The organism is Limnohabitans sp. INBF003, from assembly GCF_055396645.1.
On record NZ_AP029222.1, the window covers coordinates 1,292,951 to 1,349,901 of the forward strand.

Annotated in this window: 52 protein-coding genes, 1 tRNA gene and 1 pseudogene (2 of these 54 running past the window's edge); 24 read left to right on the forward strand and 30 right to left on the reverse strand. The window is 60.8% G+C overall.

Translation table 11 applies throughout. From position 1 onward, the window contains the following. The 9 genes from ACZ5VE_RS05935 to lexA all read right to left on the reverse strand — a co-directional run. Positions 1-941: the 5' portion of an acyl-CoA dehydrogenase family protein gene (locus ACZ5VE_RS05935; RefSeq protein ID WP_464457101.1), read on the reverse strand. It extends 319 nt beyond the left edge of the window; 941 of the gene's 1,260 nt are visible here — the first part of the coding sequence; the start codon lies at positions 939-941; its stop codon lies off the left edge, out of view. 42 nt (positions 942-983) lie between these two features. Continuing rightward, the gene (locus ACZ5VE_RS05940; RefSeq protein WP_464457102.1) at positions 984-2,069 is read right to left on the reverse strand and encodes a phosphotransferase; all 1,086 of its coding nucleotides are present in this window, start codon (positions 2,067-2,069) and stop codon (positions 984-986) included. A 64-nt stretch (positions 2,070-2,133) separates the two neighbouring features. Next, positions 2,134-2,853 (reverse strand): Crp/Fnr family transcriptional regulator, encoded by a 720-nt coding sequence (locus ACZ5VE_RS05945; RefSeq protein WP_464457103.1) that lies wholly within the window; start codon positions 2,851-2,853, stop codon positions 2,134-2,136. 57 nt (positions 2,854-2,910) lie between these two features. Continuing rightward, positions 2,911-3,690, reverse strand: coding sequence for an oxepin-CoA hydrolase, alternative type (locus ACZ5VE_RS05950; protein ID WP_464457104.1), 780 nt, complete (start codon positions 3,688-3,690; stop codon positions 2,911-2,913). Positions 3,691-3,694: 4 nt separating this feature from the next. Beyond that, entirely contained in the window at positions 3,695-5,215 is a 1,521-nt protein-coding gene (locus tag ACZ5VE_RS05955) for a 3-hydroxyacyl-CoA dehydrogenase (protein WP_464457105.1), read from the reverse strand. Positions 5,216-5,298: 83 nt separating this feature from the next. Then, entirely contained in the window at positions 5,299-6,495 is a 1,197-nt protein-coding gene (locus ACZ5VE_RS05960; RefSeq protein WP_464457106.1) for an MFS transporter, read from the reverse strand. A 28-nt stretch (positions 6,496-6,523) separates the two neighbouring features. Further along, positions 6,524-7,531 carry a D-2-hydroxyacid dehydrogenase family protein gene (locus ACZ5VE_RS05965; RefSeq protein ID WP_464457107.1) on the reverse strand — a complete coding sequence of 336 codons (1,008 nt, stop codon included), beginning with the start codon at positions 7,529-7,531 and terminating at the stop codon, positions 6,524-6,526. Between the two features lie 57 nt (positions 7,532-7,588). Then, the gene (locus tag ACZ5VE_RS05970; RefSeq protein WP_464457108.1) at positions 7,589-7,780 is read right to left on the reverse strand and encodes a hypothetical protein; all 192 of its coding nucleotides are present in this window, start codon (positions 7,778-7,780) and stop codon (positions 7,589-7,591) included. Between the two features lie 273 nt (positions 7,781-8,053). Beyond that, complete coding sequence (lexA, locus tag ACZ5VE_RS05975; RefSeq protein ID WP_464457109.1) at positions 8,054-8,725, reverse strand: transcriptional repressor LexA; 672 nt, start codon at positions 8,723-8,725, stop codon at positions 8,054-8,056. 83 nt (positions 8,726-8,808) lie between these two features. Here lexA and ACZ5VE_RS05980 point away from each other — a divergent pair, with 83 nt between their 5' ends. After that, a complete protein-coding gene (locus ACZ5VE_RS05980) occupies positions 8,809-9,777 on the forward strand; it encodes an asparaginase (RefSeq protein WP_464457110.1) in 969 nt (322 codons plus the stop codon). 70 nt (positions 9,778-9,847) lie between these two features. On the opposite strand, the gene adk is transcribed toward ACZ5VE_RS05980, so the two are convergent. From adk to ACZ5VE_RS06010, 6 genes are all read right to left on the reverse strand, one after another. Beyond that, positions 9,848-10,504 (reverse strand): adenylate kinase, encoded by a 657-nt coding sequence (adk, locus tag ACZ5VE_RS05985; protein ID WP_464457111.1) that lies wholly within the window; start codon positions 10,502-10,504, stop codon positions 9,848-9,850. A 122-nt stretch (positions 10,505-10,626) separates the two neighbouring features. After that, a complete protein-coding gene (kdsB, locus tag ACZ5VE_RS05990) occupies positions 10,627-11,403 on the reverse strand; it encodes a 3-deoxy-manno-octulosonate cytidylyltransferase (RefSeq protein WP_464457112.1) in 777 nt (258 codons plus the stop codon). Positions 11,404-11,413: 10 nt separating this feature from the next. Continuing rightward, the gene (locus tag ACZ5VE_RS05995; protein WP_108311306.1) at positions 11,414-11,620 is read right to left on the reverse strand and encodes a Trm112 family protein; all 207 of its coding nucleotides are present in this window, start codon (positions 11,618-11,620) and stop codon (positions 11,414-11,416) included. A gap of 60 nt (positions 11,621-11,680) precedes the next feature. Beyond that, entirely contained in the window at positions 11,681-12,685 is a 1,005-nt protein-coding gene (gene lpxK / locus ACZ5VE_RS06000; protein WP_464457113.1) for a tetraacyldisaccharide 4'-kinase, read from the reverse strand. 5 nt (positions 12,686-12,690) lie between these two features. Continuing rightward, complete coding sequence (locus ACZ5VE_RS06005; RefSeq protein WP_464457114.1) at positions 12,691-13,113, reverse strand: ExbD/TolR family protein; 423 nt, start codon at positions 13,111-13,113, stop codon at positions 12,691-12,693. A 9-nt stretch (positions 13,114-13,122) separates the two neighbouring features. Continuing rightward, positions 13,123-13,740, reverse strand: a complete 618-nt coding sequence (locus ACZ5VE_RS06010; protein WP_464457115.1) for a MotA/TolQ/ExbB proton channel family protein — start codon at positions 13,738-13,740, stop codon at positions 13,123-13,125. A 355-nt stretch (positions 13,741-14,095) separates the two neighbouring features. On the opposite strand from ACZ5VE_RS06010, the gene xseA reads away from it, so the two are divergent. Both xseA and ACZ5VE_RS06020 read left to right on the forward strand, forming a co-directional pair. Beyond that, on the forward strand, positions 14,096-15,451 hold the full coding sequence (gene xseA / locus ACZ5VE_RS06015; protein WP_464457116.1) for an exodeoxyribonuclease VII large subunit: 1,356 nt from the start codon (positions 14,096-14,098) through the stop codon (positions 15,449-15,451). Positions 15,452-15,808: 357 nt separating this feature from the next. After that, positions 15,809-16,390 carry a superoxide dismutase gene (locus ACZ5VE_RS06020; protein ID WP_090046837.1) on the forward strand — a complete coding sequence of 194 codons (582 nt, stop codon included), beginning with the start codon at positions 15,809-15,811 and terminating at the stop codon, positions 16,388-16,390. 218 nt (positions 16,391-16,608) lie between these two features. On the opposite strand, the gene ACZ5VE_RS06025 is transcribed toward ACZ5VE_RS06020, so the two are convergent. Continuing rightward, positions 16,609-17,370 carry an SDR family NAD(P)-dependent oxidoreductase gene (locus ACZ5VE_RS06025; protein ID WP_464457117.1) on the reverse strand — a complete coding sequence of 254 codons (762 nt, stop codon included), beginning with the start codon at positions 17,368-17,370 and terminating at the stop codon, positions 16,609-16,611. Positions 17,371-17,657: 287 nt separating this feature from the next. Between ACZ5VE_RS06025 and ACZ5VE_RS06030 the strand changes: the two genes are divergently transcribed. The 3 genes from ACZ5VE_RS06030 to ACZ5VE_RS06040 all read left to right on the forward strand — a co-directional run bounded on the left by ACZ5VE_RS06030 (position 17,658) and on the right by ACZ5VE_RS06040 (position 20,132). Next, a complete protein-coding gene (locus ACZ5VE_RS06030; protein ID WP_464457118.1) occupies positions 17,658-18,767 on the forward strand; it encodes an NAD(P)/FAD-dependent oxidoreductase in 1,110 nt (369 codons plus the stop codon). A gap of 78 nt (positions 18,768-18,845) precedes the next feature. Then, positions 18,846-19,664 (forward strand): acyl-CoA thioesterase, encoded by an 819-nt coding sequence (locus ACZ5VE_RS06035; RefSeq protein WP_464457119.1) that lies wholly within the window; start codon positions 18,846-18,848, stop codon positions 19,662-19,664. Between the two features lie 6 nt (positions 19,665-19,670). Continuing rightward, the gene (locus ACZ5VE_RS06040) at positions 19,671-20,132 is read left to right on the forward strand and encodes an N-acetyltransferase family protein (protein ID WP_464457120.1); all 462 of its coding nucleotides are present in this window, start codon (positions 19,671-19,673) and stop codon (positions 20,130-20,132) included. A 43-nt stretch (positions 20,133-20,175) separates the two neighbouring features. On the opposite strand, the gene ACZ5VE_RS06045 is transcribed toward ACZ5VE_RS06040, so the two are convergent. Then, positions 20,176-21,219 carry a quinone-dependent dihydroorotate dehydrogenase gene (locus ACZ5VE_RS06045; RefSeq protein WP_464457121.1) on the reverse strand — a complete coding sequence of 348 codons (1,044 nt, stop codon included), beginning with the start codon at positions 21,217-21,219 and terminating at the stop codon, positions 20,176-20,178. 93 nt (positions 21,220-21,312) lie between these two features. Here ACZ5VE_RS06045 and rpiA point away from each other — a divergent pair, with 93 nt between their 5' ends. Beyond that, positions 21,313-21,984 carry a ribose-5-phosphate isomerase RpiA gene (gene rpiA / locus ACZ5VE_RS06050; RefSeq protein ID WP_464457122.1) on the forward strand — a complete coding sequence of 224 codons (672 nt, stop codon included), beginning with the start codon at positions 21,313-21,315 and terminating at the stop codon, positions 21,982-21,984. A gap of 187 nt (positions 21,985-22,171) precedes the next feature. Here rpiA and ribD read toward each other — a convergent pair whose 3' ends face one another. From ribD to ACZ5VE_RS06075, 5 genes are all read right to left on the reverse strand, one after another. Beyond that, a complete protein-coding gene (ribD, locus tag ACZ5VE_RS06055; protein ID WP_464457123.1) occupies positions 22,172-23,275 on the reverse strand; it encodes a bifunctional diaminohydroxyphosphoribosylaminopyrimidine deaminase/5-amino-6-(5-phosphoribosylamino)uracil reductase RibD in 1,104 nt (367 codons plus the stop codon). A gap of 81 nt (positions 23,276-23,356) precedes the next feature. Then, entirely contained in the window at positions 23,357-23,824 is a 468-nt protein-coding gene (locus ACZ5VE_RS06060; protein WP_464457124.1) for a type IV pilus modification PilV family protein, read from the reverse strand. Next, a complete protein-coding gene (locus ACZ5VE_RS06065; RefSeq protein ID WP_464457125.1) occupies positions 23,821-25,038 on the reverse strand; it encodes a hypothetical protein in 1,218 nt (405 codons plus the stop codon). Before ACZ5VE_RS06065 ends, ACZ5VE_RS06060 begins: the two co-directional genes overlap by 4 nt. Next, the gene (locus ACZ5VE_RS06070; protein ID WP_464457126.1) at positions 25,035-25,676 is read right to left on the reverse strand and encodes a PulJ/GspJ family protein; all 642 of its coding nucleotides are present in this window, start codon (positions 25,674-25,676) and stop codon (positions 25,035-25,037) included. Before ACZ5VE_RS06070 ends, ACZ5VE_RS06065 begins: the two co-directional genes overlap by 4 nt. Then, positions 25,673-26,134, reverse strand: coding sequence for a type IV pilin protein (locus ACZ5VE_RS06075; RefSeq protein WP_464457127.1), 462 nt, complete (start codon positions 26,132-26,134; stop codon positions 25,673-25,675). The genes ACZ5VE_RS06070 and ACZ5VE_RS06075 overlap by 4 nt, the downstream gene beginning before the upstream one ends. A 117-nt stretch (positions 26,135-26,251) precedes the next feature. On the opposite strand from ACZ5VE_RS06075, the gene ACZ5VE_RS06080 reads away from it, so the two are divergent. Then, positions 26,252-26,839: a GspH/FimT family pseudopilin gene (locus ACZ5VE_RS06080; protein WP_464457128.1), complete on the forward strand. Its 588-nt coding sequence runs from the start codon at positions 26,252-26,254 to the stop codon at positions 26,837-26,839. Between the two features lie 48 nt (positions 26,840-26,887). Here the strand turns inward: ACZ5VE_RS06080 and nrdR are convergent, their stop codons facing one another. The 3 genes from nrdR to ACZ5VE_RS06095 all read right to left on the reverse strand — a co-directional run bounded on the left by nrdR (position 26,888) and on the right by ACZ5VE_RS06095 (position 29,635). Then, positions 26,888-27,337: a transcriptional regulator NrdR gene (gene nrdR, locus ACZ5VE_RS06085; RefSeq protein WP_464457129.1), complete on the reverse strand. Its 450-nt coding sequence runs from the start codon at positions 27,335-27,337 to the stop codon at positions 26,888-26,890. Between the two features lie 12 nt (positions 27,338-27,349). After that, positions 27,350-28,594 carry a serine hydroxymethyltransferase gene (gene glyA, locus ACZ5VE_RS06090; RefSeq protein ID WP_464457130.1) on the reverse strand — a complete coding sequence of 415 codons (1,245 nt, stop codon included), beginning with the start codon at positions 28,592-28,594 and terminating at the stop codon, positions 27,350-27,352. Positions 28,595-28,861: 267 nt separating this feature from the next. After that, positions 28,862-29,635 carry a lytic transglycosylase domain-containing protein gene (locus ACZ5VE_RS06095; RefSeq protein ID WP_464457131.1) on the reverse strand — a complete coding sequence of 258 codons (774 nt, stop codon included), beginning with the start codon at positions 29,633-29,635 and terminating at the stop codon, positions 28,862-28,864. Between the two features lie 376 nt (positions 29,636-30,011). Between ACZ5VE_RS06095 and ACZ5VE_RS06100 the strand changes: the two genes are divergently transcribed. Next, positions 30,012-32,834, forward strand: coding sequence for a DUF349 domain-containing protein (locus tag ACZ5VE_RS06100; RefSeq protein ID WP_464457132.1), 2,823 nt, complete (start codon positions 30,012-30,014; stop codon positions 32,832-32,834). Positions 32,835-32,921: 87 nt separating this feature from the next. Here ACZ5VE_RS06100 and ACZ5VE_RS06105 read toward each other — a convergent pair whose 3' ends face one another. From ACZ5VE_RS06105 to ACZ5VE_RS06125, 5 genes and pseudogenes are all read right to left on the reverse strand, one after another. Further along, positions 32,922-33,704 carry a UDP-2,3-diacylglucosamine diphosphatase gene (locus tag ACZ5VE_RS06105; protein WP_464457133.1) on the reverse strand — a complete coding sequence of 261 codons (783 nt, stop codon included), beginning with the start codon at positions 33,702-33,704 and terminating at the stop codon, positions 32,922-32,924. Between the two features lie 11 nt (positions 33,705-33,715). Beyond that, positions 33,716-34,222: a peptidylprolyl isomerase gene (locus ACZ5VE_RS06110; protein WP_464457134.1), complete on the reverse strand. Its 507-nt coding sequence runs from the start codon at positions 34,220-34,222 to the stop codon at positions 33,716-33,718. A gap of 4 nt (positions 34,223-34,226) precedes the next feature. Then, positions 34,227-34,793 (reverse strand): peptidylprolyl isomerase, encoded by a 567-nt coding sequence (locus tag ACZ5VE_RS06115; protein ID WP_464457450.1) that lies wholly within the window; start codon positions 34,791-34,793, stop codon positions 34,227-34,229. A 354-nt stretch (positions 34,794-35,147) separates the two neighbouring features. Beyond that, positions 35,148-35,852 (reverse strand): annotated as a pseudogene (locus ACZ5VE_RS06120) (caspase family protein); the annotation flags it as partial. A 26-nt stretch (positions 35,853-35,878) separates the two neighbouring features. Then, the gene (locus ACZ5VE_RS06125; RefSeq protein WP_464457135.1) at positions 35,879-36,391 is read right to left on the reverse strand and encodes a tetratricopeptide repeat protein; all 513 of its coding nucleotides are present in this window, start codon (positions 36,389-36,391) and stop codon (positions 35,879-35,881) included. A 241-nt stretch (positions 36,392-36,632) separates the two neighbouring features. On the opposite strand from ACZ5VE_RS06125, the gene cysS reads away from it, so the two are divergent. From cysS to ACZ5VE_RS06200, 15 genes are all read left to right on the forward strand, one after another. After that, positions 36,633-38,018, forward strand: coding sequence for a cysteine--tRNA ligase (gene cysS, locus ACZ5VE_RS06130; protein ID WP_464457136.1), 1,386 nt, complete (start codon positions 36,633-36,635; stop codon positions 38,016-38,018). Next, positions 38,015-38,665, forward strand: coding sequence for a DNA-3-methyladenine glycosylase family protein (locus ACZ5VE_RS06135; RefSeq protein ID WP_464457137.1), 651 nt, complete (start codon positions 38,015-38,017; stop codon positions 38,663-38,665). Before cysS ends, ACZ5VE_RS06135 begins: the two co-directional genes overlap by 4 nt. Before the next feature lie 45 nt (positions 38,666-38,710). Next, positions 38,711-39,685, forward strand: coding sequence for an acetyl-CoA carboxylase carboxyltransferase subunit alpha (locus tag ACZ5VE_RS06140; protein WP_464457138.1), 975 nt, complete (start codon positions 38,711-38,713; stop codon positions 39,683-39,685). A gap of 29 nt (positions 39,686-39,714) precedes the next feature. Continuing rightward, on the forward strand, positions 39,715-40,659 hold the full coding sequence (gene tilS / locus ACZ5VE_RS06145) for a tRNA lysidine(34) synthetase TilS (RefSeq protein ID WP_464457139.1): 945 nt from the start codon (positions 39,715-39,717) through the stop codon (positions 40,657-40,659). Between the two features lie 144 nt (positions 40,660-40,803). Beyond that, positions 40,804-42,066, forward strand: coding sequence for an aspartate kinase (locus tag ACZ5VE_RS06150; RefSeq protein WP_019431262.1), 1,263 nt, complete (start codon positions 40,804-40,806; stop codon positions 42,064-42,066). An 18-nt stretch (positions 42,067-42,084) separates the two neighbouring features. Then, positions 42,085-42,177, forward strand: a tRNA-Ser gene (locus tag ACZ5VE_RS06155). A gap of 335 nt (positions 42,178-42,512) precedes the next feature. After that, on the forward strand, positions 42,513-43,949 hold the full coding sequence (locus ACZ5VE_RS06160; RefSeq protein WP_464457140.1) for a TolC family protein: 1,437 nt from the start codon (positions 42,513-42,515) through the stop codon (positions 43,947-43,949). 33 nt (positions 43,950-43,982) lie between these two features. Beyond that, on the forward strand, positions 43,983-44,735 hold the full coding sequence (locus tag ACZ5VE_RS06165; protein ID WP_464457141.1) for a hypothetical protein: 753 nt from the start codon (positions 43,983-43,985) through the stop codon (positions 44,733-44,735). Then, positions 44,732-45,991 carry an HlyD family type I secretion periplasmic adaptor subunit gene (locus ACZ5VE_RS06170; protein ID WP_464457142.1) on the forward strand — a complete coding sequence of 420 codons (1,260 nt, stop codon included), beginning with the start codon at positions 44,732-44,734 and terminating at the stop codon, positions 45,989-45,991. The genes ACZ5VE_RS06165 and ACZ5VE_RS06170 overlap by 4 nt, the downstream gene beginning before the upstream one ends. A gap of 34 nt (positions 45,992-46,025) precedes the next feature. After that, entirely contained in the window at positions 46,026-47,729 is a 1,704-nt protein-coding gene (locus ACZ5VE_RS06175) for a hypothetical protein (protein WP_464457143.1), read from the forward strand. 458 nt (positions 47,730-48,187) lie between these two features. Continuing rightward, the gene (locus tag ACZ5VE_RS06180; protein WP_464457144.1) at positions 48,188-51,739 is read left to right on the forward strand and encodes a beta strand repeat-containing protein; all 3,552 of its coding nucleotides are present in this window, start codon (positions 48,188-48,190) and stop codon (positions 51,737-51,739) included. Positions 51,740-51,750: 11 nt separating this feature from the next. Then, positions 51,751-53,550 carry a peptidase domain-containing ABC transporter gene (locus ACZ5VE_RS06185; protein ID WP_464457145.1) on the forward strand — a complete coding sequence of 600 codons (1,800 nt, stop codon included), beginning with the start codon at positions 51,751-51,753 and terminating at the stop codon, positions 53,548-53,550. Between the two features lie 32 nt (positions 53,551-53,582). Further along, positions 53,583-54,296: a response regulator transcription factor gene (locus ACZ5VE_RS06190; RefSeq protein ID WP_464457146.1), complete on the forward strand. Its 714-nt coding sequence runs from the start codon at positions 53,583-53,585 to the stop codon at positions 54,294-54,296. Next, a complete protein-coding gene (locus ACZ5VE_RS06195) occupies positions 54,293-55,633 on the forward strand; it encodes a FecR family protein (protein ID WP_464457147.1) in 1,341 nt (446 codons plus the stop codon). The genes ACZ5VE_RS06190 and ACZ5VE_RS06195 overlap by 4 nt, the downstream gene beginning before the upstream one ends. Continuing rightward, positions 55,633-56,951, forward strand: the 5' portion of a protein-coding gene (locus ACZ5VE_RS06200; RefSeq protein WP_464457148.1) for a CHASE2 domain-containing protein. 988 nt of this gene lie beyond the right edge of the window; 1,319 of the gene's 2,307 nt are visible here — the first part of the coding sequence; it begins with the start codon at positions 55,633-55,635; its stop codon lies beyond the right edge, outside the window. The genes ACZ5VE_RS06195 and ACZ5VE_RS06200 overlap by 1 nt, the downstream gene beginning before the upstream one ends.

Here is a 56,951-nt window from a genome sequence, read left to right on the forward strand (position 1 = left end):
TCGATCATGCAGCGCGATTCGGCAATGCGTTCTTGCCACACGGTCTGACGTGCCACTTCACGGCCAAAGGCCACGCGGCTGTTCAGGCGCTTGCACATGAGTTTGAGCGCACGTTCAGCACAGCCAATCGTTCGCATGCAGTGGTGAATGCGGCCAGGGCCAAGGCGACCTTGGGCGATCTCGAAACCACGGCCTTCGCCCAGCAGCAAGTTGCTGGCAGGCACGCGCACGTCTTTGAGCAGCACTTCCATGTGGCCGTGCGGGGCGTCGTCGTAGCCGAACACCGACAGGGCGCGCACCACGGTGACGCCCTTGGCGTTTGCGGGCACCACGATCATGGATTGCTGTTCATGGCGACCCGCGTCGGGATTGGTCTTGCCCATCACGATGTACACCGCGCAGCGTGGGTCACCGGCGCCGGACGACCACCACTTGCGGCCATTGATCACGTACTCGTCGCCATCGCGGCGGATTTCGCACTCGATGTTGGTGGCGTCGGACGAGGCCACATCGGGCTCGGTCATCAGGAAAGCCGAGCGGATTTCGCCGCGCAGCAAAGGCTCCAGCCATTCGTCTTTGAGGCTTTCGCTGGCGTAACGCTCCAGCGTTTCCATGTTGCCGGTGTCTGGGGCCGAGCAGTTGAAGATTTCAGCCGCAAACGGCACACGGCCCATGATCTCGCACAGGGGCGCGTATTCGAGGTTGGACAGGCCTTCGGGCGCACGTGGCGACTTGGGCAGGAACAGGTTCCACAGGCCAGCTTTGCGGGCCAGGGGCTTGAGTTCTTCAACGATCTTGGTCGGAATCCAGGCGTTGCCTTTGGCGCGGTTTTCTGCAATTTCGTCGAAAAAGCGCTGCTCGTTCGGGTAGATGTGCTCGTCCATGAAGGCCAGCAAGCGCGCTTGCATGTCTTTGACCTTGGGGGTGTATTCAAAATCCATGGTCTATCTCCTAGGGTTGGGATTCGGGTTGATAAAAAAGGGTCAGGCTTTGCAGGCAAAACGCCACGCCAGCTCGGCCATGGGTTTGGCGCCAGCGCCTGATGTTTTGGCTTGGTCGCTGGACGCAGTGCCGTCTTCGACGCGTTTGGCAATGCCTTGCAAGATGGCCGCAATGCGGAACATGTTGTAGGCCAGGTAAAAGTTCCAGTCTTTGGTCAGCGCTTCAGGGGTTGTGAAGCCCGTGCGGTCGCAATAGCTGCGGATGTATTCGGCTTCAGAGGGAATTCCCAGCGCAGCCAGATCCAGACCTCCAATGCCCCTGAACGTTCCTGGGCTGATGTGCCAGGCCATGCAGTGGTAGCTGAAGTCAGCCAAGGGGTGGCCCAGCGTGGACAGCTCCCAGTCGAGCACGGCCAGCACACGTGCCTCGGTGGGGTGGAACATCAGGTTGTCCAGGCGGTAATCGCCGTGCACGATGCTCACGAGCGAATCGTCTTGGGCGCTGGCCGGGATGTTTTTGGGCAGCCATTCGATCAGTTGGTCCATCTCGGGGATGGGCTGGGTGATGGAGGCCGCGTATTGTTTGCTCCAGCGGCCGATTTGGCGCTCGATGTAGTTGCCGGGTTTGCCGTAGCTGCTCAGCCCTTGTTTAGCGAAATCGACCTTGTGCAAGGCCGCCATCACGCGGTTCATTTCGTCATAGATGGCACTGCGTTCGGCTTGGCTCATGCCCGGCAGGGACTGGTCCCACAGCACGCGGCCTTGCACGAACTCCATGACGTAAAACGCACGCCCGATGATGGACTCGTCGTCGCACAACACATGCATCTCGGCCACCGGCACATCGGTGCCATGCAGGCCTTTCATGACGGCAAATTCGCGCTCGATGGCGTGTGCCGAGGGCAGCAGCTTGGCCACCGGGCCCGGCTTGGCCCGCATCACGTATTGGCGCGATGGGGTGATGAGCTTGTAAGTGGGGTTGGATTGCCCCCCCTTGAACATTTCCACGCTCAAGGGGCCAGCAAAGTCGGGGAGTCTGGCGCTGAGCCAGTTTTCCAAAGCCAAGACGTCGAAGGCGTGAGAGCCCGTGACAGGCCGGGTCCCCACGAAATGATCAAAAGCACTCATGGGGTCACCCGTTCAAAGTATGTGGCCGCTGAACTCAGCGGGGATGATGTCGCTGTGGGTCGTGTCAGTGGTCCGCGTTCACGATGGCCAGCAGGGCATCGCGGTCCAGCACCACCAGACCACCCGGTTCGATGCGGATGATCTGCTCGCGCTCCATTTGCTTGAGTTCCTGGTTTACCCGCTGACGCGAAGCACCCAGTAACTGGGCCAGCTCTTCTTGCGCCAGTTGCAAGCTGATGCGAATGGCCTTGGCATCCGACAGGCTGGGCACACCATAGCTGCGCAGCAAGTGGTTGAGCTGTTTGGCCAGACGTGAACGCAGAGGCAGGGTGTTCAGGTCTTCCACCAGACCGTACAGCTGGCGAATGCGCCGCGCATGCAGGCGCAGCATCGCTTCGTAGAACTCGACGTGCTGGGACAGGATTTTCTTGAAGTCGGCCTTGGCCACGTTGAGCGTGGTCGTGTCGCCATGCGCATAGGCGTCGTGCGTGCGACGGTCTCCGTCGAAGATCGCCACATCGCCAAACCAGATGCCTGGCTCCACATAGGTCAGGGTGATCTGCTTGCCCGACACCGAAGTCGAGCTCACGCGCACCGCACCCTTGGCGCAGGCGATCCACTGCTCGGGCGGGTCGCCCCGCGCAGCGATCATGTCGCCGTCCTTGTACCGTTTGACGTAAGCGCATCGAAGTATGTCGTGACGAAGTGAAGGTGAAAGGCTTGAGAACCAGCGACCACTGTTGATCGCTTCTCTTTCCTCCATTGTCAGAATTGGTTCGTCCATGCTCTGTCCTTTGAGTGACTGGTGATCGGATTTTTGTCGCCTGGGGGACCAGTCGGCTTATTCGTATTGGGGTTTTTGCTTGTTCAAAAACGCTGCAATACCGATGCCGGCATTGTTGTGGTGCAGGTTTTTGACAAATTGGTCGCGCTCACGCGCCAACTGTGCATTGAGCGTGCTGCCATCGGCATCCGACAATAACTCTTTGATACTGGCCAGTGCATTGGGTGCCCGTGCGTTGAGCTGATCGGCCAGCTTCAGCGCTTCGTCCAGGGCTTGTCCTGCATCGGTCAATCGGTTGACCAGGCCCAGCTGTTGCAGGCGCTCGGCACCGATGCGCTCACCGCACATCAGCAACTCGGTGGCCAGCTGGCGGGGCACGGCACGCGACAGGCTCCAGCTGCCACCACCATCGGGTGACAGGGCAATGCTGCTGTAAGCCATCACAAATACGCTGTTGCGGGCCGCGACGATCATGTCACAGGCCAGCGCCAGAGAAAAACCAGCACCAGCCGCAGGCCCTTCGACCGCCGCGATGACGGGTTTGGGGAAGGTGCGGATGGCTTCGATCCAGTTGTGCAGGCCTTCGATGCTTTGTGCCTGGTGCTCGGGGGGTAACTGGCGGTTGTTTTGCAGACGCTGCAAATTGCCGCCTGCGCAGAAGATGCCATTGGCCCCGGTGATGACCACGCTGCGCACATCGGCGCTCGATTCGGCCACGTTCAGGGCTTCGACTCCGGCAGCGTACATCTCTGGCCCGAGCGCGTTGCGAAACTCGGGGCTGCTGAGGGTCAGGACCAATGTCTGGCCTTCGCTGGTGCTAAGCAGTTGGGCGGTCATGCGGTCAGTCTTCCGTGTGCATGAGAGACAGGCCGATGGCACCCCGGCGGCGCAACCAAGGGCTGGGGCGGTAACGCATGTCGCCGTAAACGGTTTGCATGTTGAACAGCACCTCCAGAATGCTGTCCGGGCCAAAGCGGTTGCCCATGGCCAATGGCCCCAGGGGGTAAGCCAGGCCCAGCGTGACGGCGGTTTCCAGGTCTTGCGGCGTGCAGATGCGTTGCTGGCAGATGTCGGACGCGATGTTGACGATGCTGGCCACCACGCGTTGGGTGACAAAGCCGCCGCTGTCGCGGATGACCGACACGGCTTTGCCGTCGCGGGCAAACAGGGCATGCGCTGCATCGCGCATGTCGGTGCGGGTGGCTGGGTTGGTGGCCAGTACGCGGCGTTTGGTGGCGGCGTCGTTGACCAGCATGTCGATGCCGACGGTGCGCGCCGGGTCCAGGCGCTCGACCACGGCCACGGTGGTGATGTCAAAGCCCAGCGGGGCCACAATCGTCAGCGCTTCGGGGGAGGGTGATGCGCCGGTTTCGACTTTGGCACCCAGGTCTTTGAGCAATTGCAACAGCTCCATGCGGCGCGCTGCGCGGGGCGAAACCCACACCGGCGGGATGTTGTCCACCACCGGCACGGGCGGCTCGGCGGGCACTTGTGCCACGCCATCCACGTATTTGTAAAAACCTTCGCCCACTTTTTTGCCCACCACACCACCGGCCAGACGCTGGGCGGTGATCACGTTGGGGCGGTAGCGCGGCTCTTCGTAATACTGGTGGTAGATCGCTTCGATGACATGGTGCGACACGTCCAGCGCCGTCAGGTCAAACAGCTCGAAAGGGCCGAGTTTGAAGCCGACCTGGTCGCGCAGGATGCGGTCAATCGTCGCGAAATCGGCGATGCCCTCGCTCACGATGCGCAGCGCTTCGGTGCTGTAACCGCGGCCTGCGTGGTTGACGATGAAGCCGGGTGTGTCTTGCGCCTGCACGGGCGTATGGCCCATCTGGCGGGCAAAGTCCGACAGGCGTTGGCACACAGCAGCATCGGTTTTCAGGCCTGCGATGACTTCGACCACCTTCATCAAAGGCACGGGGTTGAAGAAGTGGTAGCCCGCAAACTGGCTGGGGCGCTGCAAGGCGGCGGCAATCGCGGTCACCGACAGTGATGAGGTGTTGGTCACCAGCACGGCGGTGGGGGCCAGCACTTTTTCCAGTTCGGTGAACAGGCTCTTTTTGATGTCGAGCTTTTCGACAATGGCTTCGACCACCAGCTCGCAAGCGGCCAGGTCTTGCAGGCTGCTGGCGCCGAGCAAACGGGTTTTGTAATCTGCCACAGCTTCGGCCGTGAGGCGGCCTTTTTCCTGCAGCTTGTCCCATTGCTGGAATACCGCGTCACGGGCTTTGGCAATGGCTTCGGCTTGGGTGTCGTACAGCCAGACCTGGCTGCCCGCTTGTGCGGCGATTTGGGCAATGCCCCGGCCCATGGCGCCGGCGCCGATGATGGCGACTTTGGAGAAGGCAAGTGTCATGTCGAAAAAGTGCAGAGTCAAGGAATGCGGATAACCGGTGTAACCGGTGCGTAACTGGGCATTATCGCCCCGGTTTGGGGGGCTCAGTCCGGGGTGGGCAGTGGGTGTAATCGGGCGTAGCGGGTGGCCAGCAAGCTCAGGGCCATGGCAAGCACCATGCCGATCAGGCTGAAATGAGGCAGTGCCTCCAGCCCCTGGTGCACGATCACGGCGGCACCTGCGGTGGCCCCCAGCGCTTGGCCTGCGTACATGGCCGAAGTGTTGAGCGCAATCGAGGCAGACGCCAGCCAGGGCGCTTGCCCCACCAGCCGGGCCTGTTGGGCCGAGTTGGAGGCAAACACCCCGAGACCCCAGGGCAGCAACACCGCACCCATGACCAGCCAGCTGTCCGCCCAAGGGGCCATCAGCATGCCGCCACTGATGCATGTCAGCGCGATCAGCACGGCACGCGACGCGCCCACCCGGTCGATGTAGCGCGAGAGCAGGGCATTGCCCACAAAGCCCATGCCGCCGTAGCAGACCAGCAGCGCACTGAATTGCGCCGGACTGGTGTCAAAACGGGTGTGGATGTAGGGGGCCATGTAGCTGAACAACACGAACTGCCCGCCCGCCGAGAGCACCGTCACGCCCAGTGTCACCAACAAGGTGCGCGACGTCAGGGTCTGACGCCAAGCGGCGGCGGACAGGGCTGGGGGCACCACACCATCGGGCATGCGCCGCCAAAGCCACAGTGCACCCACCAGAGAAAGTGTGGCAATCAAGCCCATGGACCAACGCCAGCCCAGCGTGCCGCCGATCCAGGCCCCCAAAGGCATGCCCAGCACCGAGGCCACAGACCAGCCCAGAAACACAAAGGTGATGGCCCGCCCACGCTGGTGTGCGGGCACCAGCAGCCCAATGCACGAGGCCGCCTGCGGGGTGAAGATGGCAGCCGAGACCAGCGCCAGTGAGCGCAGGAGGTTGAGGCTGGCAAAGCCTGGTGCAAACGCGGCTAGCGTGTGCCACAGGCCATACCACAGCAAGCAACCCACCAGCAGTTTGCGCCGGTCCCACCCGGCCACCAAGGCCGCAAACAAGGGCGCGCCCAAACAAACGACCAAGGCGCCCACCGAAATCAGGTGCCCGGCGGTGGCCACCGACACCGACAGTGACGAAACAATGTCGTTGAGCACCCCGGCGGCAACCATGACGCCGGTGCCGATCACGATGTTGCCAAACATCATGGGCCATAAAACACCCGGCAAACCGGTGTGGGGCGTGTGAGCTGTGGTCGCGGTCAAGGGGCGATGGTGCTAGGGTGGCGTGTTGTCAGCGCCGCACTTGCAATGCGCCAGGGTTGACGATGTTGGTCGGTGTGCCCTTGATGAAGTTCACCACGTTGTCGAAAGCGGCACCGAAATAATGTTCGTAGCTGTCTTTTTCGACATAGCCAATGTGGGGCGTGCAGATGCAGTTTTCGAGGCGCAGCAAAGCCGAGCCTTGCAAAATCGGTTCGGATTCAAAAACATCGATGGCGGCCAAACCCGGATGGCCCCGGTTCAAGGCCCCTATCAAGGCGTTGGGTTCGATCAACTCCGCTCGGGACGTGTTGACAAACAAGGCGGACGGTTTCATGCGCCCCAGGTCATCGCTGGTCACGATGCCTTGGGTCGCGTCGTTGAAGCGCAGATGGAGTGACAGCACGTCGGCTTCTTCAAAAAATGCGGTGCGACTGCTCGCGGCACGGTAGCCGTCCTGGCTGGCTTTGGTGCGCGACTCGTCGCTGCCCCAAACCATCACATCCATGCCAAATGCTTTGCCGTAGCCCGCCACCAATTGGCCAATTTTTCCGTAACCCCAGATGCCCAGGGTTTTGCCTTTGAGAACTGTGCCCAAGCCAAAATTGGCCGGCATGGAGGCCGCTTTCAGTCCTGACTGCTGCCACGCACCGTGTTTGAGGTTGCCAATGTATTGGGGCAAGCGCCGTGCTGCGGCCATGATCAAAGCCCAAGTCAGCTCTGCTGGTGCGACGGGAGAGCCCACACCTTCGGCGACAGCCACGCCTCGCTCCGTGCAGGCGGCCAGATCGATGTGACCGCCCAAGCGACCTGTCTGGACAATCAATTTCAAGCGGGGCAGTTTTTCGATCACGGCGCGTGTCAGCTGGGTGCGCTCGCGGATCAGGACAATGATGTCTGCATCTTTTAAACGGACCGACAGCTGACCGATGCCTTTGACCGTGTTGGTGTAGACCTTGGCCGGAAAATTTTCGAGTTTGGCTGCGCAACTGAGTTTGCGCACTGCATCTTGGTAGTCGTCAAGGATCACAATGTTCATCCCTCCATTGTGCCTTGACGGGGCAGCCTGATCAGGCCGCTGGGGACGCTTTTCTGATCAAGCGCGCACTTGTGCGGCCTCAATGGCCGCCAGGCGGTCCAATTCGGCGCAGACATCGGCCATGCGGCCTGAAATCACCATGCGACCAGCACCTTTGACCCGTTGATCACTTTCGGTGACCCGCAAGACTCGCAGGGCAGGTGGAGCCGATGCAGACGCTGACCGGTGCGGCAGAGCTGGGGTTTTCAAGCCTTGTTGCTGCGGACACGCCGGTCTGCGCGCAGTCCAGACGGGGCGCAAGTAGGCGTTTGCGCGTTGGGGCTTGGTCACCGAAGGTGGGACACGGTTGAAATTGGAGAAGCCTTGAAAAAGACCCGAAAGAGCAAGCAGAGCGATTCCCATGTGAAACCTTTCAAAAGCATGGAGGTTGGACACAGGCAGGATTGCTGAAAGAGCCTGTTGCATCAGGGCTGACAGCTTCATGCCGCCAGCGCCCGCCACCTGATGCAACAAGCAGGAGACTTACATCAGGAGCGTGTTGCGGATCAGACCCACGGCCAGGCCTTCGATGTCGAAAGGCTCTTCGGGGTTGACCACAATGGTTTGGTAATCGGGGTTTTCGGGCAGCAGCTCGATGCCGTTGGCGGTTTTGCGCAGGCGCTTGACCGTGACTTCATCGCCCAGCCGGGCCACCACGATCTGGCCATTGCGAACTTCTTTGGTCGATTTCACGGCCAGCAGGTCGCCGTCCATGATGCCGACGTCGCGCATGGACATGCCCCGTACCCGGAGCAGATAGTCGGGTTGTTCGGAAAACAGTGTGCTTTCAAGCTGGTAGGTGCGATCGACGTGTTCCTGCGCCAAAATGGGCGACCCGGCGGCCACGCGGCCGATCAATGGCAAACTCAATTGGCCCAGACCGGGCAGGGTGAGGCTGAACAAGTCAGATGGTGCACGCAGGCTGCTGCGGTTGCTGCCTTTGAGGCGGATGCCGCGTGAGGTGCCGCTGACCAGCTCAATGGCCCCTTTGCGGGCCAGGGCCTTGAGGTGTTCTTCTGCCGCATTGGCCGACTTGAAGCCCAGCACGCTGGCGATTTCGGCACGCGTGGGGGGGGCGCCGGTGTTGGCAATGGTGTTCTGGATCAGTTCCAGAATTTCTTGCTGCCGGGCGGTGAGTTTGGGGCTGTCGGTCATGGCGGTCTCCTTGTGGGGATTGGGTGAACTGTTGTTTCATCCAGTGACTGTATTTTTAACCAGTTTTTGGGGCAGTGCAAGTGGTGGACGCAAAAAAAATTCAGAAAATCGTGGTTTTGGGCACAGGCGGCACCATTGCCGGCACGGCGGCCAGCGCCGCTGACCACACCGGTTACACCGCCGGGCAACTGGGTGTGCAGCACTTGCTGGACGCTGTTCCTGGCCTGAATGACGCGCTGCAGGGGGCCGCTCTGGTGTGCGAACAAGTGGCCCAACTCGACAGCAAGGACATGGACCACGCCACCTGGCAAGCGCTGGCACAGCGCTGCACGCACTGGCTCGCGCAGCCCGATGTGGGCGGCATCGTCATCACCCACGGCACCGACACGCTTGAAGAAACCGCCTGGTTTTTGCAACAGGTGCTGGCCACGTCCAAGCCCGTGGTGCTGACCTGCGCGATGCGCCCAGCCACCGCCTTGACACCCGATGGCCCGCAAAACCTGCTGGACGCCTTGGCCGTGGTGCACGACCCGATGGCGAGAGGCGTACAGGCCGTCTGCGCTGGCCGCATCCACAGCGCCCGCGATGTGCAAAAAGTCCATCCCTACAGGCTGGACGCTTTCAGCTCGGGCGAGTCCGGCCCCGTGGGTTGGGTGGAGCAAGGCCGGGTGCGCTGGGCCCATGCGGTGAATGCGCCGCATGCCCAGGTTGTGCCGCACGCCCATGCCCGCCAGGCGCTGGCCTTGCCTGCCGCCGACTGGCCTTGGGTGGCGGTGTTGCACAGCCACGCTGCTGCTGATGCTCGGCAGGTGCGCGCCTTGGTTGCTGCGGGTGTGAAAGGCTTGGTGGTGGCGGGCACCGGCAACGGCACGCTGCACCAAAGCCTGCTCAGCGCACTGGCCGGTGCGCAGGCCCAGGGCGTGGCCGTTCGCCTGACCACCCGCTGCGCCGAAGGGCAGATCGTGGGGCAACCTGCGGCGTTGCAGACGGCGCCTGCAGGGCTCAATGCGTACAAGGCGCGGGTGAGTCTGATGCTGGATTTGATGGGCTGAAATACCCACAAGAACCAGAAACAACAAAGCCCCGCATTGCGGGGCTTTGTTCATTGGAGCCGCTGAAAAATCAGTCAGCCAATGCCGCAAAGGCGCGGGCGGTGATGTCTTCCACGCTGCCGGTGCCGCTGATGGCACGGTATTTGGGGGCGGCTGAGGCGTCGGCCTTGGCCCAGTTGGCGTAGTAGTCCACCAAGGGGCGGGTCTGGGCGCTGTAGACGTCCAGGCGCTTTTTGACGGTTTCTTCCTGGTCGTCGGCGCGTTGCACCAGGGGTTCGCCGGTCACGTCGTCCACGCCGTCGACTTTGGGCGGGTTGAACTTGACGTGATAGGTGCGGCCCGAAGCGGGGTGCGAGCGGCGGCCGCTCATGCGGTCGATGATGGCGTCAAAAGGCACATCGATTTCGAGCACGTAGTCGAGCTTGACGCCTGCAGCCTTCATGGCATCGGCCTGAGGGATGGTGCGGGGGAAGCCGTCAAACAGGAAGCCGTTGGCGCAATCGGCCTGGGCGATGCGCTCTTTGACCAGGTTGATGATCAGGTCGTCGCTGACCAGACCGCCTGCGTCCATCACGGCTTTGGCTTGCAGGCCCAGTTCGGTGCCTGCTTTGACCGCTGCGCGCAGCATGTCGCCGGTGGAGATTTGGGGGATGTTGTATTTCTGGCAGATGAAGGTGGCTTGTGTGCCTTTGCCGGCGCCGGGTGCGCCCAACAGAATCAGTCTCATGGGGAAGGTCCTCTTATCGTTTGAAATCTGAGGTCAGGCGAACCCGACGTTTGTCTTTTTGAGAATATCACGCCAGCCTCTAAGCAGGCTTACGGCATTTTTGACAGAAAAATTGTTTTGGCTCAGCCCAGCAGCGCCCGCACTCGGGCCAGGTCTTCGGGGGTGTCCACCCCGAGGCCGGGGGCCTGGTCGGTCACGTGCACCGCGATCCGGTGGCCATGCCACAGGGCGCGCAGTTGCTCCAGCGATTCCATGGTCTCGATGGGGGCGGGCGGCAGCGTGGGGAACAGCGCCAGAAAACCGGCGCGGTAGCCATAAATGCCGATGTGGCGCAGCGGCGCGGGGCTGGGCAGGGCCTTGAAGCTGCTGCCCGACTGGCCGTCGCGCCACCACGGGATCGGGGCGCGGCTGAAATAAAGCGCCATCTGGCGGGCGTCCATAACCACTTTGACCACATTGGGGTTGGTGAACTCTTCGAGTGAGCCAATCGCGTGGGCAGCCGTGCTCATGCTGGCGTCGGGCCGCTCGGTCAGCACGCGGGCCACATCGTCGATGAGCGTGGGTGGGATCAGCGGTTCGTCGCCTTGCACATTGACCACCACCGCTTCGGGTGGCAAGCCCAGCAGTTGGCAGGCTTCGGCCAAGCGGTCGCTGCCGCTCACATGGTCTTTGCGGGTCAGCAGGGCGCGCACCCCGTGGGCTGCGCAGGCCGCCACGATGCTTTCATCGTCAGCGGCGACCACCACCTGGCTGGCTTGCGAGAGCATGGCGCGCTGGGCCACGCGCACGACCATGGGCAGCCCGGCGATGTCGGCAAGCGGTTTGTTGGGCAAACGGCTGGACGCCAGACGCGCGGGAATGACCACGGTGAAGCCTTGCGGCTTGGCAGAATCACTCATGTGTGGGTTCTCAGAGCGGTGGGCGCAGGGCCGCGAGTTTGTCGATTTCTTCGTCGCTCAGGGTACGGGCTTCGTTTTCCAGCAGGATCGGGATGCCCTTGCGCACCGGATAGGCCAAGCGGGCGCTGCGAGACAGCAGCTCCTGACGCTCACGGTCGAAGTCGAGGGGGCCTTTGGTGACGGGGCAGACCAGCAATTCAAGCAATTTGGTATCCATGTTGCCAATGATACCGGTCCCAATGGCGGTGGATCGGCTGGATGGGCAAACCCCAAGGTGTCAGCGCGGCAGAAGTTGCGCGATGCGGGCGTCCAGTGAAGTCCAGAAATCCGCTTCGGGCGTGACCACCAAGGGAACGGCCAAGGCGCTGGGCTCGTGCGGCCACAGTTTGGCCGCGTCTTTTTCGGTGCACAGCAAGGTGCGGCCGGTGTTTGCGGGAGACCAATCCTCGAAATCATGGTGGTCCGGCAGGGCGGTGGTGTGGGCCAAAGTCAGGCCCGATTGGCGCAGCATGTCGAAAAACGCTTCAGGCCGAGCCAGTCCGGCCACGGCATCGACCGCTTGGCCTTTCAGTGTGCTCAGCGCAACGCGTTGGCCATCTGCGCCCACCGCGTGGTCAGCCAACTGACGCTGGGCCCGGTACCCGCCCACGCCCGCGCTGCCTGAAAGCTGGGGGCCCGTGTGCAGCACCCAGTCGACCGGGCGGGGCCAGGTTTCGCGCAAAGGCCCTGCGGGCAACAGCCAGCCGTTGCCCAGGCCGCGCTCGTCCATCACGCAAATCTCCAAGTCGCGGGCCAACGCCCAATGTTGCAAGCCATCGTCGCAGATCAGGATTTGCACATCCGGGTGCGCTTGCAGCAAGCCTTGCGCTGCATCGGCTCTGGCGCGAGCCACCCAAACGGGCACGCCGGTGGCTTGGTGGATCAACAAGGGCTCGTCCCCCACATCCAGCGGGCTGCTGTTGTGCGCCACGGCGCGCACATTCTGGGTTTGCCGCCCGTGCCCTCGCGAGATCACACCCACCCGCCAGCCTTGGGCCAGCAAGTGCTTGGCCAAGGCGATGGTGACCGGTGTTTTGCCTGCGCCGCCTGCGACCACGTTGCCCACCACCACCACCAAAGCGGGCACGCGCCGGGTTTGGAAGACGCCTGCCGCGTAGCCCCAACGCCGCAGCGCCACCAACATGCCGTAAACGGCGGCGATCGGAAGCAAGGCCCAAGCCACGAGGCCGCGTCGGGTCCACACACGCGGCAAGCGCTGGTGCAAAAAGGTGGACAAGCCCATGCCGATCAAGAGCCCGGTGTTTCGGCCGATTGGGCCGCAAAGCTGATTTTGGACAAGCCGCTGCGGCGTGCCGCTTCCATGGCGTTGATCACGGTCTGGTGTGTGGCCGAGGCGTCTGCGCTGATGACCAGCATCGTGTCCTTGTCGGCCAGCGGCGTCAAAACCGCCACCAAGGCCCCGACCGAGCTGCCGCCGACCGGTGACTTGTTGACCGCATATTGCCCCTGCGAGGTGATCGTCAGCACGATCTGGCGTGGGCGCTGGCTGGGCGGGTTGGCATCGGCCACGGGCAGGTTCAGCTGGATTTCGGTCAGGCGCGACCAAGTCGTGGTCAGCATCAAAAAGATCAGCACGACCAACAACACGTCAATGAACGGGATCAGGTTGATCTCGGGCTCCGGCGACGATGACCTGGGTTTGAAGTTCACAAGCCAGCCTCAGGCGCGCCCACGGGCCAGGTGCCGGGCGAAAGTCTCGGCGGCCACTTCCATGGCCAGCACATGGCGGTCGACCAAGGCCCGGAAGTAACGCCAGAACATCAGGGACGGGATCGCCACGATCAAGCCAAAGGCGGTGTTGTAAAGCGCCACCGAGATGCCGTGCGCCAGCAAGGCGGGCTGGTTGCTCGATGCGGTGTGGGCCCCAAAAATGTCGATCATGCCGACCACGGTGCCCAGCAAACCGAGCAGCGGGGCGGCAGAGGCGATGGTGGCCAAAGCGGGCAGGTAGCGTTCCAGTTGCTGGGCGGCCAAGCGCCCAGCCATTTGCATGCTCGACTGCAGGTCGGCGTCAGAAGCCTTGGGGTTTTCTTGCAAGCAGCGCAGCCCACTGGCCAATACCGGCCCCATGACGCCTGCCTTGTCCAGCTTTTGAACCATCTCCTGTAGCGGAATGCCGCGTTGCATCGCCTCAATGGTTTGCGCCAGGATGTGGGGGGGGACGACTTTGTCGCTTTGCAGTTGAACCCCGCGCTCCAGGATCAAGGCCAAGGCCAGAATGGAGCACAAAATCAAGGGCCAGATGGGCCAGCCTGCGGCTTGTATGATGGACAGCAAGAAAATACCTTCCCGTTTTTCGGTCACGAACGAGGCTGATTATCGGTGAATGCTTGAGTTGCATCTGAACCACGGCCCTGATGCGGGGCTGACGCCGACATTTCTGTGGATAACTTTGTGAAGAACTCGGTTTTTCGTGCTGTTCAGCATACTCAGGTATATATTCATTTCTAAAAATTCGACCGGTCATTTTTAAAATAATCAAATAAATCAATGACTTATGCTTGCTCTGTGCTGTTGCTTGCTTCAGATGCGCCAAAAACCGCACCGGGACTGGCTTGTGGAGTACTTTGCCTGAGCTGGCTTGGGTTTGCCGCCTGAAACCCGCTTGAAACGCTGATGAAACCTCAATTCAATGCCTCTGAATGACGATTTGAAGTCCCGTGCGTGGACAGTGTCGGCGCTGTGCCGCGCCATGGCTGACACACTGGACGCCCAGTTCAACCCGGTCACAGTGCGCGGCGAGATCTCGGGCTTTTCGCGTGCCGCCAGCGGCCATTGCTATTTCTCGATCAAGGACGACACGGGCCAGCTCCGCTGCGCCATGTTCCGCCGTGCAGCCAGCTTGATGGACTTTGCGCCCCGCGATGGCGAACTGGTCGAAGTCCGTGGCCGTTTGGGCGTTTACGAGGCCCGGGGCGATTTGCAACTGATCGTCGAGTCGATGGAACGGGCGGGGCAGGGCGCGCTGTTTGAGCAGTTTTTGCGCCTCAAAGCCAAACTGGAGGCCGAAGGCCTTTTTGATCCGGCCCACAAGCGCGCTTTGCCCGCCCAGCCCCGTGCCATTGGTGTGGTCACTTCGCTGGGCGCAGCCGCCTGGCACGACGTGATGACCGCTTTGCAGCGGCGCGTGCCACACATTCCGGTGTTGATGGTGCCTGCTTTGGTGCAAGGTGCCAGCGCCGCAGCCACGCTGGCGCAGGCCCTGCTCAACCTGTATGCCTTCACGGCCGAAGACAACCCGCTGAGCCCCCCTGTGGACGTGATTTTGCTGGTGCGCGGTGGCGGCTCGATGGAAGACCTGTGGTCTTTCAACGATGAAAACCTGGCCCGGGTGATCGCCCAAAGCCCCGTGCCGGTGGTGTGTGGCGTGGGCCATGAAACCGACTTCACCATCGCCGACTTTGTGGCCGATGTGCGCGCCCCCACGCCCACGGCTGCTGCCGAGATGGCGGCGACCGACCGGGGTGTGGGCCTTGAGGCCTTGTCGGTGCTGGAACACAGACTGACTCGGGGCCTGTTGCGCCAGCAAGACCGGCAAGCCCAGCGGCTGGACAGCGTGGTTGCCCGCTTGGGTGTGGGGCTGGCCCGCCAGCAAGAGCGCCAAGTTCAGCGCCTGAACGCCATGGCCACCCGCCTGAGCCGTCCACAAGCCCTGCTGAGCCAACACAGCCAGTGGTTGGACCGGCTCGCGCACCGTTTGCAAGCGGGCGCACAAAGTCAATTGACGGGCAGTGGCCACCAGTTGGAGCGCTTGAACGACCGTCTGAGCTTCAACCGGGGCCAGCAAGTGCAACAACGTGCCCAGCGCCTGGAGCGTGCTGCTTTGCGTTTGTCATCGGTGGACCCACGCCAAGTGCTGGAGCGCGGCTATGCCTGGCTCAGCGATGAGCATGGCCAAGCCCTGACCCACGCCACCCAGTTTCAGCCGGGTCAATCCGTTCGGGCGACTTTGGCAGATGGCGAAGTGCCTTTGAAGGTTCAGGACTGATCAGGCCTTTAGAGGTCTCTTTGAGCGCCTGATCAGAGAGGCCTTGTTTTCTTTGTGGGAGGCTGCCCCTGCGGCCGAATGCCTGCGTGGGCTCAGGCCGGTTTTGGGGATGTGGGTAAGCCGTCATGGGCCGGGGCCTGGGCACCTCATGAGGCAGTACCCAAAATCGGTGCCCAGGTCCCAGCCCATGACGGCGATGGGCAGCGGACTCTCCAAAATGGGTACCCAGGGCTCACCCCACAACGGCGGTAGCCGGGTTGACGGGGTTTTCAGTGACCTGCTGCTCTCAAGGGCGATCGCTCAGCCCCTAAAATGCACGGGTCTACCTTCAACCTGCAACAACAAAAGGACACCCTCATGGAACACACCTTGCCTGCACTGCCTTACGCGATCGACGCTTTGGCCCCCCATTACAGCCAGGAAACTCTGGAGTTTCACCACGGCAAGCACCACAACGCTTATGTGGTGAACCTGAACAACCTGCAAAAAGGCACCGAATTCGAGAGCATGAGCCTCGAAGAGATCATCAAGAAGTCCAGTGGCGGCGTCTACAACAACTCTGCCCAGATCTGGAACCACACCTTCTTCTGGAACTGCATGAAGCCCAACGGCGGCGGCGAGCCCACAGGCGCTTTGGCCACGGCCATCAATGCCAAGTTCGGCAGCTACGCCGCTTTCAAGGAAGCTTTCGTCAAGAGCGCCGTGGGCAACTTCGGCTCCGGCTGGACATGGCTGGTCAAGAAAGCCGACGGCTCGGTCGACATCGTCAACATGGGCGCCGCAGGCACCCCCCTGACCACTGGCGACACCGCCTTGTTGACCGTGGACGTGTGGGAACACGCCTACTACATCGACTACCGCAACATGCGCCCCAAGTTCGTCGAGACCTTCCTCGACAAGCTGGTGAACTGGTCGTTCGCCGAGAAAAACTTCGCCTGATCGACGTTTTCTCCAAGTCAAAAAGCCCGCTGATGCGGGCTTTTTGCGTTTTTCAGCAGAGCTGTCGGACCTGAAGGTGCCGACCTACAAAACATGTGCGAAACCCCACTGAGCTGAGCGTGGGCTGGGGCCGGACACCGATTTTGGGTACCCCCTCATGAGGTGCCCGGCCCCAGCCCATGCTCAGCGGTGCCCGAAGTCCCCAGCACCCAGCACAGTCAGCGAATCATCATCCCGCCATCGGCCACGATGGTCTGCCCCGTCACATACTGCCCAGCCGGGCTGGCCAGGAACACCGCCACACCTCCAATGTCGTCGGGCTCGCCCATGCGGCGCAGCGGCGTCTCGTTGTTGTACTTGGCGCTCAGCACCGGGTCTTCGTGCAGCGCCTTGGCAAAGTCGGTCTTGATCAAGCCGGGGGCGATGCAGTTCACGCGGATGTTGTCCGGGCCCCATTCCACCGCCAAGTTGCGCGCCAGCTGCATGTCGGCCGCTTTGGAAATGTTGTACGCCCCGATGATGGCCGAGCCGTGCAGCCCGCCGATCGACGACACGATGACAATGGTCCCGTCCTTCTTGACCTTCATGTCGGGGTAGACCATGGTGCACAGCCAGGTGTTGGACAGCACGTTGTTGCGCATGACCTTGTCGAATACCTCGTCACTCATGCCCGTGGTCGGGCCGTAATAGGGGTTGGTGGCCGCGTTGCACACCAGAATGTCGATCGGGCCCCAAGCTTGGCGCGTCTGGTCGATCAGGTTTTGCAGCTGTTCCTTGCTGGAGATGCTGGCGGCAATCGCCATCGCTTCACCGCCTGCGGCCTGGATCTCTTTGACCACCACTTCGCAGGCGTCCTGCTTGCGGCTGGAAACCACCACCTTGGCACCTTGCTGGGCCAGCTGGTGCGCGATGGATCGGCCAATGCCCCGGCTCGATCCGGTGACGATGGCGACTTTGCCTTTGAGATTGAACAGCGACATGAAACGGTCTCCTTAGTTGTTGTCTGGCAGTCTGCCCGTGTGCGGTGTCCGTGTCTGTCTTGCGGGTGTCAGCTCAAATGTCTTTGTAGGGGCTTGCCTGCAAGCGAAATGCCCATCGACCGCCAGCGCCTATATCGCCAGCAGGGCTAGCTCCTACAAAATGCACGGTGTCTCCTTGTCTTCGTAGGAGCCAGCCCTGCTGGCGATGGCAGCGCCTGTGGTCCGTAAGCTTTTCGCTTGCAGGCAAGCTCCTACAGCACCACCGTGCCTGCGCCACAATGCTGTCCATGGAACAAATCGATGCTGTGGTGATCGGGGCCGGCGTGGTCGGCCTGGCTGTGGGGCGGGCGCTGGCGTTGTCGGGCCGTGAGGTGCTGGTACTCGAATCGGAAAATGCGATTGGCACGGGCACCAGCTCGCGCAACAGCGAGGTCATCCATGCGGGCATTTATTACCCGGCGGGTTCGTTAAAGGCGCGGCTTTGCGTGCAGGGCAAGCAAATGCTTTACGCTTATTGCGCTGAGCGTGGCGTGGCGCACCAGCGCTTGGGCAAGCTGATCGTGGCCACGAGCCCTGAGCAAGTTCAGGCGCTGGACGGCATCAGGGCCAAGGCCGCAGCCAACGGCGTGCACGATCTGCAAAAACTCAGCGTCGCCGAGGCCCGGGCACTGGAGCCCGCGCTGGCTTGCGAAGCCGCGCTGCTGTCGCCGAGCACGGGCGTGGTGGACAGCCACGGCCTGATGCTCGCGCTGCAAGGCGACATGGAAAACGCGGGCGGCTTGCTGGCGCTGGTCTCGCCCGTGCAGCACATCGGCGTGCGGCAAGGAACCGCCAGCCACCCGATTCGCGTGACCACGCAAGACGGCACCGAGCTGGCTTGCAAAGTGCTGGTCAATGCCGCAGGCCTGAACGCCGTGGCGCTGGCGCGGGGCATGGACGGGCTGGACCACAGCTTGTTGCCGCAAGCCCATTACGCCAAAGGCAATTACTTCACCCTAGCGGGCAAGGCCCCGTTTTCGCGCTTGATTTACCCTGTGCCCGAAGCGGCCGGGCTGGGCGTGCACCTCACGCTCGATCTGGGTGGTCAGGCCAAGTTCGGGCCTGACGTGCAGTGGGTCGATGACCCTGCTGACCTGCAGATGGACCCGCGCCGGGGCGACGCTTTTTATGCCGAGGTGCGCAAGTACTGGCCAGACTTGGCCGATGGCGCTTTGCAGGCGGGTTATGCAGGCATGCGTCCCAAGATCAACGCCCCGCACGAAGCGGCTGCCGACTTCATGATCCAGGGCCCAGCCGAGCATGGCGTGCCGGGCCTTGTGAACCTGCTGGGCATCGAGTCGCCAGGCCTGACGAGTTCGCTGGCGATTGCCGCCGAGGTCTGCGCCCGGCTGGCTTGATCGCTTTCGGGACAGCGCGGGGGGCGGGCCCCCTCCTATGATGGATTGCAACCGATCCATCGAACAGGACAGCCCTGCATGCACCCTCTTGACGAAGCCATTGACCTGAAAGCCGCCACACTTCAGGACTCGCCCCACGAGTTCACGGGCACGACCCACCCGGCCTACGCCAACATGGTTGGGCCCTTTGGTGGCACCACCGCTGCGCAGTTGCTGCAGTCCGCCATGCTGCACCCCGATCGCCTGGGCGAGCCGGTGGCCTTGACGGTCAACTTTGCGGCCCCGGTGGCCGATGGCGACATCCGCTTTGTGGCGCGGCCCGCGCGCACCAACCGCTCCACCCAGCACTGGATCATCGAAGCCCACCAGGCAGAAGGCGTGGTCGCCACCGCCACCGCCGTGTTTGCCGTGCGGCGCGAGACCTGGTCGGATGTCGAAGCCGTGATGCCCGCCAACGTGCCCGCGGCTGACGCCTTGCACCGCATGCCTGTGAAAGGCATGCCCGCTTGGCCGCAGCGCTACGACATGCGCTTTGTCGAAGGCGCTTTCCCCACGGCGTTTGACGAGCAGGAACAAACCCACTCGCGCTCCACCCTGTGGGTGCGCGACGAGCCCGAGCGGGCCATGGACTTTGCCTCGCTGGCGGCCATGAGCGACAGTTTTTTTCCGCGCATTTTCGTTCGCCGTCGCCGCCGCGCGCTCATCGGCACGGTGTCACTGACGACCTATTTCCACGCCGACAGCGCCTTGCTGGCGCAGGTGGGCACGCGCCATGTGCTGGGCGTAGCCAAAGCGCTCAACTACCGCCACGGCTATTTTGACCAGACCGGTGAACTCTGGAGCCCCGAAGGGCAGTTGCTGGCGAGCACGCACCAGCTGGTGTATTTCAAGGACTGAGCAGGCATGCGCAACGACATCATCATCCGCCCCCTTGAGCGCGAGGACCATGCCCAATGGCGGTCACTTTGGGATGGGTACAACGCTTTTTATGGCCGGGAAGGCGAAACCGCATTGGCAGTGGACATCACCGATGCGACTTGGGCGCGATTTTTCAGCGCGGACGAACCGGTGCATGCCTTTGTGGCGGTGGAGGGCGACACGGTGGTTGCTTTGGTGCACTGCCTTTTTCACCGCAGTACCACCCGGCTGCATGATGTTTGTTATCTGCAGGATTTGTTCACCGCGCCCAGCCACAGAGGTCGGCGCATTGCACAGCAACTCATTGAGGCCGTCTACGCTGCCGCCCGATCTGCGGGCAGTTCGCGGGTCTATTGGACGACGCAGATCGGCAATGCTTCTGGCCGAGCCCTGTATGACAAGGTGGCCAGCCACACAGGGTTCATCATTTATTCAAAGGAACTTTGATGCGTGACGGGCATGTGCCTGTGGGCGCGTGCCGTTCCATTTCTCAGCGCTTCATCTGCTGTAACGCACTCGCCACTTCGGTGACCAGCGCCGGGCCTTTGTAGATCAGGCCTGTGTAGATCTGCACCACATCGGCCCCGGCCTCGATCTTGGCGATCGCGTCGTGCCCGCTCAGGATGCCGCCCACACCGATGATGGGGAAGTCCTTGCCCAGTGCAGCGCGCAGCTGACGGATCACGCGGTTGCTGCTGTCCAGCACCGGCGCACCGGACAGACCGCCCATTTCTTCGGCGTGTGGCAGGCCACTCACGGCGTCGCGCGCCAGGGTGGTGTTGGTGGCGATCACGCCGTCCATGCCGTGCTTTTGCAAGGTGGCGGCGATCACGCCCACCTGGGTTTCATCCAAGTCGGGCGCGATTTTCAGGAACATGGGCACGCGGCGGCCGTGTTCGGCGGCCAGTTCTTCGCGCCGCGCCACCAAGGTGCCCAAAAGGCCGTCCAGCGCTTCGTCGCTTTGGAGGGCTCGCAGGTTCTTGGTGTTGGGGCTGGAGATGTTCACTGTCACGTAGTCGGCATGCGGGTACACGCCCGCCAGCGCGATCAAATAATCGTCGGTGGCGTTTTCAATGGGCGTGGCTGCATTTTTGCCGATGTTGAGACCCAGCAATCGGCCTTGCTGGCGGAATTTGGAGCGCTTGACGTTGGCGATGAAGGCGTCCAGCCCATCGTTGTTGAAGCCCAGCCGGTTGATGAGCGCTTGCGCCTCGGGCAGGCGGAACATGCGAGGCTTGGCGTTGCCGGGCTGCGCTTTGGGTGTGACGGTGCCCACTTCGACAAAGCCAAAACCCATGGCGCCCAGACCATCGATGCAGCGGGCGTTTTTGTCCAGACCAGCGGCCAGGCCCACCCGGTTGGGGAAGTGCAGGCCCGCCAGCGTGACCGGTTGCGCCACAAAGGGCTGGCGGTAGATGCGGTCAAGCGGGGTGTTTTGCGTGCGGGCCAGGCCGTCGATGGTCAGTTCGTGGGCCTCTTCGGGGTCCATCTTGAACAAAAACGAGCGGGCGAGGGCGTAGGGGATCAGGGACATTGGATAATTCCGGCCAGCAAAGGCATTGACAACAATTGACCCGATTGTCTCAAACCCCGGCGCACCCTTCATTTTTTACCCAGACCCGACCCCATGACACAAGACGAACTCAAAGCCCTGGTGGGCCAAGCCGCCCTGAAATACGTTGTTCCCGGCGAGATCGTCGGCGTGGGCACGGGCTCCACGGTCAACAAATTCATCGACGCGCTGGCGACCATGAAGGACCAGATCAAGGGCGCGGTGTCCAGCTCCGAAGCCTCCACCGTGCGCCTCAAGGCCCTGGGCATTCCGGTGTTTGACAGCAACGAGGTGGAGAGCCTGTCGGTCTACATCGACGGCGCTGACGAGATCGACCACCAAGGCCACATGGTCAAGGGCGGCGGTGCGGCGCTCACCCGCGAAAAAATCGTGGCGGCGCAGAGCAAGCAGTTTGTTTGCATCGCCGACGAGAGCAAGCTGGTCGATGCCTTGGGCGCGTTCCCACTGCCCGTTGAGGTCATCCCCATGGCCACCGCCCGTGTGATGCGCCAGTTTGTAGCCATGGGCGGCAGCGCCACCGTGCGCCAAAAAGACGGCCAGCCGCTGGTGACTGACAACGGCCAGCACATCGTGGATGTGAAGGGCTTGAAGATCACCGACCCGGTGGCATTCGAGACCGAAGTCAGCCAATGGCCTGGCGTGGTGACAGTGGGCGTGTTTGCCTTGCAAAAAGCCCAGGTGTGTTTGCTGGGCACGTCTGCAGGGGTGAAGACGCTCAATTTTTGAGAGAACCGATGCCCTTGTGGGAGGCAGCTCCTGCGGCCGATTGCCCGTTGGCCTTGGTCACCATTCGCGAGCAGGGGCTCGCTCCCACAAAGGCATACAGGCGACACAGGCATCCGCTTGTCTTGCGTGGGAGGCCGCCCCTGCGGCCGAATGGTGGTGCCGCTTAGCGCCTTTTGAGGTCAGGTTCTCAAGCTTTTCGCAGCAGCAAACGCAAATCCGGCCCGATCCGGTCCACCGCGTGAAAGGCCAGCTTCACCGCGCCGCCCAGATCGGTGAGTGCGGGCAGATTGGCCATGCCCTGGCCGGGGCCCAGCAGCTGGGGCGCGATGTAGACGAGGTATTCGTCCACCAGCCCTTCGCGGATGAAGGAGCCGTTGAGTTTGTGCCCGGCTTCCAGATGCAGTTCGTTGATCTCGCGTCGTGCCAGGTCGCGCAGCATGGCGGCCAGATCAACCTTGCCGCCGGGGCCGGGGCAATCGATCACGGTCACGCCCCGTGAGGTCAGCGCAGCGCGTTTGTCCGTGTGCTCGTCCGTGGCGGTGTAAATCCAGATGTGCCGGGCTTGCTCGCCTGTGCCTTGCGTGTCGAGCAGTTTGGCGGTCAGGGGCATGTCCAGGCGGCTGTCGATCACCACCAGATGGGGTTGGCGCGGAGTGTCCACGCCGCGCACGTTCAGTTGCGGATCGTCTTCGAGCACGGTGCCGATGCCGGTCAGGATGGCGCAGGCACGGGCGCGCCAAGCGTGGCCGTCGGCACGGGCCTCGGGGCCGGTGATCCACTGGCTTTGGCCGTTTTGCAAAGCGGTTTGGCCATCGAGCGAGGTGGCCACTTTCATGCGCACCCAGGGCAGGCCACGTTCCATGCGGCTGAAAAATCCGATGTTCAGCTCACGGGCCTGAATGGCTTCGTCTGAGGTGGTGGCCAGCGTTTCGGTTTGCACACCCGCTGCCGCCAAACGCGCCAGGCCCTGGCCCGCCACTTGGGGGTTGGGGTCGGTCATGGCCGAGACCACGCGGCCGATGCCCGCTGCGGCCAGCGCATCGCAACACGGCCCGGTGCGGCCCTGGTGGGCGCAGGGTTCCAGAGTGACCCAGGCGGTGGCCCCTTTCACGCTGTGGCCGCGCTCGGCGGCGTCGCGCAGCGCCATGATTTCGGCATGCGGGCCACCGGCCCGCTGGGTGTGGCCTTGGCCCAGCACGGTGCCGTCGGCCGCGGTGATCACGCAGCCCACACGGGGGTTGGGTGAGGTCAGCCACAGGGCTTGGCGAGCCAGGTCCAAGGCGCGTTGCATGGGGGCAGGGTGAACGGTCGAAGAGGGCACAGCGGTCAACAAATGAAGGGTTCTGGTGGCGCGGCCAAACGGCCCCGCAGACTAAGGCGAGGATACGCCAACCCACAAGGGGATGGTCGAAGCGCTGCTGTGCCATTCGATGCGGGTGTTGGCGGTGCTGCCCGGCCCTGCATTGGCGCCGCTGCCGGAGCCGGTCCCGGAGCTTGGGCTGGCGCCTGTTCCGCTGGCCGTCCATTCCACGCTGACTTGCAGGTCGTTGACCAGGCCGTCGCCTCGGGGTGTGCTGCGCGTTTGCCGGGTGTAGCGCACGCCTTGCACCTGGATGACCTCTTGACTGGGGCAGGGGACGGCATTGGTGCTGGCATGCAAGCAGTCCATTGCTTCCTGGGCCAGGTGCTGGGCCACGGTGTGTTGGCGGCTGGCGCTGGCCATGTGCAGGGTCTTGAGGGCCAACTGCGTGGCGCCGACCAGCCCGATGCCCAGCACGGCCGAGGCGATCAGGGCTTCGATCAAGGCCATGCCTTGTTGGGCGCGAGGGCCGCTTGTCATGGCGTGCCCTCGCTCCAGCTGCCATTGACGCGCTGGACCCGTGTGGCATCCATGCCTTCGGGCCAGTTGAGGATGTAGGCATTGCGGCCTTCTGGGCGGGCCAGCACCGTGCCAGAGCGCCACTCGGGCAAGCCCGATTCCACCACCAGCTGGCCTTCGATGGTCCCAGCTTGCCAGCCCCGCATCTTTTCATCGTTGCACCCGGCGTCGAGCAAGACGCTGCCCACAATGCGCACACTGGCACCGATGCGCGGACAGCGCTGCGCACAGGCTTGGGCAGAAAACACCAGCAATGCCGGTGCGTTGGCCCTGCCCACGCTTTGCTGCCAGTCGCCAGGGCTGTCGATCCAGTAAATCGAGCGCGGGGGCGTGGTTTGCGCCGTCAGACCGTTGCGTTCCTGCGCGGTGGACCAGGCTTGCAGTTGAGCGTCTGTGATATTGCCCAGCACACTGCGCCAGGCGGCACGGCTGCAGGGGCTGCGCGGCACGGCCGTGCCGGGCCCGGTTTTGCTGCCCCCGCCGGGCAAGCTGCTGGGGCTGAGCGCGAGGCAGGCATTTTTTTCGGCACTGGAGATACTGCCGTTGCGGTTGGTGTCCACCACGAAATGCGTTTGCACGGCAGGGGCCTTGGCGGTGCCGCTGCAGGCGTCGCCCTTGCTGGTGAGGGGGCACACGCGCAGGCTGGTGCCGGCAGCTTCGCTGATACAGCCGTTCAGCACCAGTGCAGCAGGTGCAGCCAGGCCTGGTGCAGGGGCCACAAAGGGGATGAAAAGGCTCGCGCGTGCCTGTGCCCGGCTGTTTTGACCGGTCATGCTGGCGCTGGCATGCACCGTGAGCACATGCGGCGACTGGACCAGATCGCGCACGGCGGTGGCGCTCAGTTGGGCCTGGGGCATGGTGGGGTGCGGCGCAACGCTCAGGGTGCTGCACTGCCACTGCGGGCCGGTCACGCCCACCGGGCAGTCGGTGCGCGTGGTGAGCAGCGCATCGGCATGGGGGCTGCTGTTCGCGATCGCGGCCTGTGCTCTGGCCAAGGCCGCATCGGCAGCCAGTCGGGCCTGGCTGGCATGCGCATGGTTCTGGCTGGCGAGTTGGTCCATCAGCACGCTGCGGGCGCTGTAAAAACTGGTCAAGCTGGCCAGAATCACCAAACCGATGGCCACCATCAAAGTGATGGCCCCGCGTTGCGGCTGGGAAGAGCGATGGCTTGTCATGGGCAAAACAGCGCTTGCTTGCTGGCGGGCAAGTCGTTGCGCAAATGCACGGTTTGCGACAGGCTGACTTGGCGAGCGGCATCACCGGGCCACTGCGCCGTCAAGTCCATGCGAACGCTGCGGTGCAGCCAGCCATTGCGCAGCTCACAGCGCAGTTGCCAGTTCAGTGCGGTGATGCTCAGATTGGCGCTGTCGGTGATGGCTTGCCAACTGCCGTTCGAGCTGCATGTCCTGCGTGCGTGCAGCGCCTTGTCGACCAGACGAAAGCCCATGCATTCATCGTCGTCCCGCTGGCCATTGTGGTTGCGGTCATAGCTGAAGTCGATCCAATCGCCCTCGATGCTAAAGTCTTGCCAGTCTTGCCAGTCTTGGCAAAACGGGTCGTCACAAGCCGTGGGCGATCGGGTTTCCCATGCGTTGGCTGTGTATTGGGCTTTGCGCAGTTCCCGGGTCATCCAGTCCGTGGCCGAGCGCAGGTCGGTGTGCAGGTGGGTGTCTTGCAAAACCGCGCGGTGGCCGCGCAAGTGATTGGCCAGCATGGCGCTGCCTGCAGCCAGAACGACCAAACCCACCGCCATGCCCACCAGCAAACCCATCAGTGTTTCGCCTGTTTCACGCAGCCGCTGGACGGTTTTCATCGCCGCCAGCAGCGTGCAGGGTCGCTGTCAGGGTATTCGCCGGCACCGAATGTGGCTGTCGCCGTGCCCTGCCAACTCAAGCGCAAAGGGCTGCAATCGCGGTCTGCCGCTTGGCCAACCAGGCCAATGGCCTGCGCGGTGTAGCCCTCGGCAGTGGCGTCTGACAGGGTGATTTGGTAATGCCCCAGTGGCGATCGGTCGCTGGCCCAACCCAAGGCACTCAACGAATCGGCGTAGCTGTCGTGGGTGCCGCGCCAACGGGCCTGTTCCATCTGCAACTGGAGCAAGGCCGCTTGTCCATCGGTGCGTCTTGCCTGGCGTTGCTGCTGCTGGTAAGCGGGCAGGGCCAGCGCAGCGAGCACGCTCATCAGGGCCAGGCTGATCAGCAGTTCGGCCAGCGTCCAGCCTTGGCTGCGTGTGCTCAGCGGTGGGTTGGGGCCCCTTCGTGGCATGGGCATGCGTTGTCTCCCTGATGTGCTGGTTGATTGTGGTCTTATGTATTCATCTTGTACAGTCCAAAGCGTTGCCGCACTTTGTATGGGCCCTGCTGACCCCAATTACTCGCGAGAAAAACCATGCGCCCTCCCATTCACCCTTTATTTACACGCCGACCCGGTCGACGTAAACATGACAGTGCAGAGGGCTTCACCCTGCTGGAGGCTTTGGTGGTGCTGGCTTTGCTGGGCATTCTGGTAGCCATGGCGGCGCCTGCCATGTCGGACATGCGTGCAAGGCACCAGTTGCAGGCCCAGGCGGAAGGGCTGCTGGACAGCTTGGTCCTTGCCCGCTCAGAGGCCTTGCGCCGTCAGCAACGGGTGAGTTTGTGCGCGAAGGCCAGCAACGGCACCTGCGATGCCAATGGCCATTGGCAACAAGGCTGGTTGGTGTTTGTGGATGCCAACAACAATGCCCTGCACGATGCAGGGGAGGTGCTCATCGAAGCGCATGCCTCTTTGCCAGCGGTCGTGCAATTGGGCATCACCCAGACGGTGAAGACCTATTTTTCTTACGGGGCCGAAGGGCGCAGCATGAGCACCAACGGTGCGTTCATGGCCGGAACATGGCGCTTTTGTCAGGCGTCGTCATCGGTGGGCTGGCAGGTGGTCAGCAATGCCTTGGGCAAGCCCCGGATTGAGAAATACACACCACAGGATTGCCCATAAGCACATCCGGCACATGCCTGGCCTGTTGGCGTGGCCTCTTGGGTCACGTCAGCTTTGGACTTCGTCAACCAAGGTCTTGAATTCGTCGATGTCTTCAAAATTGCGGTACACGCTGGCAAAGCGCACATAGGCCACCTTGTCGAGCTTTTTCAGCTCGCGCATGACCAATTCGCCAATGCGGTGCGAAGCGACTTCGCGGCTGGGCAAGGCCAGCAGTTTTTCTTCAATGCGCTCGATGGCACCGTCGACCTGTTCGGTGCTCACGGGGCGCTTGCGCAAAGCCAGGTTCAGGCTGGCGCGCAGTTTGTCGCGTTGGTATTCGATGCGTCGGCCGTCTTTCTTGACGATGGCTGGAAAGTTGACTTCCGGCTTTTCGTAAGTGGTGAAGCGCTTATCACACGCCCCACATTGACGGCGACGGCGGATGAAATCCCCGTCTTCGGCCAGCCGTGTCTCCACCACCTGGGTTTCGAGGTGACCGCAAAACGGGCATTTCATCGCGCGGGCCGATCAGCCGTAGACCGGGAAGCGGCTGGTCAGGGCGTGCACCTTGGCGCGCACGGCGGCCAGGTTGGTTTCGTCCAGCGGGTTGTCCAGCACGTCGGCAATCAGGTGTGCGGTGGCGCGGGCTTCCTCGTCCTTGAAACCGCGGGTGGTCATGGCCGGGGTGCCGATGCGCACGCCGCTGGTCACAAACGGCTTTTCAGGGTCGTTCGGGATCGCGTTCTTGTTGATCGTCATGTGGGCGCTGCCCAGAGCGGCTTCGGCCACTTTGCCGGTGATGCCTTTGGCACGCAGATCGACCAGCATGACGTGGCTCTGGGTGCCGCCACTCACGATGCGCAGGCCGCGCTCGGTCAAGGTCTGGGCAATTATCTGGGCGTTTTTGATCACCTGGGCCTGGTAAGCCTTGAATTCAGGCTGCAGCGCTTCCTTGAAGGCAATCGCCTTGGCCGCGATGACGTGCATCAGCGGGCCGCCTTGCAGGCCGGGGAAGATGGCGCTGTTGATGGCTTTTTCGTGCTCGGCCTTCATCAAGATGATGCCGCCGCGCGGGCCGCGCAGGCTCTTGTGGGTGGTGGAGGTCACCACATCAGCGTGCGGCACAGGGTTGGGGTACTGGCCAGCGGCGATCAGGCCGGCGTAGTGGGCCATGTCGACCATGAAGATCGCGCCGACTTCTTTGGCGACTTTGGCAAAACGCGCCCAGTCGATGTGCAGGCTATATGCCGAAGCACCGGCCACGATCAGCTTGGGCTTGTGTTCGCGGGCCTTGGCCTCCATCGCATCGTAGTCGATGGCTTCGTTGGCGTCCAGGCCATAAGACACGACGTTGAACCACTTGCCCGACATGTTCAGCGGCATGCCGTGGGTCAGGTGACCGCCTTCGGCCAGGCTCATGCCCATGATGGTGTCGCCGGGTTTCAGGAAAGCCAGGAACACGGCTTCGTTGGCCGATGCGCCGCAATGGGGCTGCACGTTGGCACAGTCGGCACCAAAGATTTGTTTGATGCGGTCAATCGCCAGTTGTTCGGCCACGTCCACAAACTCGCAGCCGCCGTAGTAGCGCTTGCCGGGGTAGCCTTCGGCGTATTTGTTGGTGAGTTGCGAGCCTTGCGCGGCCATCACGGCGGGCGAAGCGTAGTTTTCGCTGGCGATCAGCTCGATGTGGTGTTCCTGACGCGCGTTTTCGGCCTGGATGGCGGCAAAAATTTCGGGGTCGGCTTGTTCAATCAGAATGTTGCGGTCGTACATGGCAGTCCTTCAAAAGAGATGGAACCTTGGCAAGAAATGGTGTTTGACAAGGGCTGCCCAGGCGAACGGCTGAAAACCCTGGTCGTGGCCTTGAAGGCCGGTTCCGGGCTGTGCGCTTCCCAGTGGTTTGGGGTGGTTCCATGTTGGAGTGGCACCGCGGTCCACGTCAGAGTGATCTCGTCTTCCGGGGAAAACGGGGCTCCTATCGCCAGTCGCGCACCTGAATAGTGTATCCCAGCCTTACAAGCGCTTGAGATTCGGTTCTTTTCACAGTGGGCTCAGGCGGCCTCGGGCTGACACGGCTGCGGTGTTTTGCCGATCCGTGAGTTTTTCAAGCAATTTTTGCTCGGCCAACACCCTCTCGACATACAGGTTTTCGGTGCTTTGGCCCGAAGAAATGCCGTACAGGCGCAAGGCGTCTTCCAGTGTGTCGGTCTGTTGAATCAGCGCCTGCAAATGGCGCACACCAACCCGCACATTGGTCAACGGGTCGAAAGCCGACAATTGCCCGCCAAACCGGCTCAGCTCATCCACGTGGGCTTTGCGTTCAATTTGCATCAAACCGACCGTGCCTTGGCTTCCGGAGGCAAACGGGTTGAAGCGGGATTCGACCGCCATGATCGCCAGGATCAAACTGGGCGGCAGTTGGCTGCGCTCCCCAATGGCCCATGCTTCGGACACGACAGCGCCCAAGGGCTCGCTGGACACACGGTACTTGCGGCTGAGCCACCGGGTCACCAGCAGCTGGTCGGCGGTCAGGTTTTTCAGGCTTTTGGCCGTGAGGCGATGGGCCGCATGGCCGGATTCAGGGGCGTCTGAAACTTCGCCTTGCCTGATCTCGAGCCAGCCCAGCAGCACCTCGCTGGCCGATGCCTGCAGGTCGGGGCGAGACACAAAAGTCAGTCCCACCATCACGACCACCAAGCCAATCAAGGCCAGGCTATGGCGGGTGATTTCTACAAAACCTTCGCGAACGTCCGCAGCCCAAGTCTGCAGACTCAGGGCCAGGCGGGACATGTTCAATGTCAATGGCGCTGTCATAGCACTTCCTCTCATGCCAAGCGGCAGTGACTTGGCAATCACTCGGGCGCTTGTGGGTGGGGGGGACGCATTCTGCAAAACAGCGGCAGGCTGGTGCAGATTTAGCCGGGGTCGGCAGCGGTATCGGGTTATCCCTAGGGCGGGATGTGGGTGAATTCTAGGAGTATTTAATATCAAGTCAAGGCTATCAAGGTTAATAAACATGCATAAAAGAAATATAGAGGCCATCATGTGAACGAAATGACAAGAGATTTCCACCGATTCGTACAAGAGAGCCGGGTCCGGCCAAATCCCGGCGAAAATACGAGGTTGTCGACAGCCGACCTTGAAAATTTTTGCAAGGGTGTCCGGCCCCGACACTGATGCCGTATTTGGCATGGACTGTGTTTTTAAAGTTTTTACCGTGACTTCATCTTCTAAGCCTCTTGACCTCGCCGCTCTTGACCAGTTGACCGGAGGGGCCTTCCAAGCCGTCACCTCGGGTGAGCGCAGCGCCCGTTTGCGTGAATGGCTCTTGACCGAGCCCACGGCTGACGCATTGGCCGAGGTCTATCGCGAGATGTCCACGCGCGACAAAGGCGCGGCCAAGCTCCTGAAAGAAAAGCTCGACGAGCTCAAACGCGTGCACGGCCAAGAAGCGCTGGCCAGCGACTGGGCCCAAAAAGCCGAGCAGATGCTGCAGGCCCCGCGCCTGAACATTGGCGATGCCATGGCTTGGCAGCGCGATGCCGCCAAAGCCGGTGCGCCACTGTCGCGCGAGCCTTTGGCCAGTTTGAAGGTCCGTTTGGCCGAAGTCGTCAAGGGCGTTGAGGATTTGCAGCACCAGGTGATGGTGCAGCGCGAAGCCGCCGTGTTGTTGGCGCAGCGCATCGAAGTGCTGTCCACCAAACCCATTGCCGAAGCGCAAGCGGCTCTGGCAGGCCTGCAGACCGATGTGGCCCAGTGGCAATCGCAGGCCCAGCAATTGACCACCAACGCCGTTTGGCCCAGTGTGGACATGAAGTTTCCGAGCCAGCTGGATGCGGCACTGAACCAGCTGCAGGCGGTCTGGGATGGTTTTTCGGCGGCTTTGACGTTGGCGCAACAAGCCCAGGCCGACGCGACCGCGGCCTTGCCCTCGGTGCCGGTTTGGGCCGATGAAATCCGCCGTTTGCGCGGCGAGGCCGTGGCCGAAGTGTCCGCTGCAGCATCTGGCGTAGCGGCCACCGAAGCCGCCAAAGAAGCCAAGCCCGCCAAACCCAAGATGGACGCGGCCCAGCGTCAGGCGCTGCGCGAGCAGGCCAACAAGGCCGTGACCGAAGTGCTCGAAGCGCTTGAAAAACAAATCACCGAACCCCCGGTGCCCGCCGATGCGGCAGTCGCTTTGCGCGCCGCACTCAAGACCCATGGCAAAAACCTGGACACCGCCCTTGACGAGCGCGTGCACAAGGCCCTGACCGCCACGGGCGATGCCGAAGGCTGGCAGCGCTGGTTGGCCGATCAGGTCCGTCAAGACCTGGTGAACCAAGCCGAAGCCTTGCTCGATGCCGAAAAAGCCCCCACCATGGGTGGCCGCAAGATGCAAGACAAGCTGCGCCAATTGCGCGAGAGCTGGAAGCAAACCGACCAAGGCGGCTTGCCCAACCACGCCTTGTGGAAGCGCTTTGATGCCGCCTGCAACGAAGCCTACAAAGCCGTTTTGGCCTGGCTGGAGCAGATGAAAAAAGACTCGGCCGAGCACCGCGCGCAACGCGTGGCCTTGCTGGAAGAAGTCAAAGCCTGGACGACTGCCAATGCCGAGAGCGACGACTGGCGCGCCCAACTGCGCGCCTTGCACCAGTTTGCCGACCGCTGGCGCAATGCCGGCCACCTGAGCGAAAAAGCCTTTGGTGAAATGCAGTCGCAGTGGAAGGCCGTGCTCAAAGCCGCCGCCGCCCGATTGGAAGCCGCCCAAAAAGCCAGCGTCGAGCGCCGTCAGGCCCTGATCAACGAAGCCCGTGAAGTGGGTGCAGCACCCGCCTTGCGCGTGGACGCGGTCAAAGCCCTGCAGCAACGCTGGCAGGTCGAAGCCCAGTCGGTGCCACTGGACCGCAAGACCGAACAAAAACTGTGGGAAGTGTTCCGCGCCCCGCTGGACGAAGCCTTCCAGCGCAAAGGCACCGAGCGCCACGCCTCGGCAGCCCCGTTGACCGCCCGCGACCGCGCCGTGATCGACGCGTCCAAAGCGCTGGACGAAGCCAATGCCGCAGGCGATGCGGGCAAGATTCGCGCCGCCATGGCCGCACTGGATGCCGCTTTGCGTGGCCAAGCCCAAGAAGCCCAGGCTGTGCAAGCGGCACCCACCCCCGCGCCAACCACAGAGTCTGCGCCTGCTGTTGCCGCCGCTTCCGAAGCCTCCGCCGAAGAAGCCGCACCCGCGGCCGAGACGGATGCTGCGGCAGAGGTGCCCGCCGATGCCGCTGAAGCCACTGCCGAAAGCGTTGAAAGCGCCGAAGCAGCCCCGGCCGAAGCACCTGCAGCCCCCGTGGCCCCGCCCAAACCGGCCAAGCCTGTTGTGGCTGTGCGCGGCGATGACCGTCCGGGTCAAAAGAAAACCGAAGCCGCCTCCGGTCGTGATGGCCGCCGCGACGGCCGTCCGGGTGAGCGGGGTGCCCGTCCGGGTGGCGACCGTGGACCTGGCCGCCCGGGTGAGCGTGGCTCAGACCGTTTTGGCGATCGGGGTGGTCGTGGCGAAGGCCGTGATTTCCGCGAAGACCGGGGTCCGCGTCTGGGCGATGCCGCTTTCCGTGCCCAGCGCGAAGCCATGGAGCGTGCCGAAATGTCGCTGCGCAAACTGGCCGCACAAGCCCACGGCGAAACCCTGACCCGTTTGATGGGGGCTTGGCAAGAACGCCAAGCCGATGCTTTGCCCAGCGCACAAGAGTTGGGCAAAGCTATCAACGCCTCGACCCGTCAGGCTTGGGCGCAAGCCGTCAGCACACCCGCCAAAACACCGGCGGCCACCGCTTTGTTGCGCCTGGAGATGGCTGCCGAAGTGCCCACACCCGCCGACAGCTTGAGCGAGCGCCGCATGCTGCAATTGCAACTGCTGACCCAGCGCAACCAACCCGGCCCCCGCGAAACCTGGGGCCAGGATGTGGCGCAGGTCTTGTCTGGTCCGCACGAGGAAGCCACGGCACGCCGTTTGCAAAACGTCTTGAAGAACCTGCTGCGCGGCTGATCGGCCGGTCAAATGCCGTCACATGCAAAACGGCCGCTCATGAGCGGCCGTTTTTGTTTCTGCATGGGTCTTGGAAAGAAAGCCGCTTTAAAGCCAATCGATCCGTTGTGAGCCGCCCGAGCGTTGCAGCCTGAACACCTGCGCCCGCAAAGGGGCGTGGTCGAGCGACCAATCGCTCAGTACATGCCGCTGCGCCTGGCCTAAAGCATGGTCGGCGGGGCGGTGGGTGTGGCCGTGAACCAACCGATCCGCCTGGGCCTGCGCGAGCCAGAACAGGCTCATCTCGGGGTCGGCATCGGCAAACGTCATGCCTTCGTGCTTTTGTGACTCGCTCAAAGCACGCAAGCTGCGGGCAAATTCCTGGCGCTCGGCCAAAGGTTTGGTCAAAAACGCTTGCTGCCATTCGGGATTGCGGGCCTGCAGTCTAAAGGCCTGGTAAGGCTTGTCGTCCAGACACAGGGCGTCGCCGTGGCTGAGCAAAATCCGCTGTGTACCCAATTCGAGCAAAGTGGGGTCGGTCAGGGGCTCAACGCCACAACGGCCCAGGTAATCCGGGCCCACCAAAAAGTCGCGGTTGCCGGGCATGAAGGCGACATGGGCGCGCTGTGCGGTTTGGCGCAACACTTCGGCGCAGCTTTGCAAAAACGGGTCGAGCGCGGCGGCATCATCACCCACCCAGACCTCGAACAAATCGCCCAGAATCAGCACCGCATCGGCCGGGGTGCGGGCCATGTAGTCCCGCCAGGCCTCAAAAGTGGCGGTCTCGGACGCCTGCAAATGCAGGTCCGAGATCAGGTCCACGGTGTGCCATGCCGCAGGCGCCGTCAGCAAGCCGATGCTTGGCCGGGTGTTGCGCGGGTCAGCGGACATGGCCAAGCCGGTCAGATGGCGACGGCTTTTTCGATCACGACGTCTTCTTTGGGCACGTCACCGTGGCCGCCGCGGTTGCCGGTTTTCACGCCTTTGATCTGGTCCACCACTTCGGTGCCCTTGACCACTTTGCCGAACACGGCATAGCCCCAGCCTTGCATGGACGGTGCTGTGTGGTTCAAAAAGCCGTTGTTGGCCACGTTGATGAAGAACTGGGCCGTGGCCGAGTGGGGTGCCGAGGTGCGGGCCATGGCCACGGTGTACTCGTCGTTTTTCAGGCCGTTGTTGGCCTCGTTTTCAATGGTGGCATCGGTCGGCTTTTGTGCCATGCCAGGCTCAAAGCCGCCGCCCTGAACCATGAAGCCGGGGATCACGCGGTGAAAAATCGTGTTGTTGTAGTGGCCCTTGTTCACATAGGCCAAGAAGTTTTCGGTCGACTTGGGGGCTTTTTCAGCGTCCAGTTCGAGGGTGATGACGCCGTAGCCGGTGATGTGCAGTTCGACTTGTGGGTTGCTCATGGTGTTACTTCAACAAAGTGATGGATTGAATGAGGACCGGTGTCTTGGGGACATCGGAGGGAAAAGGACCGCCTGCCCCGGTGGGGGTGGTCCTGATTTTTTGGACCACGTCCATGCCGGACGTGACTTTGCCAAAAACGGTGTAGCCAAACAGCTGGGGCGCGTTCAGCAACTGGGCGCGGGCCACTTTCTCGTACACGCGGCCTTGGTATTCAAATTTGGCGACCGGATCGCCATCGGGGATTGGCGTGGGGTCCAGAAACGCGTTGTCCACCACGTTGATGAAAAATTGCGCGGTGGCCGATTGCGGGTCGTTGGTGCGGGCCATGGCCAGCGTGCCGGTGGTGTTTTTCAGGCCCGCTGCAAGCGCTTGGCGGCCTTCGTGTTGCACAGGTGCACGGGTTTTCTTCTCTTTGTATTGAGGGTCATAGCCGCCGCCTTGCACCATGAAGCCCGCAATCACCCGGTGAAACACCGTGCCGTCGTAGTGCTTGTCGTTCACGTACTGCAAAAAGTTGGCCACGGTCTTGGGGGCCTTGTCGGCGTACAGCTCAGCTTCAATGTCCCCCATGGAGGTGCTGATGCGCACTTTGCTCACGCCGCCTGTTTGTGCTTGGCCTGAGATGAATGCACTAGCCGGCTTTAATGCTTGGGCTGCGAAGGGAGTAGTTGGCACTGGATTTATCGGGGTCGTTACTTGAGTAGGCTTGCTGCTTGCCACTTGTATCTCAGCTTTTGTCAAAGCTGTAATTCTTGCTCTAGCAATACCTACGAAAATGCCATTTGGAAACTGCTCCAAATATGCGTTGACCTCGGTGACGTCCTTACTATCTTTAACGGATTCCCAAAATAACCGGTCATCACTAAAAACAGATGGGGCTACTTGAGCGCTACATTCGCCAAAACAAAAATCCCCCTCAATGCTGCCTTCCATCCAAGGTTCTTGATTGCCGTTCGATACGACTTTGACTCGACTTACCACCTTCTTGATAATTTGCTCGATTGGTTGGTTGGTTTTATTGATCTGATCCAGCAAAGCGCTGGTATAGAGGCCATTGCGGCCAGTGCCATCAGCCGCCACGCCACCTGGTCGGGTGGCAAAAGAGATTAATGTTCCTGACGGCGCATTGACTCGACTCAAGCCATTTGCAGCAGACCTGAAGCTGCGGGAATAGGGATTGTTTCGGCATGCATCCAAAAAGACCAAGTTCAACCGTGTCTTTGCATCGCCCAGCACATCCATGATTTGGTTAACGGCAAGGCTTTGAGTTGGCACGTCCTCTTCACTATTGATGTCAGAGTCCACTGCAGGAAAGTAATTTTCGCCTTTAATCTGCAGGCCGTGTCCTGCATAGAAAACCAATGCCACACTTCCAGGTGTTAACTTGGAACGAAACTCTCGCAAAGTGCTACCGATCTGCTTGACGGTCAGGTTGCTACGCTCAACAACTGTAAAGCCCATAAGCTTGAGTTTGGCCGCCATATCCTTGGCGTCGTTGGTGGGATTTTTAAGGGGGGCCGTTTTATATGCACCATTACCCACAACCAGTGCTACTCGGTTTTCTTTTTGTTGAGCGAAGCACGCATTACTGAAAACAATCAACACAATTAAGATTAAACGCAGCAGCATGGTTACTCTAGATAAAGTGCTTTGTATCAAGGCGCCGAAGACTTCAAGATCTGCTCGGCCGCCAGGCGTTTGTTCGTCGCGCGGGGCTGCGATGGCATGGCTTTGTTGGCGTTTTGGTAGGCCTCAATGGCCAGCGCGATGTAGACATCGCCCAGGTTTTCGAGTGCGGTGGCGTAATCCGGGCGGGCACGCACAGCCGCTTGCAAGGCGTCCAGGGCTTCTGCGTAGCGGTTTTGACGGGCCAGCAGGGCAGCCAGGTTGTTGTGGGGCTCGGGCAACTCGGGGAAAGACCGGGTCAGGGCCTGTAGCGTTTCCATGGCGGCAGCCGTCTGGCCCTGGCCGTCCTGGATGCGGCTGAGCAGCAAACGCATTTGCGGGTCGGTGGGTTTGGTTTTCAGGTGCTCTTCGGCCTGGGTCTGGGCTTTGGCCCATTGCGCGGTGTTGACCAGGCGGTTCACATCGCTGTAGACGTCCGCTTTGGCGCCTGCACTGAAAGCCAGCAAAAGACAAGACAGGACGATGGGAAAGAGTGAGTGCATGCGCGCCAAAAGTATCGAATCTGGGCTGCCAAGAACTGGGAGCGGGGCCCCTGACGGGGATATACTGGACGGTCATTGTAGCGGAGGCCATGTGGCCGCAACGCTGCCTGCGAGACCTGCTGCCCACGTGTAAGGCGGCTGCTTTTCAGCTGAATCTCCCGCTTCCCTCTTGCTTGCCCAGAACCCGACGCTGGTCATGGCCTTGTAGGTTTTTTGTGTTCCGAAATTTCTTTGATCTGACATGAGTCTGCGCATTTTCAACACGCTGAGCCGTGCTGTCTCCAAGTTTTCACCAGCCGAGCCCGGCCATGTGCGCATGTACGTGTGCGGCATGACGGTGTACGACCTGTGCCATCTTGGCCATGCCCGCTCGATGATCGCGTTTGACGTGGTGCAGCGCTGGCTCAAGGCCAGTGGTTACAAAGTGACTTACGTGCGCAACGTGACCGACATCGACGACAAGATCATCAAACGCGCCCTGCAAAACGGCGAAACCATCCGCCACCTGACCGACCGCATGATCGACGCGCTGCACCAGGACGCCGACGCCTTGGGCATCGAGCGGCCCCAGCACGAGCCCCGAGCCACCGACTACGTGCCCCAAATGCTGAGCATGATCGGCACGCTGGAGCAAAAAGGCTTGGCTTACCGCGCAGGCAATGGCGACGTGAACTACGCGGTGCGCAAGTTTGCAGGTTACGGCAAGTTGTCGGGCAAGTCGCTGGATGAGTTGAATGCCGGTGAACGCGTGGCCGTGAACACGGAAGAGGGCGCCAAAAACGACCCACTCGACTTCGTGCTCTGGAAGAGCGCCAAGCCCACCGAGCCCGAAGACGTCAAATGGGCCAGCCCCTTTGGCACCGGCCGCCCGGGTTGGCACATCGAATGCTCGGCCATGGCCTGTGAGCTGCTGGGCCAGACCTTTGACATCCACGGCGGCGGGGCTGACCTGCAGTTTCCGCACCACGAAAACGAGATCGCCCAAAGCGAAGGCGCCAACGGCCAGCCGCTGGCGCGCTTTTGGATGCACAACGGCTTCATCAACGTGGACAACGAGAAGATGTCCAAGAGCTTGGGCAACTTCTTCACCATCCGCGATGTGCTCAAAGAGTTTGACGCCGAAACCGTGCGTTTTTTCATCGTGCGCAGCCACTACCGCAGCTCGCTCAATTACAGCGATGTCCACCTGAACGACGCCAAGGGCGCTTTGAAGCGCCTCTACACGGCGCTGCAAGCGGTGCCGCCCGCCGACGTGCGCATCGACTGGGCCGACCCCTTGGCCGCCCGCTTCAAGGCCGCCATGGACGAAGACTTTGGCACCCCCGAAGCGGTGGCCGTGTTGTTTGAGCTGGCCAGTGAAGTCAACCGCAGCGGCTCGGCCGAGCGTTCGGGCTTGCTGAAAAGCCTGGGCGGTTTGCTCGGTTTGCTGCAAACCGACCCGACGGTTTACCTGCAAGCCGGTGCTGGCTTGGACGATGCCGCCATTCAGGCGCAGATTCAGGCCCGGGCAGACGCCAAAAAGGCCAAAAACTTTGCCGAGGCCGACCGCATTCGCAACGACTTGCTGGCCCAAGGCATTGTGCTCAAAGACTCGGCTGCAGGCACCACCTGGGAGGCGGCGCAGTGACTGTGGCCGTGATTCCCGCTGTGACGCCCGTCACACCCGCTTATTGGGCCGAAGCCTGTGCGCACCTGGCCAAAAAAGACCGGGTCATGAAAAAGCTCATCCCCCAGTTTGGCGATGCCATTCTGGAAACCCGGGGCGACGCGTTTGTCACTTTGGCCCGGTCCATCGTGGGCCAGCAAATCTCGGTCAAAGCCGCCCAATCGGTTTGGGATCGGTTCTCGGTGTTGACCAAGCGGCTCACGCCCGCTGCCGTGCTCAAACTCAAGGTGGACGACATGCGGGCGGCCGGTTTGTCGGCCCGCAAGGTCGAATACCTGGTGGACCTGGCCATGCATTTCAGCTCGGGCACGGTGCACGTCAAGGCTTGGCAAGACATGGACGACGAAGCCATCATTGACGAATTGGTGGCCATTCGGGGCATTGGCCGCTGGACGGCCGAGATGTTCCTGATCTTTCACCTCCTGCGGCCCAATGTGCTGCCGCTGGACGATGTGGGCCTGATCAACGGCATCAGCCGCAACTATTTTTCGGGCGAACCGGTCAGCCGCAGCGACGCCCGAGAGGTGGCCCAGGCCTGGAGTCCTTATTCGACCGTGGCAACTTGGTATATTTGGCGCTCGCTGGACCCCGTGCCGGTGGCGTATTGAGGGCTGGACGAGGCGTCCACCCGGTTATGAACAGAGGAGTAAAACTTGGCCAAAAAAACATTTCTCGACTTTGAGCAACCCGTTGCCGAACTCGAAGCCAAGATCGAAGAGTTGCGCTACGTGCAATCCGAGTCGGCGGTGGACATCACCCTCGAAATCGAGCAACTGAGCAAGAAAAGCCAGCAACTCACCAAAGACATCTACAGCGACCTGACCCCCTGGCAGGTCACCAAAATCTCGCGTCACCCCGAGCGTCCTTACACGCTGGACTACATCAACGGCATCTTCACCGATTTTGTCGAGATGCACGGCGACCGCCACTTTGCCGACGATTTGTCCATCGTGGGCGGTTTGGCCCGTTTCAATGGCCAGGCCTGCATGGTGCTGGGCCAGCAAAAAGGGCGCGACACCAAAGAGCGCACCCTGCGCAACTTCGGCATGAGCAAGCCCGAGGGCTACCGCAAAGCGCTGCGCCTCATGAAAACGGCCGAAAAGTTCAAGTTGCCCGTGTTCACCTTTGTGGACACGCCCGGCGCTTACCCCGGTATCGACGCCGAAGAGCGTGGCCAGTCTGAAGCCATTGGCCGCAACATCTTTGAGATGGCCCAGCTCGAAGTGCCGATCATCACCACCATCATTGGCGAAGGCGGCTCCGGTGGCGCGCTGGCCATTTCGGTGGCCGACCAGGTGCTGATGCTGCAATATTCGGTCTACTCGGTCATCAGCCCCGAAGGTTGCGCCTCCATTCTGTGGAAAACCAGCGACAAAGCCGAGGTGGCAGCAGATGCCCTGGGCATCACCGCCCACCGCCTCAAGGCCCTGAACCTGATCGACAAGATCGTCAACGAACCCGTGGGCGGTGCCCACCGTGACACCGACCAGATGGTGTCTTTCCTCAAGCGCGCCTTGGGCGATGCCTGGCGCCAAGTGGCCGACCTTAAACCCAAAGAGCTGCTGGAGCGCCGCTACGAGCGCCTGAACAGCTACGGCCGCTTCACCGACACCAAAGCGGGTAAGTAAACCCGCAGGTGAGCCGAGAGGCTTCACACATGGCGCAATCCCCCGAACAGGCCCTGGCTGATTTCAGCCCGGGCCTTCCTTTTGCAGTGGCCTTCAGTGGCGGTGCCGATTCCACGGCGCTGCTTTTGGCCTGCGCCCGCCGTTGGCCGGGGCAGGTGAGGGCGGTGCACATTCACCACGGCTTGCAAGACGCGGCCGACGCATTTGAGGCGCATTGCCAAGCGCTGTGCCTGCAACTGGGGGTGCCGCTGGCGGTGCGCCGCGTGCAGGCAGGCCATGCGCCCGGCCAAAGCCCCGAAGACGCCGCCCGCAAAGCCCGTTACCAGGCGCTGGCCGAAGCGGTGCACACCGAATGGCCCGAGGTGCAAGACGTGGCGCTGGCCCAGCACGCGGATGACCAGGTGGAAACTTTGCTGATTGCCTTGTCGCGCGGTGCAGGCTTGCCCGGTTTGGCCAGCATGCCCGCGCACTGGCAACGTCTGGGCTTGCAGTGGCACCGGCCTTTTTTGGCGGTGCCCGGTGCCGCCTTGCGCGAAAGCTTGCATGCGCAGGGCCAAAGCTGGATCGAAGACCCCACCAACACCGACCCGCAATTCACCCGCAACCGCATCCGCGCCCAAGTGATCCCCGCTTTGGCGCAGGCCTTGCCTGCTTTTCGGGACACCTTTGTCCGCAGCGCCAGCCACGCCGCGCAAGCGCAAGAGGTGCTGAACGAAGTGGCCGCGCAAGACCTGTTGCACATCGGCGTGCCGCCGCGCATTGCCGCCTTGCAGTCGCTCAGCCGCGCCCGCCAGGCTTTGGTGCTGCGCTACTGGCTGCGGTTGCACCATGCCACCACGCCCAGCACCGCCCAGCTCACTGAGCTGCTCGACCAGGTGGCCGCTTGCACCACCCGGGGCCATCGCCTGCACCTGAAAGTGGGTCAGGGCTTTGTGCAGCGTCAAGGTCAGCACCTCCAATGGCAAGCGGTCTGAGCCTGACCCTTGGCGCGGGTCAAGAAAGCGTCAGTCCGGTTGGTACAATCGACGGGTTTTGCTGAGGCAAAAACCTCTTCAAACGTCTGCGGTACGGGCTTTCAAAGCGCGCACCCGCTCTCATCCTCTATTCATAAACGACACATGGCTTTGATCGTTCACAAATACGGCGGCACCTCGATGGGCTCGACCGAGCGCATTCGCAATGTCGCCAAGCGCGTGGCCAAATGGGCGCGCGCTGGCCACCAGATCGTGGTGGTCCCCAGCGCCATGAGCGGCGAAACCAACCGCCTGCTCGGCCTGGCCAAAGAGTTGGCCCCCGCCAAACCCGGCGACGCCTACAGCCGCGAACTCGACATGCTGGCCTCCACGGGCGAGCAAGCCTCGTCGGCCCTGCTGGCCATTGCGCTGCAATCCGAAGGCCAGCCTTCGGTCAGCTACGCAGGCTGGCAAGTGCCCATCAAAACCAACAGCGCTTTCACCAAGGCCCGCATCGAGTCGATCGACGATGTGCGTGTGCGCGGTGACCTGAACGCAGGCAAAGTCGTCATCATCACCGGCTTTCAGGGCGTGGACGGCGATGGCAACATCACCACGCTCGGCCGTGGCGGCTCGGACACCTCGGCCGTGGCCGTGGCCGCAGCCCTCAAAGCCGACGAATGCCTGATCTACACCGATGTGGACGGCGTCTACACCACCGACCCCCGCGTGGTGCCGGAAGCGCGTCGCCTGCAGACCGTGAGCTTTGAAGAAATGCTGGAGATGGCATCGCTGGGCTCCAAGGTTTTGCAAATTCGCTCGGTCGAATTTGCTGGCAAATACAAAGTGCCCATGCGCGTGTTGTCGAGCTTCACGCCTTGGGACATTGACATCAACGAAGAAGCCGCCTCCGGCACCCTGATCACTTTTGAGGAAGACGAACAAATGGAACAAGCCGTCGTTTCCGGCATCGCATTCAACCGCGACGAAGCCAAAATCTCCGTGTTGGGCGTGCCCGACAAACCCGGCATCGCCTACCAGATCCTGGGTGCTGTGGCCGATGCCAACATCGAAGTCGACGTGATCATCCAGAACCTGAGCAAAGACGGCAAAACCGACTTCAGCTTCACCGTTCACCGCAACGACTACGCCAAGACGATTGACCTGCTCAAGGAAAAAGTGCTGCCTGCACTGGGCGCTGCAGAAGTCGCGGGCGACGCCAAGATCTGCAAAGTGTCCATCGTCGGCATCGGCATGCGCAGCCATGTGGGCGTGGCCAGCAAGATGTTCCGCAGCTTGAGCGAAGAGGGCATCAACATCCAGATGATTTCGACCTCCGAAATCAAGACATCGGTCGTGATCGATGAAAAATACATGGAATTGGCCGTGCGCGCACTGCACAAAGCCTTCGATCTGGATCAAGCCTAAGTTATAATTTGACCCACTGGAAACGTGACCGAGTGGCCGAAGGTGCTCCCCTGCTAAGGGAGTATGGGGTGTAGAGCCTCATCGAGGGTTCGAATCCCTCCGTTTCCGCCAAGACCAAGCCCCGCAAGTTTTTGACTTGCGGGGCTTTTTCTTTGCCCGCCGCATTAATCCCCCTCCTTTTTTCTCCGAATCCGCTCTGTTTGAACAGATGCAACAGTCTGCTGGAAACGTCTTTTGAATATTCAAAAGGCACCACGCCATATTTTGTATTTGTTGATTTATTGCCAATGAAGTTGATTTTGTTTTTTTGAACTCAACTTCAGTGCATGGTGGTTTCATTTCTTTAAAACTACTTAAGAAAACATAATCGAGTTATAAGAACTTTTAAGACATCAAAGCGCTATTAGGTAAGAAAATTGAGGCAATTAGTTCAAAAATTGCCAGAAATGAAAATCACCCAGAGCCATTCTCAAGTTGCCTGCCGTCTTATTCAGGCATCGCGGTGGACCGTTTGGGCTGCAGCAGCGCTTTTGGTGCAAGGGGTGCAGGCGCAAGGCACCGACGTTGGCAAGAAAGCTTTGCGGTTTTCTGACCTGACCCAAACCGATGTGCTGGCTTTGCCTGCATTTGAAATTGGCGACACGGATGCGGCAGCATCGACCCCGCCTGAGCACGCCACCGATCTGCACGAATTCATCCAGCAGGCACTCGACGTCAGCCCGCAGTTGCAGCAAGTCAGGGCGCAACTCGATACGGCGCAGTCGGGGCGAAAAATTGCCCGGGCCGACTTGATGCCCAGCATGTCTGTGCGCTATGCCACAGGGCCAGAGCACTCGCAAACGATCAACGAGGCCTTGAGCAAGCACACCTACAAACAATATGCCGTTCGCCTGACGCAGCCGCTTTTCAACGCCACCTTGTTCAATGAGTTCGCGGGCAGCCGACAGGCCGAAGCGTCGGCGCATTTCCGTTTGCAATCGGCGTATGACAACGTGGTCATGTCGGTGATCCGCTCCACGGTCGATGTGGCCACGGCGCGTCTGGTGCTGGATTTTTCCAACATCCAGTTGGCGCAGCTGCAAAACATCATGACTTACTTGGAGACCCGTGTGGCGGTAGGGGCTGCCAGCCCGGCAGACCTGGAGCGTGCGCGCACACGCGTGCTCAATGCCCGACAAGTCCGCATCGAACAACAAGCCGCTTACCGCAATGCCGCGCTCGAGCTGACGCGCCTGACCAGCCTGACGCCGCAAGCCATTCGCCTGCCCGATGTGTCGCGGTTTCCGGCCATCCCGTCCAGCGCTGCGCAATTGCAAACTTTGGCACTGGCGCAAAACCCTGAAATCCGTGCCCTGAAAAGCGATGTCGAATTCCAGCAATCCCGCGTCAAAGCCGAGATGTCCAAATACCTGCCCGTGGTGGGGCTCAGTTTGGAGCGTGACATCAGCAAAAACGTGCAGGGCATCAACGGCCCGCACACCGACACACGTGCCTTGTTGGTCGTCAACTGGGCCACGTCCTTGGGTGGCAAGGAGTACTTTCAGTCGGAACAAGCCCGCTCCGAAATGCGTGTTCGCGAGGCCAAGGTGACCGATGAAAGCCAACGCCTGACACAAGCCGTTGAAGGTGACCACGCCTTGCTGCAGTCGGCCGTGTTGCGCATGCAAACCGCTCAGCAAGAGCAAGCATCGGCCAGCAGCGTGGTGGAGGCGGTGGCCGAGCAGTTGCGCATCGGTCGTTTGGGTTCTCTGCTGGATGCGCTGGATGCCAGCGAGCGCTACTTTTCGGCGCGCCAGCGGTTGGCGCAATCGATTGGGCAAAACATCAAGGCCCATGCGCAAATTTTGCAGCGCACGGGCCAGTTGAGCGCCATCCAGCCCTGATCACTCAGACCCCATCACCCCATCAAAGCACCTATGGCAGCAACATCCGATTCCGGCGAAGCCTCTGACATCTTTTGGCCCGGCTATGTCGACGCCGTCACCAACTTGGCCATCAACCTGCTTTTTGTCATTGCCGTCATGAGCATCGTGGTGCTGGGTGCCACCTTGCAGCTGGCGCAAATGACCAAGAAAAAAGCCATCGAAGAAGCCCAGTCGCATCAAACGGCCACATCGGCATCGCACACGCAAGAAAAGCAAAAAGGCGAACAACAAAAAGATGCCAATGCACAAAGCAAAGACGAGACCGTCAGCCGCATGCAGCAAACCATCAACGATGTGCAAGCCAAACTGGAAGTGACCCAGAAAAAGCTCGATGAGACCCAGCGCAAATTGACGCAAGTGCAAGACGTTCGTTCTGACGTTGTTCAAGCCAAAGACAACAAACCCACAGACCCGAAGCAGGCTAACAGCGTGCAAAGCCTCACACAGGCCGCACTGGTGGTGGTGTTCAGCCCGGATGTGGTGACCTTGTCGCCCGCAGAAGTCAGCGAGCTGATGACCAAGCTGAAAAAAGTCAGTGCGCTCCCAGTGGGGCGTTGGCAAATCACGGTCATCTCACCCAAGGGCTTTTCTGAAGCAGCCCGCTTGTCCTTTTACCGTGCCAACGCCGTTCGCAATGCCTTGCTCGAAAACGGGGCCAACAGCGCCGCGATCGACTTGAAGATCCATGAAAGCACGCAAGCCGGTGCGGACAACAGCAAAGTGTTGCTGCGGTGGGTGCCATGAACTGGAAAAAAATGACCACCGACCAGCGGCTGATGCTGGCCTTGGCGGTCCTGGTGTTCAGCGCCATGCTCTGGGCCATGTTGGCGCCTGTGGACCAGATCGTTCGCGCCGAAGGCCGCATCATTGCGGCTGGCCGTGCCCAGATCGTGCAACACCTTGAAGGCGGCATCGTGCAGCAAATTCTGGTGCGCGAAGGGCAGGTGGTGTCGGCGGGTGATGTGTTGATGCGCCTGTCTGATGTGCAAGCCAATACGTCTGTTCAGCAAGGCCGCTCGCGCCAACATGCTTTGTTGGCGCAGCAAGCCCGCCTGACGGCAGAGGCGCAAGGCCAAACCGAGCCGAAATTTTCGGCCGATATCCCTGAAGACATCCAGCGCGAAGCCGTCAACGCCTTCAAAGAGCGCTTGGCGCGTGTGCGCTCCGAGCGTGCCGTGATCAGCCAGCAGCACACCCAACGGCAAGCCGAACTCAGCGAAGCCCGCAGCCGTATCGTCAGCACACAAGTCGAGCTGGACCTGGCTCGCAAACAGTCCACCATGATGGATGTGCTGGCAAAAAAAGGCGCGGCCTCGCAAATGGAGTTGCTCGAATCGCAAAGCCGAACCCAACGCCTGACCACCACCCTGAACGACATCCAGGCCTCGCTGCCGCGCTTGCAGGCCGCCGTGTCGGAGTTGGCAGCCCGTCTTGACGAAGCGCAGGCACGCTTTCGTGCAGAGGCCCGAACCGAACTCACACAGGTCAGCGCGGAGTTGTCCAAGCTCAGCCTGGCTGTGGATGGAGACACCGACCGTCTGGACCGCACCGAAGTGCGCGCCCCCACCAGCGGCTACATCAACCGCTTGAACTTCAACACCATGGGCGGCGTCGTCAAACCCGGCGAAGTGCTGCTGGAGATCACGCCCAACCAAGGCCCCGTGGCGGTGGAAGCCCGTGTGCGCCCCAACGACCGCGCCTCGTTGCGCCCCGGCTTGACCACGCGCGTCATGATCGGCGCCTACGACTACGCCATCTATGGCGCACTCAATGGCCGACTGGTCGAAGTCAGTGCCGACACCTTGGCCGATGAATCTGGCCAGCGCTACTACCGCGTCCTGATCCAGACCGACACCCCATCGCAACGCATGGCCTCTTTGGCCATTTTGCCTGGCATGACCGCTCGCGCCGACGTGGTGCTGGGTCAACGCAGCGTCATGACTTATTTGCTGTCACCTCTGCTGCGCTTCAAGCAGCAGGCGTTCACAGAGCCGACTTGATTCACCGTATTTTGAAGTTACCGAGGACAAAAAAATGAAACGACTCCAACTCTATTACTGGTACATCGGCGTCCCTGTTGCGCTGGTCTTTTTGGGTGCACTGGTTTTCTGGGACGCCATCATCAGCACGGTCGAGGGCAACCCGCACCCTCAAATCAACTACATCATCTTTTTGCTGGTTGCGGCGGGCTGCTACCAAATGCTGGCGCATGTGCGCCGCATCAACAAAGAAGGCAGCCTGTTCCGCGAATACCGGCTCATGGTCGATAACGCCGCCTCCGAAGAGCAGCTGCAGATGGCCATTTTGGAGATGAGCAAAAAGCACGACGTCGTGTCCTTGATTGAATTGGTTCAGGGCCTGCGTGGCAAAGCACTGACATCGGTCCAGCACGCAGCCATCGAGTCAGAGATGGAGCGCTTCAGTGCACGCCAGACACGCCGCCTCATGATGTCGCAATTCATGGGCGGCATGATGGTCGGCATGGGCTTGCTCGGCACCTTCATTGGCTTGCTCGGTGCGCTGGCCGAGATCGGCAAACTGATCGGCTCGTTCAACCTCGGCGCCGGCATGATCGACCCCGTGGCCGCCATCAGCGAATTGGTAGCCCGATTGACCGCACCCATGCAAGCCATGGGCGTGGCCTTCAGCGCCTCTTTGTTTGGCGTTCTGGGCTCGCTCATCATGGGCGTGTTGTCTGTTGGGGTGCGCAGTGCTTCAAGCGATCTGGTGTCGTTTGTGCACTCCGACACGTCCCTCATGCTGGACATTGCCCAAGAAACCGAAGGTGGCATGGTGGACCTGAACCCTGTGGCCCAGGCCTTGGGTGAGTTGGCCGAACACTCGCCCCTGCTTCGTGGCCTGGCCTTGGCGCTGGACCACTCCGAGCGGCGCGTGCGCGAAATGATGATGGGCATGGGCACCCTCATGGCCCGACTGGAAACCAACAGCCACGGCACAGGCAGTTTGATCCAGCAAATTGGCCAGCAAGCCGAACAGCAAGACCGCCTGTTGTCGCTGGTGGCGCAAATGCAAAGCAGCCAAAACCAACTGGCCGAGCGCCAAGCCCAAATGGCCGATGCCCATGTGCAAATGGCCAAACACCTGGAGCAGCACACCGAGACCATGGCACGCGCCCTGGGGGTTCAGCACCAACAGCACGCAGAACACGCACAAGCCCAGCAAAACCTCTGGAGCCAGCAAGCCGAGTTGCAAAAAGACATCTTGCAGCAACAAAACCAGACCTTCGAGAAACTGCTGCAAGCGCAGCACGACCAGTCCAGTGCACAAATGCGGGCACAAAACACCCTCTGGCAGACCTATCTGGAGCAGCAGCAAAACATGTTGCGCAACAAAGAAGAAACCCTGGCCAGCCAAGCCAACCTGGAGCGCCAAAACCGCAACAACCAATGGGGCCAATGGGTTCAGGTGCAAGAAGCCGGGCTGCAAAAAATGGTGGACCACCTGTCTGGCACCCAGCGCGTGTTGGCCGAATACACCAGCCATGCTGACCGCTGGAGCGAACAACTCCAGCTGGAACAACAACGCCAAGGCCAGGTCCATGCCGATGTGACCAAGCTCTTGCAGAAAAACAGCCAAAACCAGCAAAACGAACGCGAGTCCAGCCAAGCCATGCTCTCGCGCATGGACGCCATGCTGCAAGAAGCCCAATTTCGCAACGAGCAAATCGTGGCGTTTTTGAGCAACTTGACAGCCCAGTCTGCGCAAAAAACCGTTTGATCTTTTTACAGCTGAACCACTGACCCCGCTTGCCCATGCCCAACACCACGTTGCCTTCTTCTGCTGCATCCACAACCGCCCAGTCCAACCCCGGGGGAGAAACCCGGTTGATCCATGCGACATCGGTGGACGGGGCCGCACCGCAATTCAAAATCCCGGTCAATGCACAAGCCATCCAATCGGTTGAATCGGTGGACCTGGATTTGGTGTTGACCACCACCAGCGGCGAAAAAATCATCCTTCAGCAAGGCGCATTGCAAGCGGCCACACAACCCGAAAGCAAGATCGTTTTTTTGGGGGGCGACAGCATCACCGCAGCCGATCAGGTCAAAAAGCTCGGCATCTTGAAACCCGTGGAAGGCGGCAGCTTTCGACTGAAGTCTGGTGACGCCAGCCCCGCAGTGGCCGAAAAAATATCAGGCGATGCTTTTGGGCTCGGCAAAGAACTGCAAGACACCATGAGCCAGCTGACCGAAACCAGCAAACAGCTCGAAAAAGTGCTGCAAACCCTGAGCACTGCCAGCTTGACCAGCGCCACAGACGAATCCCGCAACACGAGTTCAGGGCCAAGCACCGGCACAGGCGTTCAGAAAATCACACCACAAAGCGAAAACAAGTTTGCGTCGCCATCGCCGGGGTCACCGCCACAGCCAGAGGTGGTCGAAAACACCAACACGACCGATGTCAAAGTCAACAGCACCTCGCGCACTTTCACTGGCAACTCGGAGTCATCCTTCAGTGGCGTTACTGTGACTGCCGTTGGTACCACCACATTCAGTCCTGCGCGTTCATTGAGCCAAGTCGACTTCACACAAATTGACGTGAACAAACGGATTGACGTTCAGCTCAACGGCCAATCCACATTGAGCGTTGAGCCCGATGGAAAAGCTTTCGCAACGCTCACGCTGCCCGGTGTATTGAATGCCAAAAGCATGGTGCTGACGACGAGCGCCAGCTTGCCAGAAGGGTTCACCATCAACGGACAAACGTTTGTGGATGGAAAGATCACAATCGCCAACCTGAGCAGCCTGACCGACCTCAAGCTTTCGGTGAGCTGGAAAGTGGGCGCAGTATCTGCCAATGATTTCTCGGTGGCTGTGAAGTTCTACGACGGTACGACCCCGTTGGACTACGGCAACGCACCGTTGAATTTTTACCATGCCAATACCTTGCCAAGCGAGACATTGGACGGCAACAGCAATGCCAAAATCTTTTTGTCCAATGCGGGCTATTCATTCAACATCACAGGCACCAGCAGTGCGGACACCATGGTGGGCGGTTCCGGCAACGACACGCTGGATGGCGGAGCGGGCAACGATGAACTGAAAGGTGGCGCTGGCAACGACACTTATGTGGTCGACAGCGCGAACGATGTCGTGTTGGAGAACGCATCGGCAGGTACAGACACAGTCCAAAGCTCTGTGAACTACACACTGGGTGTCAATGTTGAAAACCTGACACTGACAGGATTGGCCATATCGGGCACAGGCAATGAACTGGCCAACACCATCGTTGGCAACAACAACGGCAACAGCTTGAATGGCGCAGCGGGCAACGACACATTGACCGGGGGCATAGGCAATGACACTTTGGACGGTGGCACGGGCGTTGACAGCATGGCAGGCGGCGCAGGCAATGACACTTACGTCATCGACAATTTGAGTGATGTCGTGTCCGAGAACGCATTGGCAGGCACGGACACCGTTCTCAGCTCGGTGAACTACACACTGGGTTCTTACGTTGAAAACCTGACACTGACAGGATTAGCCATATCGGGCACAGGCAATGAACTGGCCAACACCATCGTTGGCAACGACAACGGCAACAGCTTGAATGGTGCAGCAGGCAACGACACATTGACCGGTGGCACAGGCAGTGACACGCTGGACGGTGGCACGGGTGCTGACAGCATGGCAGGTGCTGCTGGCAACGACACTTATGTGGTCGACAACGCGAACGATGTCGTGTTTGAGAACGAATCGGCAGGCACGGACACAGTCCAAAGCTCGGTGAACTACACACTGGGGGCCAATGTCGAAAACCTCACACTGATAGGCGAAGCCACATCGGGCACTGGTAATGAACTGGCTAACACCATTGTTGGCAACAACAACGGCAACAGCTTGAATGGCGCAGCGGGCAACGACACATTGACCGGGGGCATAGGCAATGACACTTTGGACGGTGGCACGGGCGTTGACAGCATGGCAGGCGGCGCAGGCAATGACACTTACGTCATCGACAACTTGAGTGATGTCGTGTTCGAGAACACATCGGTAGGCACGGACACCGTTCTCAGCTCGGTGAACTACACACTGGGTTCCTACGTTGAAAACCTGACACTGACAGGCGAGGCCACATCGGGCACTGGTAATGACCTCGCCAACACCATCGTTGGTAACGACAACGGCAACAGCTTGAATGGCGCAGCGGGCAACGACATATTGACCGGGGGCACAAGCAGTGACACGCTGAACGGTGGCGCGGGCGCTGACAGCATGGCGGGCGGTGCGGGCAATGACACCTACGTGGTCGACAATGCGAACGATGTCGTCACCGAGAACGGATCGGCAGGCACGGACACAGTCCAAAGCTCGGTGAACTACACCCTGGGGACCAATGTTGAAAACCTGACACTGACAGGATTGGCCACATCGGGCACAGGCAATGAACTGGCCAACACCATCGTTGGCAATAACACCGGCGATACCCTCAACGGGATGGGCGGAAATGACAGTATTACAGGTGGCACTGGCAACGATACATTGATTGGCGGGGCTGGTAGCGACACATTGACGGGTGGCGGTGGCGTGGACACAGCTTCCTATGCTTCGGCGACAGGGGCTGTTTCCGTTTCGCTGGCGACAGGTTCTGGAACACAAGGCGATGCCAATGGCGATGTGCTTATTGGCATCTCCAATTTAATCGGCAGTGCTTCTGCTGACAATTTGACGGGTGACGGTGCAGACAACACGATCGCGGGGGGCGCTGGAGCTGACACCATTGATGGTGGCTTGGGTAACGACACGGTGGATTACAGCGCATCCACTGCGGCTGTCTCTGTGAACTTGTCTCTGACAACGGCTCAATCAGGTGGGGATGCTGCTGGTGACGTTTTGATCAGCATCGAAAAAGTGGTTGGTTCTGGCCTAGCAGACAGCATTTGGGGCAGCACTGGCAATGACACTCTTATTGGTGGCGCTGGCAACGACACGTTCCACGGCAGTGCTGGCGCGGACTCGATCTATGGTGGCACGCTGGCCGCAGCCAATGGCTCCGACACTGTTGATTACAACGCTTCGACTTCTGCAGTTAGTGTAGATTTGACGAAGACAACGACGCAATCGGGCGGGGATGCTGCTGGCGACATTCTGTTCAATATTTCAAACCTTGTGGGTTCTGCGTTTGCAGACATATTGACTGGTAATTCAGCAGCTAATACCTTGTCTGGGGGCGGCGGAGACGACGTCATTATTGGCGGAGGGGGTACTGATTCCCTTGTTGGTGGCGATGGCAATGACTCTTTGACTGGTGGCTCAGTCAGTGACACTTTATCTGGCGGTACGGGTGACGATACCTTGACTGGTGGTGCGGGTAATGACAGTTTGATCGGAGGTACTGGTAATGACACTTATCTGGTTGATTCAACAGGGGATGTGGTTACTGAAATTCCTGGGTCGTTAGTTAATGGCACAGACACGGTACAAATTAAGGGCATTACTAATTTCAACCTGAGTGCACTTCAAGCTACGAATATTGAAATTCTGGACTTGAAAGCGGACGCAAATACCAACAGTAACGTTGCTATCACGAGCGCGGCCATTCAAAGTGTCGTGGGCAAAGGAGACGGCAGCGTTTTATCTTTAAGACTCGGTACCGGTGATACCTACACAATCACAACCGAAACAGGTATCTTGTCTGAAACAATTGCAGCAACGGGCAACAAAAGCTTCTATGTGGCGAGTGACGCCACACATACATCGATTGCTCAAATCAACTTCATCAGTTGACACCATATCCAATGAAAAAGTCAACTATTCCCCCCGACCTCTCCAGCCTCAAATCCTGGCTGGGCTTTGTCTTGCGAGGCCGCCTGGGTTGGCTCACGTTGTCTAGCTTTTTCATCAACCTGGGCGTGTTTGTGCCTTCGTTGTTTGGCATGCTGGTTTACGACAAGGTGGTGCACAACGGTGTGTTCGAGACGCTTTGGGCTTTGGCCATTGGCGTGGTCTTGTACTTGGCCATTGAGCTGTGTTTGCGTACCTTGCGTGTGCGCGACATCGAGCGCGTGGCGATGGCGGTGGACCAGTTGATTGACCAGCGCCTGTTTGCCGCTTTGCTGCAGCCTTCGGCCCGCAGCGGGGCGCAGCCGGGCATGGCGGCGCGGTTTCTCACGCTTTACCGCGATCTGGCCTCGGCGCGAGACTTCTTCTCGTCGCAATACCTGCTGGCCATGGCCGATGTGCCTTTTTTGGTGGTCATTCTGGCGGCCATTGGTTTGATCGCCTGGCCGTTGTTGTTGGTGGTGCTGGTTTGGGTTGGCTTGTATGCGCTGGTGGGCCAGTGGCTCAAAGACCGCACTCAGCTGCACACCCGTACCGCCAACGCGCAACAGGCCACCAAGCTGGCGTTGTTGACCGACACCTTGTCATCTCTGGACACTCTGCGCACCAGCCATGCGGGCAGTCGCATGCAGCGTCGGTTTGCATCCTCCGCACAGCAATATTCAGAATCGTCCAGCAGCTTGCGCCTGTCGCTGGTCTTGCAAAGCCACTGGCAAATGGTCGTGAGTCTGCTGAGCTACGTCAGCTTGCTGGTGGTGGGCTCGTACCTGATCTTTGGTCAGCACATCACCGTGGGGGCATTGATCGCCGTGTCCATGCTCAGCGGGCGCACGTTGGCCACTGTGGGTCAGGTTTTGCTGGCCCTGGGCCGCTGGACTGAGCTGCGTCAGTCCATTACCCAGCTCGCGCCTTATTTGCATGCTGAGCCAGGGCAGGGCGATGCACTGGCCTTGGCCGCCCACGCGACCACCCCCTCGACCACTCACTCAGGCAGCTCAAGCGTTGCCATGCAAACCGGCGACGTCATCGACAGTCTGCGTCGGCCCGTCGGCACCGTGCGCGGCCACATCGCCACGCACCAGTTGGTGCACCGCTATGCCAACGGCCAAACCGCCTTGCGTGAACTCAACCTGACCATCCAGCCCGGTGAGCGTGTGGGCCTGTTGGGGCGTCCTGGCTCGGGTAAATCCACTTTGCTGCGCATCCTGGCGGGGGCCATTCAGCCCATGCAGGGTGAAGTGCGGGTCGACCACGCCACGCTGCACAGCATTGCCGCGCAAGACCGCGTGACCTGGCTGGCTTTCAAGTCGCAAGAGGCCGCGCTCATGGCGGGCACGCTCGAATCGAACATCCTGCTCAATCTGCCCGAAGATGCCACCCCCCAGCAACGCATGGATGCTTTGGCCCATGCCGTGTACGTGTCGGCGCTGGACATCGATCTGGCGTCAGGGGCTCTGCGACTGGATTTGCCGGTGGAAGAATACGGTGCCAACCTCTCTGGGGGGCAGCGCCAAAAAGTGGCTTTGGCCCGCGCATTGGCCACACGGCCGCGCCTGCTGCTGCTGGACGAACCCACCACGGGGCTGGACACCGAAACCGAAAAAACCATTGTCGAGCGCCTGGCTGCCCTGACCGATGTGACCCTGATCGTGGTCACCCACAGCGCCGCTGTGCTGGCCATCACCCAGCGCCTGGTTGTGCTGGAGCAAGGTAAATTGCTGGCCGATGGCCCCACGGCCAACTTGCTTGTGGCCTGATTAAAATCAGTGATTGTTTTTGAATACTGTTTATGCACATCGCTCTGCTTGAAGACGAAACCACACTGGCCCATGAAGTTGAGGCGCTGCTGACAGAGGCCGGGCATACGGTGTCCCATTTTGTAGACGGGCATCTCATCATGCGCGGCTTGCTCAAGGACACGTTTGACCTGTTTGTGCTCGACTGGCATGTGCCAGGCCCTAACGGGCTTGAGGTGCTGAAACATTTGCGCGAAGTGCTCAAGCTCACAACGCCCGTTGTGTTTTTGACCAGCAACAACGCAGAAGACCAAATCGTCCAGGCACTGGATGCCGGTGCAGATGACTATTGTGCAAAACCGATTCGCACCTTCGAGTTCATGGCCCGATTGGCCGCACTGCAGCGCCGCATGGCACCGCCAGCGCCCTTGAGTCAAGGGGGCGAGCTGATGCCCGGTTATGTCTTTGATCACGTTGAGCGTATTGTCAAAGTGGATGGGGAGCCCGTTGTCCTGACCGAGAAAGAATACGAACTCAGTCGCTTGATGTTTGAAAACCCGGACCGCCCGATTGCACGCAACCGGATCATGAAAGAGATCTGGGGCCGTGAAGAAGATGCACTCTCACGCACACTGGATGTGCACATCTCCTGGATCCGCCGCAAATTGAACATTGGCGCCAATGCCGGCAAAGTGCGGTTGGTCGTTGTGCACGGGTTTGGTTATCGGCTCATGAAAATGGCGCAACCCGAAAGTGATGTCTTATGACCCATTTGAAACAGGCCCATCCGTTGGCCGCATGGCGTGCAGTGGCGTTGGCCATCGCGCTGTCTTGGGGCGGCATCTCCCAGGTGTCTGCACAGGCGGCTCCTGATGCAGACTACCTAGTTTATCAAATGCAATCCGGCGACACGCTGTTGGGCTTGGTCGGGCGCCATTTGCAGGGGCCTGATGCTCTGAAGCTGTTGATTCAAGCCAACCGCTTGGCCAACGTCAACCGGATTTCGGTGGGGCAAAAGATCAACATTCCACGCAATTTGCTCAAGCACACCCCGTCAACCGCCACCGTCACGCGGCTCAATTGCAAAACCGTGGTTCAGATTGATGGCAGTGGTTCTGCGCCGATCAAAACAGGCACTGTTTTGACCGAGGGCGCTGTTTTGCGCATCCCGGCAGGTTGCCAGTTTGCCCTCACGCTCGAAGACGAGTCCACCTTGCGCCTGATGTCGGGCGCGGTCATTCAGCTCAAAACCCTGCGCCGCAACGCGTTTGAATCTTCGCCCGAGGTCAAGGTCGAGCTGCTGGACGGGCGCATGGAAATCGATGTGCCCCGCAAACGGCTCAGCAACGACGCACCGTTTCAAGTGCTCACGCCCACCTCGGTGGCGGGCGTGCGGGGCACCGAGTTCCGGGTGGGTTTTGATGCCAAGCAGCGCACCAGCCAGGTCGAAGTCAAAGTAGGCGCTGTCGGTGCACGTGGCGGCCAGGAAAAGTCAGAAAAGCGGGCTGAAACCGGGCACGGCGTGGCCGTCATGGGCAACGGCCAGTCGCTGGATGTGGAAAAACTCTTGTCGCCCCCGCGCTACGCCAGCGTAGAAGCCCAAGCGGGCGGCAAAGACTGGCTGCTCAAGTTTGAAGCCGTACCGCAAGCCGAGCGCTTCATGCTGGTGACAGCCGACGACGCCAACTTCAGCGCCCTGGTGTCAGAAGCCCGCCCCACCCAGGCCCAAGTGCTGGCGGCCGACCTGGGCACCAAGCCCGTGTTTTACCAATGGGCTTCGGTCTCGGCCACGGGCCTTATGGGGCAATCCACCGATTACGCCGTCTGCAAGGGCTACAAACGACAAGAGCATTGGCGTTGCAATGTGCCCTTCAACATGACTGGGCTCATCAACCCGCACCTGTTGTTTCAAAAAGTGGAGCCGCAGGGCCAGGTGTTTGAATTGCTCAATGGCCCGGTTCAGGCTGCGGACAACAACCTGCTGGTTTTTCGAGGATTGCCGTCGGGTGTGTACCGATGGCGCATTCAACACGAAGTCTCTGCCACCATGAAAGCCGGCATCAACGGCCAATTTGAGCTGGTGGCCATCCCCGGCACCGATTGATGAAATCCACCCTGGCGGCTTTGGCTCAATTCTGGCCTTTGTTGCGCCAGAAATTGCACACCCGAGACGAACAGCGCTTTTACCTCGAATGGGTGGTGGTGGCCGTGTTGGCGCTCGCGACCTTGGGGTTTTTTACCGTCATGCAGTGGGGCACCGCCCCCGGGCACGTCATTTATGACCAGTTTCACCGCTGGCGTGCCCCATTGCCCTCCAACGACATCGTCATCATCGGCATCGACGATGCCAGCCTGGACGAACTGGGCGGCTGGCCACTCAAGCGCAAGGTCTATGCCGATTTGCTCCAGAAAATGGCCGACACGGGCAACGCGCCCAAAGCCATTGGTTTTGATATCTTGTTTCCAGACCCCAGCCCTGCCGATGCCGATCTGGCCCACCAAATGCGCAGGCACAACGCCTATTTGGCGGTCGAGCAGCCCCGTCTCAATGCGGTGGCACCTTTTGTTGTTCACAAGCCCCAGGCCGCCTTGATCGACGCAGCCCAAGGCCTGGCGCACATCAACGTCACCTTTGAAAGCGACGGGTTCTCGCGTGGTGCCTACTTGCAAGAGGGCCAGTTGCCGCATTTGGCCCTGGCCGTGTCGGGCCAACCCGCACAAAACTACCAGTCACACGGGGGCTACAGGCGGTTTAACCTGGTGGACCCGGAGATCGGGTTTCCGATTGTCTCGTTGGCCGATGCCTTGTCAGAGGGCTTCCCCATGGCGGTCCTCAAAGACAAATATGTCCTGATCGGCTCCATCGCCCCCAGCCTGGGCGACCACTTTCCCACCATTTATTCGGGTCGCCAAGGCTCGGGCACGCCCGGCGTCATGTTGCACGCCAACTTGCTCAACGACATCTTGCGCGGCAACCTGATTAGCCCGGTGTCTTTGTGGGTGCAACTGGCGCTCAGCTCGTGGGCCTTGATGTCGGTCTTGATCGCGCTGATGGTGCTCAGCCCGTTGGCCGAATTTGTGGTCACCCTCGTCTCTGCCTTGTCGGCTTTGGCCGTCAGCTTTGTGCTGTTGTTGGCGGCCGACGTCTGGTTTGACCCTGGCCTGTGCATCCTGGCCATTGCCTTGGTCAAACCCGCCTGGGCGTGGCGTCGTACCGAAATGATTGTGCGCTTCATGGGTGACCGTGCCGCCAAGCTCGAAAAAGTCCAACGCCAGCGCAAAAATCTGGTCAAAGGCGGGCTCAAGCTGCGCCACTTTGCCAGCGACACGGTGTTGCAATACTCGCGCCTGCTCGACCGGGCCATTGGCGTGGCCAGTGAGCGGGTGGAGTTTTTGAACCGCATCGTGGGCGAAATCCCCAC

Bases quoted from the DNA above. Each gene is read 5' to 3' on its own strand.
- ACZ5VE_RS06025 (WP_464457117.1), bottom strand. From the start codon at position 17,370: ATGTCGCTGTTCAATCTCAAAGGCAAAGTCGCCATCGTCACCGGATCG.
- ACZ5VE_RS06125 (WP_464457135.1), bottom strand. From the start codon at position 36,391: ATGCACTCACTCTTTCCCATCGTCCTGTCTTGTCTTTTGCTGGCTTTC.
- adk (WP_464457111.1), bottom strand. From the start codon at position 10,504: ATGAGACTGATTCTGTTGGGCGCACCCGGCGCCGGCAAAGGCACACAA.
- tilS (WP_464457139.1), top strand. From the start codon at position 39,715: ATGGCGCAATCCCCCGAACAGGCCCTGGCTGATTTCAGCCCGGGCCTT.
- ACZ5VE_RS06110 (WP_464457134.1), bottom strand. From the start codon at position 34,222: ATGAGCAACCCACAAGTCGAACTGCACATCACCGGCTACGGCGTCATC.
- ACZ5VE_RS06045 (WP_464457121.1), bottom strand. From the start codon at position 21,219: ATGTCCCTGATCCCCTACGCCCTCGCCCGCTCGTTTTTGTTCAAGATG.
- ribD (WP_464457123.1), bottom strand. From the start codon at position 23,275: ATGCAACGCGCCTTGGACCTGGCTCGCCAAGCCCTGTGGCTGACCTCA.
- kdsB (WP_464457112.1), bottom strand. From the start codon at position 11,403: ATGAGTGATTCTGCCAAGCCGCAAGGCTTCACCGTGGTCATTCCCGCG.
- cysS (WP_464457136.1), top strand. From the start codon at position 36,633: ATGAGTCTGCGCATTTTCAACACGCTGAGCCGTGCTGTCTCCAAGTTT.
- ACZ5VE_RS06075 (WP_464457127.1), bottom strand. From the start codon at position 26,134: ATGCCCATGCCACGAAGGGGCCCCAACCCACCGCTGAGCACACGCAGC.
- ACZ5VE_RS06150 (WP_019431262.1), top strand. From the start codon at position 40,804: ATGGCTTTGATCGTTCACAAATACGGCGGCACCTCGATGGGCTCGACC.
- lexA (WP_464457109.1), bottom strand. From the start codon at position 8,725: ATGACCGACAGCCCCAAACTCACCGCCCGGCAGCAAGAAATTCTGGAA.
- ACZ5VE_RS06175 (WP_464457143.1), top strand. From the start codon at position 46,026: ATGAAACGACTCCAACTCTATTACTGGTACATCGGCGTCCCTGTTGCG.
- ACZ5VE_RS05950 (WP_464457104.1), bottom strand. From the start codon at position 3,690: ATGACCGCCCAACTGCTTAGCACCAGCGAAGGCCAGACATTGGTCCTG.
- ACZ5VE_RS05945 (WP_464457103.1), bottom strand. From the start codon at position 2,853: ATGGACGAACCAATTCTGACAATGGAGGAAAGAGAAGCGATCAACAGT.
- ACZ5VE_RS06190 (WP_464457146.1), top strand. From the start codon at position 53,583: ATGCACATCGCTCTGCTTGAAGACGAAACCACACTGGCCCATGAAGTT.
- nrdR (WP_464457129.1), bottom strand. From the start codon at position 27,337: ATGAAATGCCCGTTTTGCGGTCACCTCGAAACCCAGGTGGTGGAGACA.
- ACZ5VE_RS06020 (WP_090046837.1), top strand. From the start codon at position 15,809: ATGGAACACACCTTGCCTGCACTGCCTTACGCGATCGACGCTTTGGCC.
- ACZ5VE_RS06040 (WP_464457120.1), top strand. From the start codon at position 19,671: ATGCGCAACGACATCATCATCCGCCCCCTTGAGCGCGAGGACCATGCC.
- ACZ5VE_RS06060 (WP_464457124.1), bottom strand. From the start codon at position 23,824: ATGACAAGCGGCCCTCGCGCCCAACAAGGCATGGCCTTGATCGAAGCC.
- ACZ5VE_RS06065 (WP_464457125.1), bottom strand. From the start codon at position 25,038: ATGACAAGCCATCGCTCTTCCCAGCCGCAACGCGGGGCCATCACTTTG.
- ACZ5VE_RS06100 (WP_464457132.1), top strand. From the start codon at position 30,012: ATGGACTGTGTTTTTAAAGTTTTTACCGTGACTTCATCTTCTAAGCCT.
- ACZ5VE_RS06080 (WP_464457128.1), top strand. From the start codon at position 26,252: ATGCGCCCTCCCATTCACCCTTTATTTACACGCCGACCCGGTCGACGT.
- ACZ5VE_RS06070 (WP_464457126.1), bottom strand. From the start codon at position 25,676: ATGAAAACCGTCCAGCGGCTGCGTGAAACAGGCGAAACACTGATGGGT.
- ACZ5VE_RS05965 (WP_464457107.1), bottom strand. From the start codon at position 7,531: ATGAACATTGTGATCCTTGACGACTACCAAGATGCAGTGCGCAAACTC.
- ACZ5VE_RS06030 (WP_464457118.1), top strand. From the start codon at position 17,658: ATGGAACAAATCGATGCTGTGGTGATCGGGGCCGGCGTGGTCGGCCTG.
- ACZ5VE_RS06185 (WP_464457145.1), top strand. From the start codon at position 51,751: ATGAAAAAGTCAACTATTCCCCCCGACCTCTCCAGCCTCAAATCCTGG.
- ACZ5VE_RS06180 (WP_464457144.1), top strand. From the start codon at position 48,188: ATGAGCCAGCTGACCGAAACCAGCAAACAGCTCGAAAAAGTGCTGCAA.
- ACZ5VE_RS06195 (WP_464457147.1), top strand. From the start codon at position 54,293: ATGACCCATTTGAAACAGGCCCATCCGTTGGCCGCATGGCGTGCAGTG.
- ACZ5VE_RS06160 (WP_464457140.1), top strand. From the start codon at position 42,513: ATGAAAATCACCCAGAGCCATTCTCAAGTTGCCTGCCGTCTTATTCAG.
- lpxK (WP_464457113.1), bottom strand. From the start codon at position 12,685: ATGGGCTTGTCCACCTTTTTGCACCAGCGCTTGCCGCGTGTGTGGACC.
- glyA (WP_464457130.1), bottom strand. From the start codon at position 28,594: ATGTACGACCGCAACATTCTGATTGAACAAGCCGACCCCGAAATTTTT.
- ACZ5VE_RS06095 (WP_464457131.1), bottom strand. From the start codon at position 29,635: ATGACAGCGCCATTGACATTGAACATGTCCCGCCTGGCCCTGAGTCTG.
- ACZ5VE_RS06170 (WP_464457142.1), top strand. From the start codon at position 44,732: ATGAACTGGAAAAAAATGACCACCGACCAGCGGCTGATGCTGGCCTTG.
- ACZ5VE_RS05955 (WP_464457105.1), bottom strand. From the start codon at position 5,215: ATGACACTTGCCTTCTCCAAAGTCGCCATCATCGGCGCCGGCGCCATG.
- ACZ5VE_RS06115 (WP_464457450.1), bottom strand. From the start codon at position 34,793: ATGGGGGACATTGAAGCTGAGCTGTACGCCGACAAGGCCCCCAAGACC.
- ACZ5VE_RS06165 (WP_464457141.1), top strand. From the start codon at position 43,983: ATGGCAGCAACATCCGATTCCGGCGAAGCCTCTGACATCTTTTGGCCC.
- ACZ5VE_RS06105 (WP_464457133.1), bottom strand. From the start codon at position 33,704: ATGTCCGCTGACCCGCGCAACACCCGGCCAAGCATCGGCTTGCTGACG.
- rpiA (WP_464457122.1), top strand. From the start codon at position 21,313: ATGACACAAGACGAACTCAAAGCCCTGGTGGGCCAAGCCGCCCTGAAA.
- ACZ5VE_RS05995 (WP_108311306.1), bottom strand. From the start codon at position 11,620: ATGGATACCAAATTGCTTGAATTGCTGGTCTGCCCCGTCACCAAAGGC.
- xseA (WP_464457116.1), top strand. From the start codon at position 14,096: ATGCCTCTGAATGACGATTTGAAGTCCCGTGCGTGGACAGTGTCGGCG.
- ACZ5VE_RS06035 (WP_464457119.1), top strand. From the start codon at position 18,846: ATGCACCCTCTTGACGAAGCCATTGACCTGAAAGCCGCCACACTTCAG.
- ACZ5VE_RS05940 (WP_464457102.1), bottom strand. From the start codon at position 2,069: ATGAGTGCTTTTGATCATTTCGTGGGGACCCGGCCTGTCACGGGCTCT.